Origin of the sequence: Coleofasciculus sp. B1-GNL1-01 (genome assembly GCF_040220235.1) — a bacterium.
In the GTDB taxonomy this organism is placed as follows: Bacteria; Cyanobacteriota; Cyanobacteriia; order Cyanobacteriales; family Coleofasciculaceae; genus Coleofasciculus.
The window spans coordinates 1-57,671 of sequence record NZ_JAVJTO010000101.1 but is presented as its reverse complement, the minus strand read 5'-3'; the positions used below and the strand labels follow the sequence as shown (position 1 = coordinate 57,671).

The following is a 57,671-nucleotide window of genomic DNA, read 5'->3' as shown; positions in this document are numbered from 1 at the left end:
GTCCTCTGCCTTCTTGTTATTTCATCCCGAAAGAGTGATACCAAATCCGGGTTAACTACCCCCTTTATGGGTGGGGACAAGACAAAAGGTTTTCATGCTTTCATCAGCCAAGGGATAAAACTGCCTACCACCACCGCGATGTACTTTACCCTTTTTCCGAGCGTGGGCAATAAGCACAATTTTGTCCATAAAAACACCATAATTAGCTAGGTGTGGTTTCAGGATGTTATCGGCGAATGTTTGTTCAGTTGGTCCTTCAGCAAATAAGTAGAGACGTACCATTAATGGGGTCCCCCACCAATGACATTTTTCTCCCAAACTTCTCCTAAACTATATTCATCAAGCCAATCGGCTAATGCTGTGGCATCTAACCGTTTAAAGTATGACTCTTTACCCTGTCGATCTACCGCAATGACATCTTCAGGATCAAAGTTATCCAAAAAAGAACTAGATTGGGTGCTGATGAGAATTTGTGTGTTATACGAAGCCTTGCCAAACATCGCCGCTACAACATTGAGAGCATAGGGATGAAGACCGAGTTCCGGTTCATCAACAATAATCAGTTCCGGTAATTCATCTTCTGGTTGTAAGAGCAATGTGGTAAGGCATATTGCTCGCAACGTCCCATCAGAACACTGATGGGGTCCAAATACCTGATCTGATTCCTTTTCTTTCCAGTTTAAAATGACGCGATTAGAGGCATCTGGTTCAAGCACAAAATCATCAAAAAATGGGGCAATTAAACGGATGGTTTTGACAATACGCTGATAAGCCGAACCACCATTTTCTTGGCGGAATCTGAGGAGTAAGGCGGCTAAATTTCCAGCATCTGGCATCAGCCATCGGTTGTCACCAACATAACAGGATTGACGAACCCCCGCCGTAGACGATGTATCGTGAAAGTGATACACACGGCAGCGGTTGAGCAAGAATCTGAGTGCTTTGGCTGTCTGCGTACCTTCGTCTGCTGCTTCGCTGATTTTTGTTTCCTGATGTCCTGCACCTAATAAGTCAGTTCTTGGAGATGAGTAACCTGTTTGTAAAAAGCTCAAGGTTTCTTCAGCAAAAAAAAGCGTATCCCCTGCGGCATGGAATAAACGCAGGGTATAGGTATCCATTCCATTATCAGCCTCAAACTCTAGTTGCGCCTCTATTTGCGGTGTTATCTTGGGACCAAAGTGCAACAGAGATTGAGCGCGTCCTGACATGGCGATGTACTGTTGAAGTCGTCCCGCCATCATCTCATTCAGCAGCTTAAAAAACGCAACCAGGTTGCTTTTACCTGCTCCGTTGGCTCCAATCAAGACATTTAAGGGGCGCAACTCCAGATCCATGGTTTTAATGGATTTGAAGCCGTTGATAATGATTCGTTGCAGCATGATTATTCTGCTGTTTTCACAGAAGGCGGTATTTGACTGGACACTTCATAAAATGTGGTCGTGGGGGGCTTGACAAATAAATGAGACATCTTCTCTAAAATCTGTTGGTAAGCCTCATTTTGATTTTCATCCATGTCTTCGATATGATCCCAAAAGATAACGGCAATCCCTTTATCCGTTCCCGGTTCTCGCAGCATATATGCCCCTTGAAATCCGTGAGTGTAAGTCGAGACAGCTTCTTCATAAAGCTGTTGGGCTTCTTCAAATTTACCGGGCTTAAATTCTCCGATCGCGACATACGCATACTTATGTTTGAGGAAATCTAGAAATTCGCTCATGCTTACACTCCTTATTGATTAAGTCAACAACCAAGTATAAATGACCAAGGACATAAGACCAAGGACAAATAACAACTTCATGTTGCCATCAATGTGGCAACTTTGTGCAGAAGTTGGGCAGGTTCTACGGGTTTGGGTAAGTAATCGTCAACGAGGGCGTTGAGATCGTGCTGTTCATCGGCTGAGAGTGAGGATGTGAGCAAAGCTAATACTTTGATGTGTGCTGTTGTCGTCTTATGGTGGAGATAATAGCTGATCTCATATCCGTCCATTGCCGATAACTGCCAATCCAGAATCACGGCATGGGGTTGCAGCAGTTCAATTTGCCTCACAGCCGTTGAACTTTCGATCAGCCAAACTAGATGATAACCCGCCGCCGTGAGAATTTCACAGATGGCTGTCGCACTCGCTTCATTATTTTCGATTAAAACGATACTCCCTGGCATCGAAGATCCCTTTTCCGATGAGGCGGGTGATTTGGTTCCTCCTGGAACAACTGATTGGATAGGCACGCAAACGGTAAATATAGACCCTTTTCCCACAGTGGATTCAACTTCAATTGTACCGCCATGGAGTTCGACCAATTGTTGAGTCAGGGCTAGCCCTAAACCTGTACCTTCGTAGGTACGCTGATAAGTTTTCTCTAACTGCTGAAACTTTTGAAACATTAGGGGAATTTGTTCTTGGGGAATGCCAATCCCCGTGTCTTCGATTTGAAACACTGCTCGATTCTGTTCTCGCCACCCCCTTAAGGTGACCTGACCACCAGCCGGGGTAAATTTTATCGCATTTCCCAATAAGTTAAACAGAATTTGCCGGAGTCGGCGTGGATCAGCCTGAAAGCGATCCTTGGGGGTAGGGACTTGCCAATCGAGGATTAATTCTACTTTACCACTACTGGCTTTTTCTTTTAAGGATCGTAAGGTTTGCTGGGCAAGATATCGCAGGGAAAATTCGTTGATATTTAAAACTGCTTTTCCCGCCTCTAACTGGGAAAAATCAAGAATATCGTTAATTAGTGCCAGTAAGTGTTCCCCATTTTCTTGGATGGTTTGTAAATAACGCCGTTGTTTCTCAATGGATACAGTTTTGCTACCTCCCTCCCCTAATGACCAACGCAATAATGTTGCTGATAGTCCAATCACACAAGTCAGGGGCGTCCGCAACTCATGACTCATTGCCGCCAGAAATTCACTTTTGGCATGGTTCGCGGCTTGTGTCGCTTGCAGTGCATCTCGAAGTTCCTGGGTGCGCTCAATCACGCGCTGTTCTAGGCTACTTTTTTGCTGGTGCAGTTGGGCATACAATTGAGCCTGATAAATGGCAACAGCCAAGTGTTCGGCAATTTGTTTGAGAAACAGTTTTTCACTTTCTTGCCAGTGTCGGGGTGCAAAACATTGGTGGGCAATTAGTAATCCCCAGAGGCGATTTTGAACAATAATCGGCGCGACTAACTTAGCTTTGACTTGGGTTTGTTGCAGCAGTTGCAGTAAACAGGGAGAATCGCTGTAGGCGACTTCAATATCATCAATCGCCCCAGTAAATCCTTGGTGATATTTGGTGCGACAGTTGGAAACATAGAGGGCGCAGTCCTTTTCCTCTCGCCAATTGAGAACTGAACGAATTTCATTAGAACGGCGGGCTTCATAAGTGACGCAACCCTCATCCTGTTGTGAGGGAGGCGGTGAAGTTAGAGACTTGGCGTTCTCGAATTCATCGGTGACAGTTGTGGAATTGTCAATCTTAATTTTATCGCTCTCATTCCTCAGGTTAACTAAATCGCCGTCAAATTGATAGATTAATAATCGATCAACGTTCAAGAAATGGCGCACCTCATCGACAGCCGTGGAGAGGATAACGGGTAATTCTAGACTTTGACGAATGTGAGTGGTAACCTGGTTAACTAGCCGTTCCTGCTCAACCTGTTGGCGTAGCGCTGCTTCAATGGGTTGACCAACCTCACAGTAAGGATGGATAGATTCGTTGCTGATGGGATTAGCGGTGAGTATGTCCATCAACAACAGCGTAAATTCACTCTGGATGCTTGCTTGGTTCGCTTGTGGATAGGTTTGGACAAGCTTGAAGACATGCAGAATCTGGGGTTGGCGGGTGAACCGTTGAGTGAGTTGATCGAGAAAACCTGCGATCGCGTCTGATTCAAAGGTTAACCCAACCTGATACAGGCTGGAATGGGAATTTGCCTCCGCTTCCCCCTGTGACTCAATCGGAGTCGCGATTAGCAAGGCGCGGAACCCTGGAGATACCAGCAGCGTAAATCGTTGCACCTGTTGATCTAGACCCACAGATACGCTGGGCAAGTCCTGCGATCGCAAGAGTACAGCTTCCCTACCAATTTTTCCCTGCATCTGCTGCAATAACTCTTGCAGCCGCTCGAACATTGCCAATGGCAACGTTCGGCTAAATCTTGGATTTCCCAATATCGCCATGAGTTTGGTCTAGTTTAAGCAAGTGACAATGCTTCACCCCTGATTCGGTGTAAGCTGAGCCTCTATTCGATGCTATCCAAGATATAGCGATTTATTTATAAGATCTTTATTAAAATTTCTAGCCTTTTATGCTCTATCCATCATGGTATCATTTTGTAAAGAATCCTCCTCTTATCAAACCCGATCCTTTTTTGACAATGCTATGAAAATTATCAAGTATTTCCTGATGCGTATAACTGGACAACTTTCTCTTACCAAGCATTAAGAGCATAATATACAAGGAATACGTTCTATAAGCTGGATCACGCAAGATGGCAATTAGCTTAGCGTTGGGAATGTGGCATTGTATACGTTCAGCCGCTTTAGAATGAGTCAGATAGCTCGTCGAGGCTTCACCAATAGCTATTTCATCAGAGGCTCCTTGAAATAAAGCTTGATAATCCTCTAAAGTAGGGATAGGATAGTTCTTCGTCCCATTTTTCGAGAAAAAATGTGGCTCTTTCCGAGGACTCATATAAACTTGAGGATGTTGTTTGAGATATTGATAAACTGTTGTCGTTCCAGCTTTCGCCGCACCGATAACTAAAACGTTAGGTAATGTAATACAATACACTCTCAAGCTAGATGAATACGCCTAAAATATCACAGTACCTCTAAAAAGACTATGCATCGGATTGCTGCGACACCGGGAGGATGGAATCCCCAAGCTGAAGGGGTCATTTTTATTGAACAGACACCTGCGCCGATCATTGTGATTACAGCCGCCGACACCGATATTCAAACCTTGGCGGCGTCAATGGCTCATTTACCCCAAGATTTCCCAGCAATTCGAGCCGTTAATCTTCTCCAATTGCAGCAGGAATTAACGATTGACACCTACACCGAACAGGTGTTAAATCAGGCAGACGTTATTATTATCCGGCTTTTGGGTGGATCTGCCTACTGGTCTTATGGATTGGAAGTGGTGCAGACAACTGTAGAACAAACAGGGGCAAACTTAATCCTATTACCAGGAGATGATCGTCCCGATCCCAATTTAATTAGTCATTCTACCATTCCTTTAACCGCCGTTCATCAGCTATGGCGCTATTTCATCGAAGGGGGTGTGGAGAATTGTACCAACGCCCTGAAATTTGTTGCCGATTTGTGCTTGGGAGGAAGCTATGAGCCTCTACCTCCTAAACCGGTGCCGCGTGTAGGGATTTATGCTTGGGGAGACGCAAGCGCTAAAGCGCTTACTACAAACTCTAACGTGGGGATTCTGTTTTATCGCGCTCATTATTTGGCGGGAAATACATCACCAATTGACGCACTTTGTCAAGCGTTAGTTGCACAACAGTTGCATCCTGTGCCAGTATTTGTCTCGTCATTACGTGATCCGGAAGTACAAGCGGAAGTATTATCCTATTTCCAACCCAAAAATGATGCGGAAATTGAGGTTTTACTGAATACCACAAGTTTTTCTGTTGCTAAATTAATAGATAATGAACAACCCGGATTGGAGTTATGGCAACGTCTGGATGTACCTGTACTGCAAGTCATTTTTAGTGGCGGGACAAAGGAACAATGGCAGGAACAGTTTCAGGGATTAACCCCAAGAGATACGGCAATGAATGTTGCCTTGCCAGAAGTGGATGGACGCATTATTACTCGTGCGGTTTCATTCAAGGCGGTACAAACCTGGAATCCGCTGCTGGAAACAGATGTCGTGGTGTATGAATCGGTGCGCGATCGCATTAATTTTGTCACTCAGTTAGCTGCGAATTGGGTAAAATTACGCCAAACTCCGCCAGCAGAACGGCGGATTGCCCTAATCTTAGCTAATTATCCTAACCGAGATGGACGCCTCGCCAATGGTGTGGGACTTGATACCCCTGCAAGCTGTGTGGAAATTCTCAAGGCGTTGCAAGCGGCGGGGTATCAGGTAGAGGATTGTCCAGAAACGGGGGATGAACTGATTCAACGCTTAACCACGGGGGTAACCAATGATCCCGAAGGATGGGAATTACGTCCTCTACAACAGGGGTTATCTGGGCAAGATTATCAAGATTATTTTGATACGTTACCTTTAACAGTACAACAAGGAATCTGTAATCGTTGGGATAAAGAAAGTGAAGGGTCAATACTCAGTCAGGACAGGTTTTGCACAAATGTTACTATTAATAGCGACAAGGAAGTTCCTAAATCCGCCCCTACACAATCAACAATCAACAATCAACAATCAACAATTCCCATTCCGGGAATCCAATTGGGTAATATTTTTGTCGGGATTCAACCGTCGCGGGGTTATGATAGTGACCCAGGATTAAACTATCACGCACCGGATTTAGAACCAACACCCACTTATTTAGCCTTTTATTATTGGCTGCGACAGAAATTCGGGGCGCAGGCGATGGTACATGTAGGAAAACATGGAAATTTGGAATGGTTACCGGGAAAAAGTTTGGCACTCTCTGAAACCTGTTATCCCGAAGTCGCTTTAGGGACAATGCCCCATTTATACCCCTTCATTGTCAATGATCCAGGGGAAGGCTCGCAAGCGAAACGGCGATCGCAGGCTGTGATTATTGACCACTTGACGCCACCGATGACTCGCGCTGAACTCTATGGTTCTTTGCAACAGCTTGAAGGGTTAGTGGATGAATATTACGAAGCGCAAAGCTTAGATCCCTCTCGCTTACCGACTATCCGCGATCGCATTACTCAATTGATTATCCAAGAAAACCTGCACCAAGATTGGGGATTTGAGGATGGGGAAGAGGGGGAAGCAGGGGCTGTAGGGGCGGGTTTTACCGATAACATTATGTCGATGTCGGATAGCTTGACTAAACCCGCCCTTTTAGGGGAAGCAGGAAAAGCGAATCTTTTAACTCAAATCGATAGCTACCTGTGTGAATTAAAAGAAGCTCAAATTCGAGATGGGTTGCATATTTTGGGACAGTGTCCCCAGGGACGACTATTGCGAGACTTAACTGTGGCAATTGCCCGTCATCCGGGAAGGGGGCGCTTAGGGTTAACTCGGGCGATCGCCCAAGACTGGGGATGGGACTTTGATCCCCTGATGCCAGAAGGTGACAGTAAGAGACAAGCGATCGCGCAATTGGAAGCCCAGGCGTCTCAATTGGTGGAATCCCTGATATCAAAGGCAGAAGGAAAGGGTCAAAACCATGGCAATGAAGGCGGCGAAGGGTCAACACTGAGTCAGGGCGGGTTTTGGGCAAACGTTACAACCAATAGCGACAAGAATGTTCCTAAACCCGCCCCTACAGACGCGCCATGGCACGTCTCTACATTTAATTCCCGAATCGGACAACGAACGCAACAGGAATTAGACTGGATTCGCGATCGCCTTTTACCCGCCTTAACCCAAACCTGCCAAGAAATCACTCATTTATTGCAGGGATTAGATGGGCGCTATGTCGAGAGTGGGGCGGCGGGTGCGCCGACAAGAGGACGCCCGGAGGTCTTACCTACAGGTCGCAATTTTTACTCCGTTGATATCCGGGCGATTCCCACAGAAACGGCGTGGGATGTGGGACGGAAGGCGGCGGAAGCGGTGATTGAACGCTATACCCAGGATAATGGGGAGTATCCCAAAACACTGGCATTATCCGTATGGGGAACGTCAGCAATGAGAACCGGGGGCGATGATCTGGCTCAGGCGTTGGCGTTGTTGGGTGTGCAACCGATTTGGGATCGCCCCTCACGGCGGGTGGTGGATTTTGAAATTCTGCCCCTGTCGGTGTTAGGGCGTCCGCGTGTGGATGTGACGCTGCGGATATCGGGCTTTTTTCGCGATGCTTTTCCTAATCTAATTGATTTATTTTACAATGCCGTGGTCGCGGTTGCCGCTTTGAATGAATCCCCGGAGGATAATCCCTTGGCGGCGCAAGTGAAACAGGAAACAGAGTTCTGGTGTGAAGCGGGATTAAGTGAACAAGAGGCACAGATGCGATCGCGTTATCGGATATTTGGCTCGAAACCGGGAGCCTATGGCGCGGGGTTACAGGGATTGATTGAGGCGCAAAACTGGCAGGATGAACAGGATTTGGCGCGGGCGTATATGAATTGGAGTAGTTATGCGTACTGTGGTACGTCTTCCCCAAATCAGGAGGGGGTTGCGGCGCCGGAAGCCTTTGCACAACGGCTCAAACAATTGCAAGTTGTGTTACATAATCAGGATAATCGGGAACATGATTTACTGGATTCTGACGATTATTACCAGTTTCAAGGGGGATTAACCGCCTCGGTGCGGGCGCTGACGGGTAAAAACCCGCAAACCTATTTTGGCGATCATTCGATTCCCGAAAATCCCAGAGTGCGACGGCTACAGGAGGAAATTGCCCGTGTTTATCGTTCTCGTGTGGTGAATCCCAAATGGATTGCAGGGGTAATGCGCCACGGATATAAAGGGGCGTTTGAAATGGCGGCGACGGTGGATTATTTGTTTGCTTATGATGCGACAGCCAATTGTGTGGCAGATTATATGTATCAAGGAGTGACGGAGGCTTATCTGTTGGATGAAAAGGTACAAGAGTTTATCCAGCAAAAGAATCCCTGGGCGATGCGAGATATGGCAGAACGGTTACTGGAGGCGCATCAGCGATCGCTGTGGCAATCGGCTCAACCTGAGATACTGGAAAAATTAAGAGCGATCGCTCTGCAAGCAGAAGGGGTGATTGAAGCGGGGAGTGATCCTAACTTGAGCGATTGACGTTTGACGGATGATGGGACAATAAGCTAACTTTATAACCTATTTTCCGTTATCCAGAATTAGCTAATGTGACACTTCAAGGGGTGGAATGCGGATTGAAAACAGTCCGGCTTGACTTGGTTAGGATATATCCAGGATTAGAAAACTCAATTACTGAGGCGTTGCTGGATGGACTGAATAACAGCAGCGTTTTTTGTTTCATGAATTACAGAAACAGGCTCATACGTTATTTTTTCTGCCCAATCGGGTGTGACAGTTAAACGGGTGGAACAGTGACTGCAAACAGTTTCTGTTCAGTTAGCTACCATTTGTATAGATAGGATTAGAAAACTCAATGCTGGGGCGTTGCTGAATGGACTGAATAAACAGCAGCGTCTTTTTTTGTATTATTTTTTTGTATCCAATCTTACAGAATTATAGCAGAAAATTTGTATATGTAGCCATTAACTTCAGCGTTGCTCTTCAAGAGTTGGGCAAGTCAGGGGCTTTCCTTGATAGGCTCCTTGGTTGGAAGCGTAAAGATTTTACACAAATCGTAGTAAAAAGAACAGACAGCGTTTTAATCTAGGATCAGACCAACCGTTCAGATGGGTATCAGTCAGCTTCTCTGGTTAAATCGAAGTAACCGATAAACACAGTCGCTGACTTCGTTATGTCACCTATTTGTAAACCTACATGGAGGCGTGGCATTATTTTCCGATGATAATCTTGGATCGAACGGGAGAGGAATGCCACGAAGAACAATGATTCGGTCATTTAGTGTGCATCCCCAGTCTATTCTCAAAGTCAAACAAGCTTGGCGCAATAAGAGTCAGGGGCGCGATCGCGAACTGGCGGAAGCCCTGGGACTATCGTTAGACACCCTAAATCACTTTCTCAAGGGACAACCCGTTAAAGGACTAAATTTTGTCGAACTGTGCCAGGTCTTAGAATTGGACTGGCAGGATGTAGCTGGTTTAGATAGCCAGCAGAATTTAGTTTTTGACTCACCGATTGAAGTGGGTGAGTTCTTGGCTTACTCCTACAGCCATGGTGTGAGTGCTGTTGACCAAGCATTACAAACACTGGTGAGAACACTCTGCCAACTGTTGGGTCGCCTCACCCGCAAAGTCGGGAATTTGCTTCGTGCGGATCGCACCAGTATTTTTTTATTGGATCGAGAACGACAAGAATTGGGTTCACTGATTGCCGAGGATGGAGACGGTGGTAGTCTGCTGATCGATATTCCGGCTAACAAAGGAATTGCTAGTCTCGCCGCCTTTTCCTTAAAAGTGATTAACATTCCCTTTGATGTCTATGATGATCCGCGCTCCGAAATGGCGCAGGAGACGGATCGCCGTACCGGATACCGCACCTATACCATTTTGGCTTGGCCCCTACTCAACGAGAAACAAGATCTTGTCGCAGTGGTGCAGTTAATCAATAAATTAAAGTCCAACTACCAACCGGAAGATGATCTAGTCAAGAAGATTGATCTTCGTGGTTTTACCCAAGATGATGAAGTGCAATTTGCCAAGTTTGCCCCTTCGATTCTCCAGATTTTAGAACGATGTCAATTTTGTTACCAACTTGCCCAAAAACTCCGGGAAACGACGGATATTAAACCCGGTAGTTTGCAAGAAATTGAATTGGTTGAGCAACTTCAGCGACAAGAACGACAGTTACAGAAGAATCTTCAACGGCTCTAGAGGGAGCTGAGGGAGATGGGGGAGATGAGGGAGATGGGGGAGATGGGGGAGTTCGCTCAAAACTCGACCTTACCCTGTTCCCTATTCCCTATTTCCTGACGAATGACGAATGACGAATGACGAATGACAAATGACGAATGACGAATGACGAATGACAATCTCCACCGTTCACTTTAATTGTCCCCACCTACTTAACCCCACGCCCCTTGAATACAAAAGGTAATACCTGGATTTTGGATATTTAGGAACAACTTACTCCCATCTGGGGAAAAGCAAACTCCGGCAAATTCGCTGGTATTAATTGCGTTACGAGCAAACTTATAAATTTTGCCCCCTGCATTTACACCGACAATAAATTGCTCCCCATTCCCATCTTCACACAAGAACAGATCACCAAAGGGTGCCACTGTAATATTATCTGGATTATCCAGTTCGCTTTCGCGTTCTGACTCAACCACTAATGTCAGCGTGTCATCAGCAGGATTATAAGCAAAAATTTGACCTTGCCCAATTTCACCGCCACTTGTACAGACAAAATAAATCAAGCCATTACCATACCATGCTCCTTCACCCCGGTTAAAAATGGCTGCTCCTTTATTTTGAGCTTCTTGACGTAGCGTGTCCTCAACTGGATCAACATCCTCAATTTTGACCCATTCCACAGCTAAAGGCTGACCTTTCTTCGACAGAAAACCCCTGCTGGTATTGACTGTAGGCATACCTTTCATCACCAATGCTTCCAGAATACCGCCTGCTTTGAGATTATAGGGTTGTTGGGGACGGAAGCGATAAAAGCAGCTATCTCCTCTATCTTCGGTTTGGTAGATATATCGACTAACTGGGTCTACGGCTACGGCTTCGTGGTTAAAGCGACCCATTGCCACTAGCGGTACAGGTTTGACCAGCCTACCTCTAACTGGAACTTCAAAGTTATAGCCGTGCTTTTTTGAGACATTCAGCGGATCTCCGAGTTTGTTTCCCGCAGGTGTTGAGGTATTCTCTTCGCAACTAATCCAGGAACCCCAAGGGGTTGGTCCACCCGCACAGTTACGATATGTTCCCGCTAAGGAGGCGTAGTCTTGCTGCAAGTTCCCATTCTTGTCAACAATTAACGTTGTTGTTCCCCCTAAACATAAAGGATCGTACTTGTGCGAGTCTGATGCCTTTACGCCAAACTTGTTGATTTGATTCGGGCTAAGTTCGTGATTGCGAACTAGGATTGTAGTGTCTCTGGGTCCAGGAAATGCTGCCATTCCATCATGATCACCGGGTACAGGATTCCCATCGCTCATGATATCCCCAGTTTTTGAGAAGGCTTTATAGGTAAATCCGGGTGGTAAGTCCAATAAACCTCTGGGGTCAGGGACGAGGGAACCAAAGCCCGCTCCATTTGTGGATTGACCACGGGTTGCTCTGGCGTAAAAGGCTTCCAAGGGTGAAACCATAAAGGCTCCGGCGGCACTCGCGCCTGCCAAGGTCAGAAAACTACGTCGGGATAACGCCACTGTCTTCCCCCAAAAAGTTACATCCAAATTTTACTCTAAGTTGCCGGACAAAATTCAACTTGAGCATGAGGACAAGGACACAGGGAACAGTAAGGATTTGATGCTTGTTAACATTTATTAGGACAGTGGGCAGAATTTATGTTTTGGTAATGAGGTTAGCTAAGAGCCAATTAATTTATGGTTAAGTTTGAATTAAGTAAAATCAGAAATTCATAAAATCTGTTGGTATTATCATCGATTCTTTAATCTGTCGGTCAAATCGAGTCAATTATAAGCTGTCATGCATTTAAATTGGGTATTAGTAGCGAGCAAGATGCAAAGCCTGCGGCATGGCTTCGCTAAACGCACTACAAGGCTTTCGCCGTTATTGATATTAAGGTTTAAATGCCGAACAGCTTAACTCAAATTAAGTTTTTTAGTTTTTTCAAATAATCGAAATACGAAAAACCGAGTAATAGTCCTGAAAGCTGGATGCATCTGAGTAGTTAGTAATGTAGCTCTAGTGAATTTAATTCTCTGGGTATGAAATTTTCTCCCCTGATTCCGGCAAAAAAAATTCAGTGCAGTGCGGGATTATTATTGCTAGTTTTTTTCGGCTCTGGATGTAATAATCAATTCGATTCATTAGCCACGCAGACTTGTAGTGAGGCAGAATTAGCTGTTGCTGAAGCCCAGCAGCAGTTTGAGCAAGTTGAGGATAAATTAGCTAGGTCAAGTCAGTCAGATATTCAGACGGTTGACACATCGGTATTGCAAGAGCTGCAAGAAACCCAAGAGTACGCTTTTGAGATTTGCGAACAAGGTGGATAGTCAAAAAGGAGGATAGGAGGATCAGAGGGTAGGGGTATCGGACGTCTAAGTATTTGTGAATATTTTTTTATGGTTCAATCTTAACTATTTTCTGATTAAAATTCAATTTCAAAGACTGTATTATTAGCTTTCTTTATTTCCAGCTTGCCATTAAGCTGTGCCACTAAAGCGCGGACTAATTGCAAGCCCAAGCTTTTGGGTGAATTAAAGTCGATCAATTCAATGGGTCTTGAATTGTTATTGCCCACGATTAATTTATTTTTTTGGTTCTCTTTTTTCTTTGAATAAATTTCAATCCATATATAACCTTTGTGGCTGTTTGATTTAAAGGCATGTTTCAAGGCATTAGAAATTAGCTCGTTGAGAATTAATCCGCAATAAATTGCAGTTGACAGATCAAAGTTTAAGTCTTTGTCGATATTAAGTTGTAGGCAAATAGATTCGGGATGAATGGCATAGGTTTGAATCAAGTGATAGGTAAAGTTTTCAATATAATTGAGAAAGTTGATCCGCTGCAAGTGATCAAATTGATAGAGTTCCTCATGGATAAGAGCCATTGATTTGATTCGGTTCTGGCTGGCTTGGAAGAGGGCAAAAATCTCAGGGTCATCAATTTGCTGTGATTGGAGATCAAGCAGGCTAGAGACAAGTTGTAGGTTATTTTTGACCCGATGGTGAATTTCTTGGAACAGTACTTCCTTTTGCTGTAAGGAAATCTTAAGCTGATTCTCGATGTATTTGCGATCGCTAATATCCATTGCCGCGCAGGTAATTCCCTCTATGTCTCCGATTGAGTTGCGTAAGGGTTCGACGGTCAAATCGTAGTATCGAAGTTCACCATTAATGGTGAGAGAGACTTCCTCTCGCATTCCTATGCCACTGGTCAATACATGCTGCTTGATGGATATTAACGGTTGTGCTTCTTGGGGGGCTAGGAGTTCGCTGTCAGTTTTTCCCAATATAGCATCCACGTCATTATCAGGAACCACATTGTAAGCCCAAGTGTAGCGTAACTCCTGATCTTGATTAAACACCACCAAGGGGGCATGTTTCAGCACCGTGCGGAAGCGGGTTTCACTTTGCCGAAGTGCTTCTTCTACCTGGTGACGTTCTCTCAGTTCACGTTGTAACTTAGCATACAATTGGGCTTGATGAATCGCGATCGCACAATGATCAGCAATAGCTTGGACAAACTCAATATCCTCTCGGTTCCATTCCCGTGCCTGATCACACTGGTGTAGACTAATTCCGCCAATATAGGAATTTTGGTAAAGCAATGGCACAATCAAAATAGCGCGAATTTCACATTCCTGCGCCGCCTCGATTAACACATCGGGAAAATTGGGAGTAATTTGCGGGACAACCACAGGCTGACCCTGGCTCAATTCTTTGTGGTGATACCGATAAAAATCACAGTAGACCCCCAAAATACTCTCCCGTTGGGCGGTCGCTTCCGAAACGTGATGTGCCGTCATTTGCGACTCACCATCCGGTCGAAAAATCAAACAGCGACTGACATTAAGTGTTTCATGGAGCTGATCGACCGTAGTTTGGAGAATATCTTCCAACACCAGTGTACCGCGCATCGCTTGCACAATTTGGTTGAGTAATGTCTGTCGGGAGACTTGGCGTCGCAGTTCAATGAGTTCCTGTTCTAATGCGGTAATATGGGTTGGGTGAGAATAGTTTACCTGTAGGTGAGAGTTAGATGGCTGCTCGACGGACATGGTTCTCCTTAGGGGAAGGATATGACAGAAAAAATTTGATCCTAGTTCATCAAAGGAGGTTTTGGATAGGTATCAGCAGTTAGGTGTTTTCGTCTCTGTCTCACGGTATATTAGTTCTACCCAAAGTGGTAGGCTGAATAAATAGCTATCAAATCACTTCATTATTTCATCAGAAACAGAAAGTTTGTTTTAATCTTCATATCTCATTTCGTCGCGATCGCGTTGAGTTTTAGAGGGCAGTTTGCCACGCATTCCTCATCCCTCAGTAAACACCTAGAGACCACTTGAAGTTAAACTGAAGACTTAAGAATCCGTGATCGACATCTGTGTCGGACATCGGCAGTGAGCGCTAGCTAAGGTGATTCGTCAATCATCCTCGGATACTTCGAGGAGAACTCTCACCATTCAACTCTTGCAATCCGGCTCTAGCACAGTATAGAACTATCCAGGCTGATTATGTCTGAATTAAGAGAAAACAATATTCCCCTCCAGACGGGATCGCGCAGCGAGTTGCGAGAGTTAGTTCGGACTCAACTGCAAATGCTGTTGGAACAAGACAATTTTCAGGGCGCTAAACAGGTATTAGTGCCTGTACAACCTGTGGACATCGCCGACGCGATCGAAGGATTGCCCGACGCCCTACAGGTTATCGCGTTCCGCTTACTCTCGAAAGCTGAGGCGATTGAAGTTTACGAATACCTTGACTCTAGCGTCCAACAATCGCTGATCGAGGAATTTAAACGCCAAGAGGTACTTGACATTGTGGACAAAATGTCTCCCGATGATCGAGTGCGATTATTTGATGAATTGCCCGCCAAAGTGGTTCGCCGTTTGCTCGCTCAACTGAGTCCCCAGGAACGCCAAGCCACCGCCCAACTCCTCGGTTATGAAGCCGATACCGCAGGGCGAATCATGACGCCGGAGTATATTTCCCTGAAAGAAAGCTTAACCTTGGGCGAAACCCTGGAACGGATTCGTAGTTTAGCCAGTACCACGGAGACGATTTATTACGTTTATGTCACCGATGCAGAACGACATCTGAGTGGAATCGTTTCATTGCGGGATTTGGTTGTGTCTCCACCGGAGCAAACTCTAGGTGAAGTAATGAGTCGTGATGCCGTTTGTGTTCACACAGATACCGATCAAGAAGAAGTGGCGCGGTTAATCCAACGTTACGACTTTCTGGCTGTACCTGTGGTTGATCGAGAACATCGTTTGGTAGGGATTGTCACCGTTGATGATGTGATCGATATTTTAGAACGAGAAACTACTGAAGATATCTATGCCTTGGGGGGTGGGGTACAATCCGGGCGCGATAATTACTTTCAAACCAACTTAATTACTGTTGCCCGCAAACGAGTGGTTTGGTTATTTGTGTTGTTACTGACAAACAGTGTGACTGCCACCATCATTAACTCTCAAGCAGACATCTTACAAAGAGTTGTGGCACTGGCGGCATTTATTCCTCTGTTAACGGGTACAGGGGGAAATGTGGGCGCTCAATCGTCAACGGTGGTGATTCGTGGTTTAAACACTGACGAAATTCGAGATATGGGTTCATTACAGGTCATTGGGCGTGAAGCTATGGCAGGAGCGCTACTGGGGACAATTTTAGGCTCAGTGGCAACGGTTTGGGCGTATCTGCTCAGAGATGATATCTTTGTTGCTGTTGCTGTGGGTATCAGTTTAATTGCGATCGCGATTCTGGCTTCGGTAGCGGGTTCGGCGTTACCGTTTCTGTTCCGTTCCCTGGGATTAGATCCAGCTTTGATGTCAGCACCGTTTATTACCACGGCGGTTGATGTGTTAGGGGTGTTGATTTATTTCAATATTGCCAAGATGGTTCTTGGTCTGTAATTCTTGGTCATTCGTCATTCGTGTATGTCATACTCGCTCCCGAACAGAAGTAAGCTACGTTTATGTAAAGGTTTGAGGACTATTTATAGAACTTGTCAGGTGTTGGGTTTATTTCCACCCACCTACTTACTCTATCCTTTGCAAGATCCCCGACTTCTCCAAGAAGTCGGGGATCTGTGTACCTCACTGTTATAGATGAAAACAAATCCTTAGACGGCTACTATCCTAAGTGCTTAATTTTTCTTTTTGCTTCTTGTTTGCTCTCGTTTCAGCAATGCTCCAACTCCTAACGCTGTAGCTGAACCCAAAATTGTCAGAGGTTCAGGCACAGAAGTAACATTCACCACGAATGCACCGTCGTTATCATCATAAGCACCGGGCGCACCATCAAAACCAAACCCATCAGGAATTCCCAGGAAAAGCCGTGTTGCCCCAGTGGGAGCGATGAAGGTTTGAGCTTTATTATTACTTGTCACGCCATCCCCAATGAAGAAGACTTGTCCGATTTCTGGACTCAAGCTGACAAAGTTTTTTCCCAGAGCTGAAGGAGTAAAATTGAGAGTGGATGGCGGGAGACTGCCCACAGGATTATTATCGGTTAAAAATACGCCAGCTAAGGGACCTTCTGGACCGATATAACCACTGATGCCGGCTAAGCTGAAAAGGTTACTACCACTAACGCCATTCCCGTCGGGACCATAACCTTGGGAGGGGCAACCAAAGCCATTAAAGTAGTCAACGCAGCCAGTAGCGCTAAAGGTAAATTTTTGTCCACCGCTAACGGCGATAGATGGAGGAAAGGTTTCCTGTAGTTCTTCTGGAGTATTACCTGAATGTCGCCCTAATACGTTGAAAGGCTGGTTGGCTGGAGGAACTACTACATCATCACGACCAGCAAGATAGATAGCATCAGTTCCTTTAACAGTCAATGTAACGCTGGCAGCTTGTGCCAAATTCGGATTGATTAATCCTAAACTCAGTGTCCCGCTAGCCGTAATACAAATTATCGACGTGATAGATTTCATGACAACAATCACTCCTGGAATTGACCTTTAAAAAAGGAGATGTCTTTTTTTTACATAAAAATTTTCACTTAAATTAAAATTTTTATGTTTTTTTCGGTTTTTATTTAGGTTTATTTGTAACAGGAAAAGTGACCACTCACAACAAAAACTAGAGTTTGTGGAGAATCAAATGAGTGACAAGCCAAAGAAACTAATAAAATACCCAGTACCAATAGAGTTAAAGAACTGTTAAGGATGTACAGTAACAAGCAGGGTCAAGACTCCCTCAGTTACGCTCGATCCGTCGAGAAAGTAGGTAATCGAGAGTTGGCAGAGCAAGTGGATAAAATTTTAGCGATCGCACCCTCCTGGCATCGCGATTATCCGGCAGGCAAGTTAAGCTTTGAAGCGAGTATCTGACAACGTCTTCTCGTGCAAGATCTATCCCTAGTCCCAATGAGTCAAGATCAGGAATGCTAACTCACCGTCTGAAAATTGCCGAGTGTATCTTTGTTGCTGTCTCAATCATTGGCTGGGCTGTCGCGGCGGCGTCTGGTGAAATTATCTATGGGGCAGTTCCATTGTCGATTACACTGTTGCTGAATCTGATCAATCGCCTCCGGTTCGAGCAACACAGCCGAAATCGGCTAACGGGAGCCATGGCGCAATTGCATCGACAACTGTCCCAAGAGAGTCAATCGTTATACCAACAGCAACAAAAGCAAGCACTCGCCTCTTTACAAGCAAAACTCCCCGACTATCTGGCTCAAATTGAGAATCCCGCTTCGGAATTAGGAGCAATAAAAATCGCCCAACTTCAAGCTCGAATTGTTAGCGTGGAACAATCGCTGCGAAATGTTGTAGATTATCTCAATAGTGCCTCATTGCCCAACCACATCGAGCAATTAGAAGCCGCGATCGCAAAAGTCACTGCCGATCTTGATCAACTACACTACCAAATTCCGATTGCGGCTGATCCCGAACAACCAACCCATTGGCACACAGAGGCGGGGGGTGAACCCTCCTTATTTCCTGTCGCGTCTGAATCGGTTTCCCCTGTTAGGAAAGCTGGGGAAGCTGGGGAAGCTGGAGATGTCTGTAGAGACGCGCCATGGCGCGTCTGGGAAGAAGATAGGAGAGCGTATCCGAGTGCTTTTGTCCCTGAACCAATCCTACCCAATTGGAACTTTAGATTAACCCTGAAAGGACATCAGGATTGGGTTAGCGCTTTGGCAATGAGCGCTGATGGTCAAATCCTGGTTAGTGGTAGTTTAGACAAAACCGTGAAGCTGTGGAATCTAGAGACGGGTGATCTGATTCACACATTTAGTGATCATCAACAGGGAGTCCTATGTCTTAGCTTAAGCCTTGATGGTAAATGGCTGGCGAGTGGGGGATTTGATCAGACGATTAAGGTCTGGAATCTAGAGACTGGGGAGTTATGCCATACCTTAACAGGTCATAACGGTTCCGTGCGATCGCTGGTGATTATGCCAGATAACCAAACTCTGATCAGTGGTAGCTTTGACCAAACCATTAAGCTATGGCAATTGGATCAGGGAAAATTTGTGCAAGATTTAGTTCAAGACGCCGGAAGATTATCCGCGATCGCCTTAAGTCCAGATGGCAAAACCCTTGCCAGTGGCGGCGGAGATGGCATCATTGATCTGTGGCATGTTCAGCCGTTTGATCTAGACTTCAGTCTCACCGACAATCTGAGTTCGATCAACTCCCTTGCCTTAAGTCCCGATGGGCATCGGTTAGCTGCTGCCTGTACCGATGGTACTCTGAAGGTATGGCAACTTGATAGTGCTGAACGGGTAGAACGTTGGCAATGTCCCTCCGCACCCGCCATGTCGATTATTTTTAGCGATAACGGGCAAAGTGCGATCGCGGCTCATGCAGACGGTACGATTAAGATCTGGTGGCTAGGCATCGATGAACCGTTGCTTGTCTTGGACAATAACGATGCTGGTTCTGTGGTATCTGTGGCTCTAAGTCCAGAGGGTCAGTGGTTAGCTGGAGGCAATCGGGATGGTACAGTTAAGCTTTGGCAGCAGTTATAAGCCATGGCATGTCTGTAGGGGCGGGTTTTACTACTATCGTTTTTCACCTAACCATAAATGTAACTAAACCCGCCCTGACTATTACCGAATGGCTGTATTCATTCCCGTTCCCTATTCCCTATTCCCTATTCCCTATTCCCTGACAAATGACAAATGACAAATGACAAATGACAAATGACAAATGACAAATGACAAATGACAAATGACAAATGACAAATGACAAAAATAACTGGCTTTTTATCGCTGAATCTGTTGCTATTGCCGCCTCATTTGTGGGAGCAATAGTAGCCGTTATATCTGAACAGATAATTTATGGATTAGCACCGTTAGCGATTTCCCTGTTACTCAATCTAATTAACCGCCGTCGTGTTGTCCAACTGCTGCGGCGCAAAATCAATGATCGCACTCAAATTGACAACTTAAGCCGAGATATCCAAGCTTTACGTACAGACGTTGCTCAACTGAAGCAACCTGACTCGAATCAGATGTCTAGAGAGGAACTGTCTGCTGTTGTCTCTACCGTTGAGGCAATTAATGAGAAGCAAAAGGCGTTGCGAGGTTCTCTAGCCCCCCTACAATCAAAACTTGATGAATTGAATCAAAAATTCAGGCAGCGTCCCGAATTAGAACAGATTGAAACGTTAGCTGGAATTATCGTAGCCCTCAAGCAGACCATCGATCAGCTTCCCCAGCCTGATCGCACAACCGCTTCTGTCAACCCAGAGCGAGTGGAACAATTAGAACGTGCGATCGCGCAAATCCAACAGGAACTATCACAACTTCAGCCGTAACCTGTCATACTTCAATCGCCATGGCAAAAGGGGGTTCCTCAGGTATTTTCCCCAAAAACGGCTCAGACAATTCGTAAACAGTCTAAATATAGAATAGCCGATTATTTATGTATTATAGCTATTTCCTGGTAATTAATAAAGAGAGTAGCAAATTTTGGATTTTTGCGGTTTAGACAGGCAAGGTGTTCCACTTTTAGTTTTTAAACATTCAATCTTTCCGAATTTCCCCTTTTTGGTAGATGTAGTGCTTTGTGCTTCACATTGAAGTACATCTTCTAAGTTATAAGACTGAAGCAAAGAGCGGAACACAATTTGCAACATTCGCGTCCATACTTACCACATCGAGCTGTTAATATCCAATAAGAACACGCCTCTGATTATTTTGCCAATTATACAACCTCGTGCCAAAGCCAAAAACACAATTCCCAGAGATTCCCCAAAGATGGAATCGCTCAGTTATGAATAAAAGACACCCTTCTCGCCTAACCACTATGTCACCTCTCTCCTTACTCTCCGACTCCCCAGTAAGTGTCTTGAGACTCTGGCGCTGGGGAACAGCACTTGCTACAGCCACATTTGCCAGTGGACTATTGATGACTCCCGCCGTTGACGCTCAATCCGCCGCACCGCAACCCATATTTGAGAACGTAAAACTGGGGCGGCGATTTTCACCTGATCCGTTGATTATTCGGGGGATCAGTGGCGGTTCTGTTTCAACGCCAGATGTTTCGGGTCGTAGAGAAACACCAACCGGTTCTTGTATCGGATTTATTGATGAACAGCCTGATCATATCCTAGAGTTAACGTCTTTTTTCAACTACCTCAGCTTACAAGTGGAAAGCCCGGAGGATACTACTTTATTGGTGAGGGGTCCTGGTGGAAGCTGGTGTAATGATGATGCTGACGGCAAAAATCCTGGAATTTCGGGTCAGTGGTTAGCGGGAGAGTATAAAGTTTGGGTTGGCTCTTTTCAAGAAGATAAGTATCATCCCTACGTAATTCGGATTAGCGAAGTTCAACTTCTTAATCCGGGACCCTCTCGGCGTTGAAGCTAGGGTGTGGGGTGTGGGGTGTGGGGTGTGGGGTGTGGGGTGTGGGGAAGATGGGGAAGATGGGGACACTCATGTAGAAACTACCATGGTGTATAGCATTACGGGCATACGTTAGGACATTACTCTGTTGCCTATTGCCTATTCCCTATTGCCTTTTCACCTAATTTTATTGTCCTAACCTCAATGCGTAGTGCTATATCTGTGTGTAGGGGCGGGTTTAGGGACTAATATTGATGGTTTTCCTTAGCTTGGCTGCAAAACCCGCCCTGACCAAATGACAAATGACGATTTTCACCGTTATAGCAACCGCCATAGCTGTTAGGACACATCATTTATGTTCCAGACGTTGCATGCAACGTCTCTACAATGGTGCCTTTGTCCTAATCGATGTGTCTACTGCTATAACATGCGATGTCTGCTACACTCAATATTTAGGCAGGGCGGGTTTTGGCTCAACGTTATCATATATAGCTACACACAACTCCCTAAAACCGCCCCTACACACTCTCAGGGCGGGTTTTGGATAAACGTTATCATCTATAGCTACACTAAAGTCCCTAAATCCGCCCCTACACAATCAACACTTCTCCTTCAATTGCTGACGTTTGCTTTTTAACGCCACCTTTACCTGTTCATACTCCTGATCAATTTGTGTTAATAGATGAGTCGTTAATGCCAGTGGATTGTCCGTTTCATTAATATCTACCTTCTCTAACTGCTTACACAGTTCAGAAAGGTGAATCGCACCAACCGTACCACTGGTAGATTTGAGACTGTGAGCCGCCTGTTGACAAGTGGTTAGCGTCTCAGGTGACAATGTATCCGTTTTCTGTGAATCCAGTGCTTGGTTCATTACTCCCAACAATTGAGCGCCTTCGTCCAAAAAGCTATCAATCACTTGGATTAAGACTTGATCATCTTTGACCATATCGCACAGTTGTTGAAAAGCTTGGTCATCAATCACATCATGTTCGTCTAAACCGTTATTATTTCCTTGTACCTTGCTCCCTTGCTTCTTTGCTTGGAGCCTCTGCCCTCTGGCTTCTGCCTTCTGGGGAGTCCGAGTTTCCTGTACCTTTTTTGGCACGCCCTGCAACGATCGCACCAGTTCCTCAACCCGAATCGGCTTGCTGATATAATCATCCATACCTGCCTGCAAACAGGTTTCGCGATCGCCTCGCATGGCATTAGCCGTCATTGCGATAATATAAGGACGGTTTTCCGGTGACCATTCCTGACAAATGCGCTGAGTTGCTTTCAAACCATCCATTTCCGGCATTTGCACATCCATTAATACCACATCATAAGACTGGCGGTGCAATGCTTCGAGGACTTCTAAGCCATTGGCGGCTACATCCGCCCGATACCCCATGCGCCCCAGAATATGCAATCCCACTTGCTGGTTAACCACATTATCCTCCGCCAACAGAATCCGCAATGGTATATTTGCACCCATATACGGATCAATCGTCGGTGAAATCTCACAGGTTGACCGCACTTTCACCGGTTGACCGACTAATACATCCATCAGCACATTGTAGAGTTGAGACTGCTTAATCGGCTTAGTCAGAAACGCCGCAAACTTGGCTTCATCCAGTTGACCACTGTTTTCTGGCTTGCCGATTGAGGTTAACATAACCAAGGGAATCTCTTGACCATCTGGCTGTCGGCGTATCTGTGAGGCGAGATTAACCCCATCCATTCCCGGCATGTGCATATCCAGAATCGCTAAGTCAAATGTCTCACCTTGCTGTAGCCAGTCTAATGCCTGCTCCCCCGACTCAGCCGCACGGGTCAGCACGCCCCAGGATTGACCTTGTAGAGTTAAAATGCGGCGATTAGTGGCATTATCATCCACAATTAACATCCGCTTGCCTTCAAGCTGAGGTTGCCGGAGATCCAAATTACTGAGATTATCAATGTGACAGACTGGGGCAACAATCGTGAAGTAAAAGATTGAACCCTTCCCTACTTCACTTTCTACCCAAATTCTACCCCCCATCATTTCACTTAATCGCTTGGATATGACCAACCCTAATCCTGTACCCCCATAGTGGCGACTGGTGGAGGAATCGACTTGACTAAAGGCTTTAAATAAACGATCTAAGCGATCCGGGGGAATGCCAATCCCTGTATCTTTAACTGCAAACAAAATTTCATACTGTTGTTCCTTATAATTTAGGTGAGAAAGGTGGTCTAATGACTGGGGACTTACCCGCTTAGAGGACACCGAAACCGTCACTTCTCCCTTATGAGTAAACTTGAGGGCATTACTCAGTAAATTAACCAGAATTTGCCGCAGTCGGGTAATATCGCCGCGAATCGTGTTGGGGGTATGAGGATCAAACAGATACGCCAGTTCTATGCCCTTTTCTGCGGCTTTTGGCGTTAGCAGATCTAGAGATTCTTCAATACAGGTTCGCAGATTAAACGGTTGTTCCTCCAACTCCAATTTGCCGGACTCAATTTTAGAGAAGTCGAGGATATCATTAATAATCGTCAGCAGGGCTTCGCCACTGTTGCGGATTGTTTCGGCAAATTCAGCTTGTTCATGACTCAGTTGGGTATCCAACAGCAATCCCGTCATGCCAATCACTGCATTCATCGGCGTGCGAATTTCATGACTCATGGTTGCCAGAAAGTCGCTTTTGGCGCGGTTGGCGGCTTCGGCGATCTGTTTGGCTTTTTCCATCGCCACGTTTTGTTCGGCTAACTGTTGTCGTTGGTGCTTTTCTTGTTCCAGGAGTTCAGCTTGGGCAAGGGCAATTCCCACTTGATCGGCAACGGCTTCGAGTAATTCAATTTCATCATTACTCCATTGACGAAACTGATCACACTGATGCAGACAAATCACCCCATTGGGTTTTTCCTTATACGAGGTGCGAACGACTAACATGGATTTCAGGTTCACCTGGTCACACATTCCCGTGGCATTTTGTAACAAAGGCTCGTCGTAAACGTTGTTAGAGGCGATCGCGCGATCGGCGGCTAATACCTGTTGAATATGAGGATTGTTTGCCACCGGAATCTTCACATTCAGGATGGATGAGTAACCCGGTTCTAAATATTCGGCAACAAACGGGATTTGGGGTGCAGGGGAAGCGACGTAGGTATGAATGACGCAACGGTTGACGCGAAAGGCTTGACCAATTTGAGTAGCAGTAGTTTGAAAAATTTGTTGGGCGTCTAAACTTTGGCGAATGTCTTGGGTGATTTGTTTGAGCAGTAATGAGCGCTGGAGTTGCTGTTGTAAGGCAGTTTCTGCTTGTTTGCGTTCGCTTAAATCCGCCTGGGCTTGTTGATAGAGTTCCGATTGCTGTACCGCAATGGCGACTTGCGTGGCAAGTTGTACCAGTAACTCTGTCTCTTGAGGCTGCCAATGTCTCGGCTGATTACAGTGGTGGGCAATCAGTAAACCCCACAATTTTTGTCCCTGTATAATCGGTACGACTAAATTTGCCCTTACCTGTAAATCGGCAAGAAAGTTACGATAACAGGACTCCAGATTAGCCGTGTGGATATCCTCCAGCGTGTGAATATCACCCTTTTGGTAACGCACCGCCGACTTCTCACCAAAGCAGGGATCAAAAATCGTGCGCCCCAATACTGATAACTCTTTCACGGCGACAGACTCGACTTCGACTACGCCACTCCAGTCGGGATTGAAACGGTAAATTAACACCCGATCCGTTTCCAGGAAGTGCCGCACCTCCGTTACCGTCGTGTTCAGAATCTCAGTCAAGTGTAACGATTGGCGAATGCGACGGGCGATCGCACTAATTAATCGTTCTCGTTCAGCTTGCTGTCGGAGGGCGGTTTCCGCCTGTTTGCGTTCAGCCAGTTCAGTGGATAACTGCTGATATAATTCAGACTGTTGAATCGCGATCGCGACTTGGGTGGCTAGTTGCTGAAGCAGATCAATATCAACGGTTTGCCAATGGCGAGGACGATGACAATGGTGGGCAATCAGTAACCCCCACAATTTTTGTCCCTGTAGAATCGGTACGACTAGGTTTGCCCTGACCTGAAGATCGGCTAAAAAGTCGCGATAACAGGGTAAAATATCTGCCGTGTAAATATCCTCCACGGTATGAATATAACCCTGTTGGTAACGTATCGCTGATTTCTCGCCAAAGCAGGGGTCATAAATGGTTTGTCCCAAAACGGATAACGTGTCTGATTCCACCGACTCCACGGCGACGACGCCACTCCAATCGGGATTGAAGCGATAAATTAACACCCGATCCGTTTGCAGGAACTGTCGCACTTCCGTCACCGTGGTATTGAGAATATTCTCCAACTCCAACGACTGATGAATCCGCAGCGCGATGGAGCGAATTAACCGCTCCCGTTCGGCTTGTTGCTGCGACGCGGTTTCCGAGTGCAAGCGTTCAGTCACATCTTGAATCAAGGCTAAGATATGAGTCTGATGCTCTGAGGTTTCAATTCTGGATGTGGAGATCGATAAAATACGGTGGCTACCATCCGCCCGAACGATATCCCATTTCTCACCGACTAAATCCTCCCCCCGTTGCATTTGAGCAATTCGCTTAACGGCTTGGCTGCGTTGTTTCGGATCGGGATAGAATGTTTGATACCAGCCTCGACGGTTAATTTCCTCAACGGTATACCCAGTAATCTTTACCATCTGCTGATTCCAAACTGTGAAGCGGATATAGGGATAGGTGTCAATACTATGACAGACACAGACGCCTTCTCCCATCCGTTCGATCAGTTGGGTTTTAAAGGAATATTCAGCTTGTAGGCTTGCCTCGGCTTGTTTGCGATCGGTAATATCGGTATGAGTTCCCACCATGCGGATTACTCGATCGGCGGCATCTTTTTGGTGAATCGCCCGGGACAAAATATAAACGGTTGAGCCGTTTTTATGATGGAAGCGTTGGACGGCTTGGAAACGAGAAACCTTGCCCCTGTTATAATCTTCAATCAGTTTTAACGCGGCAATCCGATCCTCGTCAAAAATCACCTTCTCCCAAGACGCCAATTCATTCGGCAATTCCCAATCGGCGTAACCCAACATTTCTTTCCATCGGGGAGAGAAATAAATGTCCCCAGTAATCATATTCCAGTCCCAAAATCCATCCTGGGAGGCGCGGAGGATTAATTCCAGCCGTTCTGTTGCGGTTTTGACAATATGGGCAACCTGAGGTGGCTCCATGGTTTTATCGCTTGGGGTTTCCACCAACGACGAGGAGGGAAGACAAGGAGATGCTGAGGGGGCTTGTGTCAACTCACTGAATTCTCTTTGCCAGTCACTCCCGTTCAATGTGGGATTGCTGGCTATTGTCTGAATCAACTGCAAACGCTGATGGCTTGTTTCCAACGTCGTTTCGGCTTGGCTTAAGTCATTCAGGGTTTGCTTCAGTTGGTTGGCTTGTTGATTAATTGTTTGCTGTAATTGTTCAACTTGATTCAGCAGCGCCAGAGGATTCAGCGCTTTAATGATGTCCGTTGCGGTGAAAATGCCGAGGAAATTTTCCGGAGATTGGTAGACTAATTGAGGGATTTGCCCAACTTGCCGCATCTGTTCGAGTCCCTGTTTTAGGGAATCATCCGGATGGAGACTCAACAGCGGTTTTTTTATCACCATAGACACGGGTGTTTTTGACAAGTCAAGTCCAAAGACAGAGAGCTGTAAACAGTGGATTAAATCCTGTTGTGTAATTAGTCCTACAGGTAAGGAATGGGCAGACACTGAGGATAAAGGCGACGCGATCGCACTCTGTTTAAACGTTCTCCCATTGGTTTCATCCCCGATTCCCCTTTCCTGAATCAATACAGCACAAGTTTCCTGAGTCTTAATTAGCTGTTGTGCCACGTCCAGAATAGAAGTCGTCAACGAAACCTTTAGCGCCGGAGTCGTCATTGTCGCCGCCACCGATTGCGACTTAAGTAAATTTAGCTCAGGTAGCCCTTGACAAATACTATTTTCTGTGATTAATCCAATACATTTACCTGCCTTATCCAAAACCGGGAGATGATCAATCGAATAGCTCTCGAAAAAGGATAATGCAGTAAACAGATGACAGGACTCACAGAGGGTTAAAGTAATTGGCGATCGCATCATCACATCAGCCACCTGGGTGTCCTGAAAATTCACCCCAGCCAGCATTAGTTCAATCAGTTGTCGCGTTGTCACTATCCCGATCAACGCCGAGTTTTCGGTCACCAAGACGATGCGATGTGAACGTTCCGGTTCTTTGGTAATTTGTCCCGATTGGTACGCCGACAAGGATTGTCCTTGATTTAACAGAGCGATCGCTTCAACTAGAGTTGCTTGAGCCTCAATCGTAAGGGGATGATAGTCAATAAAATGCTCTAAAGCAGGGAAGGTAGTGGCGGTGGTGTCAGGCTGCATAATAATTGGGTAGGGCGCAGGCTGTAGCTGGGACAAACAGACTCCAAGGCTGTAATGTTTAGGGTTATATCCTTTTTCTCTCTCCTGGTGATTAACTGTGGGGTTATTTCCGTCACACTGCACTAGCAGCAGATACCTATTCTTTATACTGCCAAACTTTGCCGCAATCCGCAGCCTCTTCTCCAGAGGTGAGAACTTATTTTTTCTTAACTTTTGTCATTGGTTATACTTAACCCTCCAAATCTAAATCCGGTTCAACACCAAGCGATCTCAATTGTTCTACCAATCTTGCTACCCGTCGCCTTTCTCGTTCAACTCCTTGTCTTTCTCGTTCTGAGGGAGTCAAAATCCAGTTGCTTTGTGCATCATACCAACGTAACCAGGTGCGATCGCATTCCCCATAGAAACCCTGCCACAGTCCTAACCCTAGCTGAATATCGTTCATCCACACACGCGGTTCACTAACGTCTAACTCGGTGTAGCGACTACCCATTAACTGAAACGCTCTTAGCTGGTTCGTGCGACCATTAAACACGATGTAATAGGGAACGCGCAAAATACGTTCATAGACTTCCCACTTTGTCGGTGGCTGATTTGCTTCCCGCAGCGTTTGCCCCAAGTCTTCTTTTTCAGTACCCGGTGAAATCAGTTCTACCACGACAAAGGGATTCACTTCTTCTTGCCACACCACATAGCTCATTCGTAAATCTCGTTGTTCATAGAGTCTATCAACCCCCACTACAGCAAACCAGTCGGGGCGTTTGTACCAATTGGTCTGGCGCGGATTGTAGTAAAGATTCAAATCGCTGGCAACAAAAATGCGATCCGTTGGGTAGTTAGGAGGACAGAAGGTATCTTCAAGGAAACGCGCTTGTAGTAAATGATATTTGTCAGGCAAACCGGGTTCCTCTGGGTCTTCGCTCTTGAGATCGTACATTGTAGGCAAAACTTTTTTCGGGTCTTGAGGCGGATTGGTTTGAAACATGGTTTTTGTCATTTGTCATTTGTCATTTGTCATTTGTCAGGCTGTGAGGATTATTTATCTCACTTAACAGGATTGAGTTTATTTCCACCAATATGTAGAGACGTTGCATGCAACGTCTCTACAATAGTGCCGAAAGTCCTAATCGATGTGTCTACTGCTATAACGCCCCTGCTGCCGTTCGGTCGAAAATATCTCCAGAAAGGTGAGTCGTAATATTCATCGCCTGGACGACAGGTAATTTCTCTAACCCTTGACTATATTCAATCACACTCACACCACCATTCCCTTGTTTAATACTCCAGAATGATTCTGAACTCAATCCCAAAACATGGCAAAGGATCACTTTATTAATCGCATCGTGTGCCACAACTAAACCTGTTTTTAGTTCAGACTCAGCCATTCCAGCTTTGACCTGAATCATCCTATCCCAAGCGGCTGTAGCTCTCTCCCAAACTTGGTTTAAATTTTCACCATTGGGCATTTGTACCGTCGCGGGAGCGACTTTCCATTGATGCAATAAATCGGCGTATTCCTGATTTATTTCTGACTCTAATTTCCCCTCCCACAGTCCATGATTGATTTCGCGAAACTTATCTTCAAGTTCTAGCGTAATACCACTGTGATACTGAAGAATTAATTCAGCCGTTTCCTTGGGACGTAACATCGGACTGGTCACGGCAAAATCAATCGGGATATCCTTAAGAAACTCAGCCACCTGCTGTCCCTGTTGGCGTCCATTTTCATTTAACGGCACATCAATACCGCCTTGGAAGCGGGAGACGCGATTCCACTCGGTTTCCCCGTGACGTACCAGCAGCAGACGCAACCCCCGATTACTGGGGCGAGGTGTCGGTAACGGCGTACCGACATGAGAGGTTTGATTGAGAGACTCTAATTGCACAGGTTCACCCCAACCCCCCGTAAAATTCAGAACATTAATGCAACAGTTGGATTGTAAGACGGACTGGTAACGGGCAGGAGAAATACCCAAGGCGCTACTAATCAAACAGCGATTGATGCCATTGTGTGCCACGATTAAAATTGTGCCACCTTGGTGGCGAGGTAGAATCTCTTGCCAGAATTGCTGCGCTTGTTGATAAAGTGCCAAGACAGGAAAATGCTTCCGGGTTCCCTCCGATGTAGTGATTTCCATATAGAAATCTTCCGGACGTTCTTTCCAGCACCGATAATCTTCCGGGAATTTTGTCCGGGCGTCGGATTTAGCCACTTTTTCCCACAAGGGTAAATCAACTTCCATCAGGTTTTCTGATGGTTGGAGAGGGGGTGAGCCAGATAAATAAGGTAGAATGACCTCTGCGGTCTGCTTCGCTCGTTGGAGAGGAGAGCAATAGACAGCATCAAGGGTCAAGCGACTGAGGGCAGCCCCCACCTTACGGGCATCATCAGCCCCTTTTTCGGTTAACACGGACTCATCACAGCGTCCTTGAATGAGTTGCTGGGCATTATAGCTGCTCTGACCGTGCCGTACAATAATGACGCGAGTAGTCAATCCTTTTGCTCCTATGTGACCAATTTTATGAATAGTAGTCAGATTAACCCAAATGCTGGTAGCATCCTTGGGGCATCTTCAAAGATCAGGGTCATTTTCAGTGTAACCGCCCACCTGCTGGACAAAAAGGCGAGGAAGCTGGGGAAGCAATGTAGAGACGCGCCATGGCGCGTCTGGGAGCAGGGGAAGATGGGGAAGAGATTAATTTTTCCTGTGTATCTTCCTTATTAACAGGGTTTCAAGACTTCCCCGGAAAAGCCAGAATGCGACAGATTACATCTGAAACAAAAACAGTGAGCTTTGTTACTAAATATTTTTTTATAACGTTAGAACTTATGACTTATTATTTATAACTTATGACTGATTACTTTTTTTGGGGGGTTCATGAATACTGGGTTAGTGATTAAACGGTTAATTTTAGCCGTTCTGACGGTGGCGGTACTCTTACAAGTCAGCCTTTCTTTGGTTGAAAGCTGGGGTCAGCCTCAAATTCAAAGTCGCTTAGAACTTTACCAAACCAATTTATTACTCCATGCTGCCGAAGGTCAGAGTTTAGCAACACAAGGAGAAGAGGATTTAACGGCGGCGCGGAATGCATTACTCGGTGATAATCCGTTTGAAAATGCACAAGAGCAATATGAACAAGTCCTGGAAACCGCGCAGACGACTCAATCAAAAATTATTGCCAAACTGGATCAAGTTTCCTCAAACCCAGATGTGACAACATCTATCGGTGATGAGCTGGCTAAACCGCAAATGCAAATCGCTCCCATTGATGAGGCTCCGATGACCTCTCAGCAGCGAAAGCAGTTGCAAAAGTCATTATCTCAGACAGAACAACTTATTGATGAACTGAATGTGCGGTTGGGACTGCTGCAAGCTCAACAGGGTAGAACAGAGATGGCGATTCAGACGTGGAATGAGTTGATTGAGCAAGAAACTGTGGAAAGTACCGCTCCAGCAACGACGCCATCCGCCAAAACTGCCGCCATATTAGCAGGTCTTTGGAGTGATCCGCCTCGAATTTTACCCGATGCGGAGTCAAAAATTCAACAAAATTTAGATAGCTGGTTCCAGTATCGGGCATTGTTCCAGCTTTATCAATTGCAACAGCGTCAAGATGCCTTAGTATCCTTACAAGCTCAAGAAAAAGAGAGAGCCAAACAAGCTTTAGTTAAGTTAACTCTAATTAGTGCCATTCCCGGAATTGGCGGTCTGATTGGGGTGGGACTTTTGCTATTTTTGCTGGGTCAGTGGTTACTTCAGGGAGAGCGATCGCTCCTCGCCACCAACAGCACTATGCCTTGGGATACGCCTTGGGATGGAGAAATGATTTGGCAAGTCTTGATTCTGGGCTTTTTCTTTATCGGTCAAATCCTCCTTCCTATTTTTATCCTGCCACTTTTCCTGGGCTTGTTCAATCTGAATCCGGCTAGTTTTACGGTAAGAATGCAGGCATTCTATGTTTTAATGACTTACATTGTGCTAGCGGCTGGAGGATTGGGAGTCCTTTACCTTTCGATCAAGGATTTTTTACCCTTGCCAGAGGATTGGTTTCGGATTAAATTCCGCAAAAAAGGGATTATTTTTGGATTAGGTGGCTATCTTGTGGCGCTTCCCCTGGTCATTTTAGTCTCACTCCTGAATCAGAAATTATGGCAGGGACAAGGGGGGAGTAATCCGATTCTTTCTCTAGTTCTAGAAGGACAGGATACAGTTGCTATCGTGATATTTTTTAGCACGGCTTGCATTGCTGCACCCCTATTTGAGGAATTCATGTTCCGAGGGTTTTTATTACCGTCGTTAACCCGCTATATGCCTGTTTGGGGAGCAATTGTCACCAGTAGTCTCGTCTTTGCGATCGCGCACCTGAGTTTGTCAGAAGTCCTCCCCTTAGCCACATTAGGCATTGTATTAGGAATCGTGTACACGCGATCGCGCAATCTGCTGGCGCCCATGATTGTTCACAGTCTCTGGAATAGTGGAACATTATTGAGTTTAGTCATTTTAGGCAGTGGTGGAAGTTGAGGGAGACGCGGAGAGGGGGAGACGCGGAGAGGGGGAGAGGGGAAGATGGGGAGAGGGGGAAGAGGATTACTAATGAACAATGAACAATGAACAATCAACAAATGACAAATGACATCGCTTATCGTGCGCCCTGAAACGTGATAGATTCTCAAGGCGAACACAGCAGGTTGATCAGGGATTGGGGTATCTCTTCAAAATGCTCTAACAAAAAATCCAAGATTGCCAGATGGCGCAAATCCACGGGTTGAGGGGGGTAGTATCCTTTACCTCGTTTGAACCAACACTGCACTGTCCCCAGGGAACGGGAACAGATATGAGACAGTTGTTCATACGTGACATTCCATTTGCTATAAAACTGCCTTGGCGTCATCCCTAATTCACAGTAACAATAAAGGTCAATAATGTATTTTTCCCGCTGGTTGATCGGGCGGAGATTGTGTCGGCGACGGGGATTATAGCGTCCAGTTGAACTACGCACAGATGGGGATGCGATCGCGCCAGTAAAATGGGTGGGATAACGGTAGGGGTTGTTATTCTCTTCGGTTGGTTCAACGGTATCCGGCATTTTTTCTAAATCCGCTTCAGACGCCGTATCCGTGGTTACCCATGCTGCACTGGGAGAATCGGGGGCGAGTTGGATGATGTAGTAAACCATCCACTGATTGTGATGGTGGTTGTAGTCATAAAAGCGTCCCAAAATTACGCCCCAGTCTGTTTGATTTGTTTTCCACTCAACGCGATCGCCTTCTTGGTAACGAGGAGTAGGAATTGGCAAAGTGTTGAATTGTGTGTAGGGGCGGGTTTCACTATTATCGTTTCTTTTTTCCCCAGATATAACTAAACCCGCCCCAACTAAGTTTTGAGTCTCCATCTCCTCACCATTACGCAGGGCGTTTAAGGCGCCAGCGATGAGTTTTCCGTCGATGCTTCGCGTCAACTCCTGGATAAATAGTTTCGCGATCGCATTCACTTCAGCATCGGTTAGGTGCATTTGCGATGCATCGAAGTCAATGTCGCGGTAGTGCTTGATTAGAGAGAGGAGTTGGGTCATTCCAAATTCCGATAACGCTTGCTGGGCTGTCGTTTCAGCGGTCGGGGATTTGTGAAATTGAGGGGGGAACGGTTTCATTTGGTTCTTCTCCTTGTGTTTGGTTGGGTGTATTGGTTACTTGTAACAATGTTATAACAAAATATCTAAAACAACAACCCCTTTGTCTCAAAAAAAAAGAGACTAGGAGTAAATACTTGGATCTCAAAAACGTAGGGTGGGTTAGGCGGAATTTAAACCGAAGCGATAGCCATTCAATGAACAATCCGCCGTAACCCACCGCTGTTAACGGGGAGGTGTATTATTTAATCAAAACTCTATCGGTATTCAATCCTTAGATAGAATAAATAGGACAAAATATAGTAGGCGCGATCGCGACTTGTCTAAAAGGCAGAATGGTGGTGAATTTTCCGATGAATGTTTGGCAAAGAAACCATTCTCACCCCAAGCTGACTAGCCGACTGTCAAAGTTACTTTAACGGGTTCCTTTTATCACCGCGTCCCCGCGTCTCCGCGTCTCCCCCTCTCCGCGTCTCCCCTCTCCGCGTCTCCCCCTCTCCGCGTCTCCCCTCTCCGCGTCTCCCCCTCTCCGCGTCTCCCCTCTCCGCGTCCCCGTGTCTCCCCCTCTCCATCACAGATCATCTCCCTGACGTAACGCATCAGCAACGTAAGCGCAATTCACGGCTGCACTGATCAGGGTGATGCGGTTATTTGCAACGGTGTAATACTCGAATTTATTACTCTTTTTGAATTCGTCAATGGCTGGGGAGATACCGCTGACATAAACGATTAAAATAGATGTTGGTGCTAAATTGTCGATTACCTGATTGACAACGGTGACAATTTCTGAGTCCGGTAGTTGATGATTGACTAAATCTAAGACTAAAATATCCAGACTACGGCGACGGCTGGCTGGGATTTGGTAGTGGATTTTTACATCCTGAAATCCCCGTTTTTGCAGCAGTTTGAATTCTTGGGGCGGTCGCACACGTTGATTGGTAGGTAAGAGATAATCTATAGTTATCCAGCCAATCACTTCTTCCCGTTCTAGCACTTTTTGGAGATAATCCACCTTGGCGCGAATTGTTTGTGACACAATTCGATTCACTTCTTGGTCAACCATGTTATCAACGGATTGCTTGATGTCGTTGAGGGTTTTTCCGTAGAAGAATGTGCCAACAATGCCTAAAATCCCTAGAAATATTCCCATGAGGACAAAGGCTAAATTCAAGGTGCCAATAAATGCATTAAAACTTTCTGTTAACTGGCTATTGGCATCTTTGAGAAACTCCATCTGCTGTTTAATTAACTCTAAATCAGGAGATGATGTCGGGGTTGGAGGGGTTTGCGCCACAATCAGGGAGAAGTATGAGAAGTCTGGCATATCAGTTACGGCGGCAAGATCGTGCGTTACTCTCAACTTATCATTATTTAGGGGTGGTTGAATAAGTCTTGTGGTGGGGAGGAGACACCGGGACGCGGGGATGGAGAGACGCGGGGATGGGGAATAGTGAAATGTAGAGACTCCTTATGCTACGTCTCTACCTTACAAAAGATTGAGCGATTTTAATTTTTCTTGATATAGTGTTTACATTTGAAATCTAAACAAGCAACCCTTGCCCAGTAAGGCTTTCAGTGCTTTGGCTGTACACGAATCATCTGAAAACACTATATGTCCTAACTAGAGTGCGTAGTGCTATATCTTGGTTAAGGTGCGTTACGCAAGCGATAACACACGATGGCGGACTGACACAGCTAAAATTGTGGAATCAATCTTACCATTTAATCGGGCGCACGCCATGCGCCCCTACGGTTTCCGGGCGTAATTCTAATCATCAAATAAGGTGTACCACGCCACTACATATATAGCTTGGCACAGCTAAAATAGGACTTTGTTTGTAATGGTTTCAGCGATTTTTCTAGGGAGATTTTTCGGATTTTTTCGGTCAAAATTGGTGAGCGTCGGAAAGTGCCTCTAGACCTCAGACAGGGCAAGGGTTTAAGATGAGGCTGTCCCCACTCGCTGGGGAAACTATTGGAATGGAAACCTCCCATCAGCACTCAGGCTAATGGGGGGTTTTTGCAACTTCCAGAAAATAAATGATTTCAGATGATGGCAAATTCCCAAAAGGAATTTACGGCGCTTTTCACGTTTATGGAATACAAAATTGTATCGGCTTGCTTTTCAGCGCAATCATCGTCTGTAGTCTACTAACTTGAAAACTGCGGTAATTCAAGCCCAGACTCCGCGTCTCTCCATCTCCCCATCTCCGCGTCAGTCGCAACCCATCAATTTAGGGTTGACAGACCACTGCTTATTACCGATTAACTAAACAAAGCAACTGTTGACATTCACGCTGCAACCGTCTCAAATACTCTTGACGCGGATTGCGAGTCGCGCCAAATATCGTTACCACTTGATAATCCCCTAAATCAACAATCCATATCGGTGAAGGCGTCGCTTTCCGCGTAAATTCTTGCCCACCAATTTTGTACTTATCCGTTTTAACACCACCACATAAACTCTTAGCATCTCGGTAACGTTTCTGAGTTTCCAACTCATGGAAGAACTCGAGCAAGATTTCTAACGCATACGGTTTTTTACTCATTTTGTTCCCACGAACCACAACAATTTTGCCGTTCGCATCAACCGCTTCAACCCATTGGTGATTACTCACGTAACCCGCAGAAATTAGCGATTGCGGATTAATCGTTTCAGCCTCAAATAATTGGCAGAGTGCTGAGTAAAACCTCTGTAACCGTTCCTGAAATAATCGCTGGAACTCCTCAATTGTATCCGGAAGCAACCAAAACTCATCCCTCCTCTCTGGGATGAACGTTGAACCCCGATATAACGGTGGATTGGTGCGAGAATAACAAGGACGCCTAGCGCCTTGACCCAGACTTCCCAAGTGAAAGGTTAGCCAGGTTAGAGATTGACCTAAATTCGTCAGATCACTCTCACCTGTTTCCGCAAAGGCTTGTCGCTGAACGGTTGGTGCTTCCTGAGAAAATTCCAGCGTGAAAATACCCTCTTGTTCGCCGCAGCCATGATTATGATTCCGATGGGGTTCTCTCTGAGTTACCTGACCCTTGAGTAGACCAACTTTCAACCATCCCTGTTGTGGCTTAGGGTTAATTGCACCAAAGAGTTTTGCTTCCCAGTCTTGCACCTGAGACGGTGTCGATACCCCCAACACCAACGTGCGAAACCAGTAGCGCAGCATCGACTTAAACGCCACCGGACGCACCTCAGCATCGGCGCGTCCCTGCATTTGCCACTGCTGACGACGAGGATGGAATTTCCAGGGGATAAAGTTTTGCCGTCCGTGAATTAGTTGCCCTTCTAAGGTAAACTTGACCCGGAAAAACTCATGGTTAGGCGTAGCTGTTTCAGGGTGAATTAATTTGCCGTATCCAGTATTGACCTGAGAACCAATTCCTAATCCAAATCCGGCAATTAACCACTCTTGTACCTGAACCAAGAGTTGAGAGTCATGACAGCCACTTGCTAGGCGTAACCCGATTAAAAATGTGGGTGCTTTGAGGGATAAAAAGGGGTTGGGATTGGGACTATACGTGGGAGAATGATTATCCCATGTCCAAATATTATTTGCCATATCCATTGCAACCAATTCCGATTGATTGGGTAAGGGATAGGCATCGAGAAACACAATCTTTCCGGCATGGTGAGCCTGGTTTTCTGGGGTTAGGGAACCAAAATAACAGGCAATGGTTTCATGGTTTTCTACCTGTTTCCAATCCAGTCCTGTCTCTGCCATCACTTGACGAATCGCCTGATTCCGCGTCACCCCCCGCAGGGTAGAGGAGGGAATATAAGGCATACCCAAGGCATCAAAGGCAGGTAATAAAATACTCTCTGGTCCCCGGTGTCCGCCGACTCGAATTCGCCAGGGACATTGAACCAAAAAGGTCTGACTGGCAATTAATTCGGTGCGTTTGTTCAGTTGAGTTAAACGTGCTGAATAATGCTTTGCTCCCTCCTGTGCCATTTGCAGAATCTGAACTTTTGTCGGGTCTTTATACTCCCTATCGGGTTCCCGCATCCAGCGCAAATATTCAATAAAACTGGCATCCGTTGCGGGATTGGGTTTACAATCGGGGTTTAACCACGGAGAAGGCGGTGGGTTTTCTGTCCCGGTTTTTTCTGTGCCTAGGGGCGGTTGATGACGACCCCCTGTAATCTTTTTCTTCGGTTTCTGTGGACGCGGTTTGGGTGGTTGGGGTTTTTTGGGTCGATTGGGTATCATAAGCTTTTAAGTTGCTGGTTGAGTAGGTGACTCTCACGATTACCCGGAAATATCGTGATAAACCGCACTTGCCCAGAAACTAAACTCTTGTGCTACGGCTAATCCTAACCCAGTTAAGCCTAAGTATTCGTCAGTTGTTAGGTTTTTTAACACAGTCAATCCCTGTTCTCCGGCAAGGTTTTCCTGGAAAGACAGTATCTGTAAACACTCGAAGAATAGTTTAACAACTTGTTTTTTTCCCTCCTGATTCAGGGCGTTTTCCTCTGCCTTGAGACGCATCATACCCCAGGTTGAGAGGTAGGTATAGAGTTCAACGGCTTGATTCTTCTGTTCTTTGAGGCGAATCTCGTTCTGATTGGGTTGCAATTTCAATTGAGTCAACGCCTCGTAAACGGGAGTCGCTAGGGTGCGTGGGTCAAATGTGGTAAAGGACATGGTTTCGTAAGAGGAAATAGGGGGACAGAGAATAAGCTGTTCGGCATTTAAAGTTGAATGTCAACAATGACGAAGTCCTTGTGCGAGAATCTTGCTCGCTACTAATACCCAATTTAAATGCATGATAGCTTAAGGAATTCTCAACAACTTATATTCAATTTATCTATTGTATTAAATTACCTTCTTTTTTCTTGATTTGTCATTGTCTGAAATCATTTATTTTCTGGAAGTCGCAAAAACCCCCCATTAGCTTGAGTGCTGGTGGGGGGTTTTTAGTTCAATACTTTCCCCAGCGAGTGGGGACTGATGTCAGATCAGCGTGTCTCTTACGCCTTGGGCTGGTTTCCATTCCAATAGTTTCCCCAGCGAGTGGGGATTCGAGCTGGCAAAACGGGAGTATTCTGGCTGCTGTAGTTTCCATTCCAATAGTTTCCCCAGCGAGTGGGGATAGCCCCATCTTAAACCCTTGCCCTGCTTGAGGTCTAGAGGCACTTTCCGACGCTCACCAATATTGACCGAAAAAATCCGACAAACCCGACCGAAAAAATCGCTGAAACCCTTACAGGAAAAGCGACCGACGCTCACAACAAAGAATCAGCCTTTCAGCCATTTGGCTTGAGCGTCGGTTGTCATTGGTCATTTGTCATTTGTCATTGGTCATTTGTCCTTTATATAGCAGCTACCTTGGTAAGTTATAGCGCTTCGCGCTGGGCAATAGGCAATAGGCAATAGGCAATAGGGGAGAGAAACACTGATTATATAGGGCTTTTAGCAGTTTTTCAGCCAATTGATTTGTAAATAGACTAACGCAACCTGCTGTAAGACATTCCTTACTATTCCCCATTCCCTATTCCCCATTCCCTATTCCCCATTCCCCATTCCCTATTCCCTATTCCCTATTCCCTATTCCCTATTCCCTAACGAAACGACTGCACAAACCCCCGTCCCAAACTTTCCTGTCCCCCAAATTGCAGAATGTTCCGTTCCTCCTCATCAAGCAACCATTCAAACAAACCCCTAGCTAAATCCACCCCATTCTCCGTAGACGACATCCCATACCCCTCAGCTAAACCTTGTCGGCGATTCGCCAACTCTTGTCCCCGTTTCGTTGTCGCCTTACTATTCACTTGAGACGTTACCCCCCACGGTACATACATTAACGTATCCGGTGGAATCGCCTCTTCATAGCGAAACCCTCCCTCAACGGATTTATGGGCATCTAACTTAATCTTGACTTGCCGCCATAAACTCATTTGAATTAACGTACTGCAATGCTGGTCTGGTAACAGTAACACCCGCTGAATTTCACTCTGATTTTCAGCTTGGGGAACAAACCTTTGCCAATTCGACCAGGGCTGCAAACTATCCTTAATGATCGCATCCTTCAAATAAATCGGTCGGGGATTCTCCGTGGTTTCCGATACCAAATTCGTGCTGTAGGGGGCTGGAATAGTCAGTAAATCTGCCACAAACCTTGCCCAGCGACGTAATAACATCGGGGAACTAATCCACACCACGCCATGACTCAACGAAGACACCGGTAACCATAATACTGAACCATCGCCCAACCAAATATCTCCCTGTTCTAATTGAGACGATTCCGGACTCGGATTCGGACTCGTATCACTAGCCGTGGGACTTTTAATATCCGTTAATTCCGGACCAAATAACTGCACCCGTAGCGCCTCATCATTGACACTCGCCCGCAGCCGCCCACGAATTGTGGAGGAGGGAATATAGGGTAAATTGGTATGAGATTCACGGGCAATTCCCACCAAGTTTCCCTCTTGGGTGGTGCCTCCCGTATGTAAAGGAGAAAGGAGGTATAAATACAAGTAGTGAATTTGATTCATTGAGTTAGGGGTTTGTGGGACGCGGGGATAGGGAGACGCGGAGAGGGAGATTTAAGACCTTAAGGCAGAAGAATTAGACCGGATTGTCCATTTCTCTGGATGGTTTATCATTGCCACGATTTGTCCCAATACTTCTTCACATCGAGAATCTAGGTATGAAGCTTCTTCTTTTGTTAAATAGCCGCATCTCAAAGCAATCTCAATCCAAGTTTGAGTTTCTGCCGCTTCACTTTCGGCGTCACTAAGCTTACTGACAAAGGCGGCTGGATACCTCCGTTTTCTCCATGCTTCTGTGATATTGGCAGCAACAGACCTTGATGAACGACGTATCTGATCAGTTAAAGAAAAGCGTTCTTCTACTGGAAAAGATTTAGTAATCTCAAAAATATTCATGGCTACATCTATAGCATTATTCCATACTCTTAACTCCTTGAATGAACGTATATTTACCATTTACCTACTCCTGTCTTTTTATTGTCTTGGTATTATTGTCTTGGTATACGCTTTTGTGCATTTAAACATCATATAGCAATCCTAAATAGGGCTGCTGAATAAGTGTTGTGGTGAGGCAAAGGACGCTCCAGACGCGGGGAGACATGGGATACATTTTTCCTGTTACAGATGCTTCGATTTTGAGTATTTATGTGCCAAAACCTTGCACTTGTTGGGTGAAAAAATACATTAAAACCCTTGTATAGTATAGCTGACAGATTAATTCAGCAAGCCCGAAATAGGGAACTCGATCAAACCTCGATTCAGTATTTTTATGTATTGAATTAGCTCTCTTTTTTGGATTTACCATTATCTGAAATTATATCATGTCCGGTTTTATCAGGCTTGTATGAGCCTGTTCGTAGTCAGCACTTTAATAAGCCATTTTAATGCACTAAAGTGCCTACTACAAACAATTTAAAGACAACCGGACACGATATGTTTATTTTCTGGAAGTCCACAAAAATCCCCCACTAGCCTGAGTGTTGGTGGGGGGTTTCCATTCCAATAGTTTCCCCAGCGAGTGGGGACAAAAGACACTAAGTATTTTTAAATTTGTTCTAAAGGTTTCCATTCCAATAGTTTCCCCAGCGAGTGGGGACCCCTTCATCTTAAACCCTTGCCCTGCTTGAGGTCTAGAGGCACTTTCCGACGCTCACCAATATTGACCGAAAAAATCCGACAAACCCGACCGAAAAAATCGTTGAAACCCTTACAGGGAAAGCGACCGACGCTCACAACGAAAGAATCAGCCTTTCAGCCATTTTACCTGAGCGTCGGTGGTCATTGGTCATTTGTCATTGGTCATTCGTCATTGGTCATTTGTCCTTTGTATAGCAGCTACCTTGGTAAGTTAGGACATTCTGTACTATTCCCCATTCCCCCTCTCCGCGTCCCCGCGTCACCCCCTCTCCGCGTCACCCCCTCTCCGCGTCCCCGCGTCCCCGCGTCACCCCATCTCCGCGTCACCCCCTCTCCGCGTCACCCCATCTCCGCGTCACCCCCTCTCCGCGTCACCCAAACGGTAACCAGAATAATTGAGAATAGCCTAACTTACGCCAACGGCGAACATGATTCGGCGCATCCAACCTCTCCTGAAACAACGGGGCAGGATGTTCTAAATAGTAAACCGTTCCTGGTGGCGCGGCAAAGACTTGGGGGGCGGGTATACTCTGATTGTCCCCATACCGCATCCGACAACTAATCGCTAAGGGTTTGTCTGTCGCAAAACTGACTAAAGGACCAACCTTTTGATTCGCCTTCGCCGGATAAGCAAAATACCATTCCCAAGGATATGCCTGACACAAGGCTGTACCATGGTGACGCCGTTCAAATACCCCTGGAGTCACTAAATACGCCAGAGATTTTTGTGATCTCCCCTGATTCCCCACAGACACCTGCTGCAAACCATTCCACTGATCCCCTAACGGGGGACAAGGGGCTAAAATCGCCCGATGTCCTTCCCCTCCCAGTCGCAGAATGCTACCTTGAGGTAGATTGAATTGACCCTCTAGGGCAATAGCAAGACTCCAGCCCGGATTCAGGCGGATGGCGTTCTCGACAAAATAGCCATCAGCATCTAGCACCGATCGCCCGCCTCGATCTATCGTATTATGAGAACGAGTTTCGCCCTGCCAGGGTTGGGTTTGACCCGCCTCTACCCCTTGCCATTGACGGGGTGGAATCTGACCCGTTTTCAGATACTCCCAAATCACCGGAAAGGGTAGATATTGAAAATAATCCTGCTTCCTTCCCCTCCCCGGCGGAGACGCCCAAGACGCCCGAACTAAAGGTTGGCATTGTTCGGGATTGGTTTGGAGGACACCATAAAGAGGATGGGTATGATCCCAAGCCAGAGGCACCAAGGGTACAGTTTGGCTGTAGGCTAAAGGAATAGGAAAATAAAGGGTTTCCTGATAACACAGAAACGGACCAATCAAGTGAAAATCCTGTTCCCGTTGAAGTAACCCCTGAATCGCCCCCGCAATAGCATGACCATTAGGCGGAAATAGACTACTTGCCCAAGCCCGTTCTCCAGGAGAAAAGGGTTTGGCGTCTCGAAATAGCAGTACATCTAAAGGCGTAATTGTATACCATTCCATTGGTCATTGGTCATTTGTCATTGGTCATTGGTCATTGGTCATTTGTTATTCTTTACTATTGCCCATTCCCTGTTCCCTGTTCCCTGTTCCCTGTTTCTTAATCTCAACCATTAACTTTAATTGTGTCCACCCACTTAATAGCGAGCAAGATGCAAAGCCTGCGGCATGGCTTCGCTTAACGCACTACCAGGATTTCGTCATTATTGACATTATTGTGTAGGGGCGGGTTTCACCACTATCTTTTCGGTTGTAACCCGATGTAACTAAACCCGCCCCGACTCAGGTTTCTAGACTTCCCGTGAAAAGTCAGCCCCCCATCACCCCCTCTCCGCGTCTCCCTGTCCCCGTGTCTCCCTGTCCCCGCGTCTCCCTGTCCCCGCGTCTCCCTGTCTCCCTGTCTCCCTGTCTCCCTGTCCCCGCGTCTCCGCGTCCCCGCGTCCCCGCGTCTCCGCGTCCCCGTGTCCCCGCGTCCCCGTGTCACCCCCTCACCCCATCCCCTCACCCATACCAATCTGCCGATGACGCAAAATAAACGCCGTTAATTTCAACCAACCTTGGATAGTGTCATCCTGCTGGGGGAGGGGTGTGGTGTGACTTAATGCCCGCAAATACCCAGCTAAATCCGCCTCAAACCCTTGCCGATACGCCTTCAATCGTTCCCCATTCAACCAGCGACTCATCCCATCCCCATCCCCAGCCGCCAGGACATACCAATCACTGGGATTATTCCCCGGTGTAAAATACTCAGCAATCTTCAACCCAACCCGCTGACATTCTGCCTGTCTCACCTGCTTTTGTGCTTCACGGGTAAAAGGTTGGCTGGGATTAGGATTGGTGGGGGTAAACTCATCAATCAACCATCCCGCATTCAGCAAGCGAGAATTAAGTAAATCGGGATAATTTTGTTCAATCCAAGGAATCCCCCAAGGTTGCGTCGCCGGGGGAAAATCCCCTGTCCCCGGTGATTGCGTCGTCCAGGCAAAAGCTTGACTAATTTCAGCCGTTACCCAACGAAAATACTCTATCGCCTGCGGATGAGTCCGCAACCAACCCGCCACACCAGAACTCAAATCTGGATACAATTGTCGTTCAAACCTCCTCCCCTCTCCGCGTCCCCCCATCTCCCCCTCTCCGCGTCCCCCTAACAATTGCGGTAAAACCTGATGCAACCCCCGCTTCAGCGTCTCCGTAGCGTTGAGTTCTTCAATCCCATCAAACAATCCCACCTGTCGTTCCCAGTATTTCCCCGTATCCCCTTCTGTGGTATAGCGTTGGTCTGGATTAGGATACACCACTGAACCGATACCCGACACCGTAGACCGAGGTAAAAAAGCCGTTGGCACTTGCCAAACCCGACTATTTTTCACTGTACCCGCCGCATATCGCAGTTGGTCAAACAAATAAGACCACCATGACCCCACATTCACCCCCATCGAGGGGTCTTTTTCATACACCGCCCGCATAAACTCCAATTCCTCCGGTAAAAACAGGGCGCGGCGTTGGTCTGGAGTATCCTGAAGCTGGCACAGACGATTCATCGGGTCTAACCAGGCTTGCAGTTGGGCGGCGTCTGATGCAGCAATTGCCTGATTTGTCAAGGGATTCACGCCAATCGGTAACGCCGTCCAATAGGTTTGCCACTGAGACGCCAACCACCCCGACCAAGTAGCACTATTTTCCCCTAAATCCGGCATCCAGTGGCGTCGCCTTAACTCAGCAAACACCAACTGCCCAATCCTAGACCATTCCGCCAGCAGGGTTTGACGGGCGGTTTGCATGGCAGACTTCACGTCTTTAGCGGGAAGAAGGGCAACAATCACATTAGGGAATCCGGCGGTGAGTAAGACAGATGCTGACGGTTGCGGTATCCACGGTCGAAACTCCGCCCACGTCTGCCCCAACCAATGGTCAATTAAGGGTTGCTGAAACAGACTCGGATAAATCAGGCTATCGGGTCCATAGCATTGTGCCAGCCGCCAGCAAAGTTTAGCCGACAGATAATGCAACACCCAAGACCCTGCCCAGAAATCCCGCATTTTGCGACTGGCTTTAATTAACTCTTGCACCGGAGAAAAGCTAAAGGTAGCCAGATGGGGAGGGGAGGAGTTCGGGTCAGTTAATGCCCCAGCTAAAGCGGCGGTGAGGCTGGCTTGACTCCACACCGAGGCATCGGGTAATAGGGGTACTGCTGGCATGAGTAAGGCATCCTCTCCCAGTCGCTGACTCACGGCTTCGGGTAAGCAGCGCCATAGCCACCAAAAGAGTTGGCGGGAATCGATGGATTCTGGGGAGTTGGGGGGGCTGTCTGCGGGTGACGGGGAGGTTAACCGATAGTAATCAGTTACATTCACCGATAGAGGGAGTTCTGCCCCCGATAGCAGATGTGCCACCTTCAGCGTCGGCAGAGTCAGGGGCAACTGCAACCCATTCAGCAGGGCGCGATCGCTAGCTTCAGCAATTTGATAGGCTTGGGATACAGTCGGGGCAGGATTGACCGATTTTAGGGCATTTAAAAAGACTTGAGCATTTTCCCCGGTGGCGTTTCTCAACCTATCCCGGTCAAAATCATAGAGTAATCCTTGGATTTTGGCTTGCCAGAAGGAATTAGACACGAGGGAATTGTGCGATCGCGAGAATCATCCGATTTACTCATTACTCTATCACAACAGCCTGAATAGACTATCCCAAAATCCATTGGCACTCTCCCTACAATAACACGCGATCGCGCAATCTTGTAGCGCCCATGCTCGTTCACAGTCTCTGGAATACAGGGACGTTGTTGAGTTTAGTTATTTTAGGCAGTGGTGGAAGTTGAGGAAGTATGGTTTGTAGGGGCGGGTTTATGGGCTTTCGTTCCGCTATTGATACTAACCTTTGTTCAAAACCCGCCCTTTCCGAATGTAGGGGCTGATTTTACAACTATCGTTTCTTCCCTCACCCAGATGTAACTAAACCCGCCCCGACTATTGCCTATTGCCTATTGCCTATTGCCTATTGCCTATTGCCTATTGCCCATTGCCCATTCCCTAAAAACACTCTTGCCTATTGCCTATTGCCTATTGCCTATTCCCTGTTCCCCGTTCCCCAAATAGCGATCGCGCCATCATTACTCCCACTTACCAATATCTGTCCATCATGACTAAAGCCGAGGGAGAAAATCGAACCGGAAAATCCTTCTAACGTCGTCATCAACTCACCTGTTTGCAAATTCCATAACCCTAATCTGCCATAAGGACCTAACGCACTGGCTAAGATATTACCCGACGGATGCAACGCCAAGGCATTGACAAAGACAGGTTTGGGGTTTTCTATAGGTGTGGACAGTAATTCCCCAGTTTTTGGATTCCATCGGTTAACTGTTTCGGCAAAACTCTCACTCACTAAGACATTTCCATCCTGATTAAATGCCAATGCTCTTAAAGACTGAGGATGCTGGAGGATATGCAGAATTTCTCCACTCTGCCAATTCCATAGATGAATAGTACCGTCCTCAGAACCACTGGCAAGGAGTTCTCCATTGGGACTAAACGCAAGAGACAGGGTTAAATTTTCAATCTCAAACTGAAGCAGTTGTTCGCCTGTTTCTAAATCCCAAAGGGCGATTTCCGAAACAAACCCTAATCCTTCTCCTCTCCTTCCACTGGCTAGAATTTGTCCGTCTGGACTAATTGCCAAAGATGGAATCATCCCTTCTTTCTTTTGGAGAGTATTAATTAATTCACCTGTTTGCAGATTCCAGAGTTTAATTGAACCGTCCTCAATACCTCCCCCACTCACCAATTTTTCTCCATCGGGACTAATGGCGAGAGCCGTAACTTGATCCGAATGTCCAGAAAGTGTCCGCAATGGCTGACCTGTGTTTAGGTTCCAGAGTTTAATCGTTTGATCATCGCTACCTGTGGCGAAGAATTGTCCATCTAGGTTAATCGCGATCGCACCTACGGCATCTGTATGTCCCTTAATATTACGCAATAATTTGGCATCTTGCCATTGTTGAGTCGGCGTAGCGGCGATGAGAGTAGCATTGCCAGAACTTGGGGAGACAGACAGCGATCGCGGCACGTTAGTTACGATAACAGACAGTACAGTTATAACCGCCAGTACGACGAAAACCGCGTAAGAACTTGACCGACGACTCATAGTTAACCCTTGAGAACAACACCATCCCACCGGAATGGGTGAGATTGTTCCCTTAGACGACAGATAATGCCAAAAAGTATCCCATAAATATTATTCCCGTGCCAACAACAGCACAAAAAATTAGAGAAATTAATTCGGAGACGGTATAACTTACAGAGAATCCAGGCATCGCGAAACTCCCAAACTACGGTAACGATGCCATGATCACTTGGAATGGATCAATCTACCTCATACTTTCGGGTTAAATTAAATAATCTGGCTGAGAAATTTAATGAATATTTAATCTTTCCGCAGGATTAGTTGGACGTTGTTGGCGAATAATCATTACAGTCTTTGTCAACACTCCGGCTAACTGGGCAATCAAAGCCGAGGGAATTTCGGAAATCACATTAACGTCCAACCAGAGAGACAATTGATGGAGGATTGTGGTGGCGCGATCGAGGGGAGCAGGTATGACGACAATCGATTGTAACGTTTCGCAATATTCCCGGCGTTTCTGAAATGCTTGCTGGCGTTCAGTGTATGTAGTAGGCGCATAAAATTCAACCTCCCCAATTGCATACACTGATGTACAATCAACGTCAAAACTACTGCCCACCGCAGCCCCAGAACCCACAAAATCAGCATAAAACCGTTTTTGGATAATTAAGGCTCCCCGACAGTCAGGTTTAATCGCCAGCAACTGTCCACTTTTGAACAAATCAAGGGGAACAGAGGTACAAGGAGAGTGGGTTGAGGAATACGCCGAAGGATCGTTAGTTGGATGCATAGTTCACCTGACAGCAGCAGATCGATATCTAATACTGAGTTGTATCTCTCACTGTCAGAGACTTATGCAATGAGATATCCCAGATCCCTGACTTCTTGAAGAAGTCGGGGATCTAGCTTGAATATACCAGGAAGGTTGGAGTTGAGATCAACTATTTGGATCGATCCCGTGGGAACGCAACAGTTCTTCAAGACGCTGCGATCGCACTCGTTCAGCTTCAGCCCGTTGTCGTTCAGCTTCAGCCCGTTGTCGTTCGGCTTCAGTCCGTTGTCGTTCAGCTTGCAGTTGTTCTTGGGCGATCGCTTCCCGTTCAGTTGGGGTTAGAATCCAATTCCCTTCAGCATCGTACCAACGTAACCATAGACGATTAATCCCTTCGTACTCTCCCGACCACAATCCCAAACCTAATTCCAGTTGGGGTATCCAAATCCTCGGTTCGGTTAACTCCAACTCTTGGTAAAAACCAGCCGTAAGTGCAAACCCTCTTAATCGATCCGTATAGCGGTCAAACACCACATAATAGGGGACATTTAAAATTTGTTCGTAGACTTCCCATTTTGTCGGGGGTTCACTACTCAGGCGTGTACTTCTACCTAAATCTTCTTTTTCCGTCCCTGGTGACAATAATTCCACCACCACCGTCGGACGCACCATTTCTTGCCAAATCACATAACTTAACCGTAAATCCTCCTGATCATAAAGTCTTGATACGCCCACCACACCAAACCAATCGGGTCGTTTATACCAATAATGGTGACGCGCATCGTAGTAAAGGTTCATATCACTACCGCAAAATATTTGCTCAGGTGGGTAGTTAGCTGGATGAAACGTCACGCGCAATAGTTCGGGTTGAAGATCATGAAATTCGTCAGGCAAACCAGGTTCCTCCGGATTTTCACTCGGTAAATCGTACATGGTAGGCAAGCTTTCTCTAGGAGAACGAGGCGGATGATTTTGCTCGATTCGGTATTTGATTGCCATAACACGTTGCTTAAAGTCTTTACCATCATAATAATTCGACACACGCCAAATCAACCAAGCTGTTTAAGCGCGATCGCAACAGTCAAAACCTCGATGACACAGCGACGACGCCCCAGCAGACGTAGGATAGCCTATCACTACCCCGCCGCTTTATGATCAACGTAGGAGGACGAAGCTGTTTGTCATTTAAACCTAATTGTCAATACTTGCTCTCATCCTTGTAGTGCGACCAAGCAACTCGCTATTTATACCAAATGTAAAACCTTGACAAGCTTATCGTAGCCATTTCTTGTGAAATCCCATAACTTAATTTTAAACCCAGAGAACTAACCATGAGATTTATTAGTCCAAAAACTGACTTTGCTTTCAAGAAGATTTTCGGCTCAAATCGCAGCCAAAAAATTCTGATCAGCTTTCTCAACGCCATCGTTTACGAAGGCAAAAACACTATAAAATCTTTAGAAATAATCGATCCCTATAATCCGGGCAGTACCAGCACGCTTAAAGATACCTATCTAGATGTCAGGGCAGTTTTAGATAATGGGTCTACGGTAATCATAGAGATGCAAGTCTTAAATGTCGAAGCTTTTGAGAAACGAGTAATCTACAACACCGCAAAAGCGTATGCTAACCAATTAGACATGGGAGAAAAATATACAACGTTGCGTCCATTCATCGCTTTAACGATTACGGATTTTTTATTGTTTAAGAATAGCACACAAATGATTAACCGATTTCGACTTAAAGAGGAAAAACAGCTATTTAACTATCGAGACGAGTTAACACTAATTTTTCTGGAGTTACCCAAATTCAATAAACAACTCTCAGAATTAGAAACCCTTAGCGACAAGTGGATTTATTTCCTCAAAGCCGCCCCAAGTTTAGACATAATTCCTGAGTCTCTGGCGGCAGTACCAGAAATAGGAGAAGCGTTAAATATTGCCAGTCGTGCTAACTTAAGTAATAAAGAATTAGAGGAGTTGCACAAGCAGGAATTATTTATTGTAGATAGGAAAGGCGAGATTAATTTTGCCAAACTTGAGCAAAGTTTAAAATTAGTTTCACTTCTACTGCGGCAGAAGTTTGGCACTGTTCCTCCAGAGTTTCAGGCTAAAATAGAACAATTATCTTTGCAACAATTAGACCGTTTAGTCGAGACAATTTTGACATTTACAACCTTGGACGAATTGGAGCAGTGGTTAGATAATTAGGGTCTGCTGAATAAGTCTTGTGGTGGGGAGAGGCAATAGGCAATAGGCTTTCTTGCAATGGTTTCAACCCTCTTTCGAGGGAGAATTCGGCGCTGAGGTTGGCAAAAATTCCAGGATGCAAGAGAGTGGTAGTGTAAAAACGAAAGCACTTGTTGGGTCAAAAAATGGCTTGAAACCCCTATCTAGTCTACCTTACACACTTAGGCAGCAAGCCCTAATTAGTCCATCAGTTATTTTTCTCCGACTTATTCAGCAAGCCCTAATTAATATCAGTTTTTAATAATTCCCTATTCCTTAAAATCACAAACCTGGAGTTCCTCTCGTGCTTCGGGATGAGTCACCAAATAATCTTTTAACCAGGTACATCCTCTGGAGATCAATTCCCCTAACCCTTCAACCTGCCAAATCCGGGCGGTGCCATCCGATGAAGCCGTGGCAATTTGGGTTCCATCGGGACTAAAAGTAACGCTAACCACAGCACCTTGATGTCCTTTAATTTCTTGTACTAGGTTTCCCTGTAAGTCCCATAAACGGGCGATACCCTCGAATGAGGCGGTGGCAATCTGGGTTCCATCTGGACTAAAGGCAATATGGGTTATTCCACTGGGATGCTGGTTGAGTTCTTTGACTAGGTTCCCGTCAGTATTCCAGAGACGAACTATGCCATCAATGGAAGCCGTAGCGATATAGTCTCCATCGGGACTAAAAGCGACACTTTTAACCCATCCCTGATGTCCTTTCAATTCCTGTCGCAGATTCCCTTGCAAGTCCCAAAGGCGAACCGTGCGATCCGATGAAGCGGTGGCAATCTGCGTGCCATCGGGACTAAAGGCGAGGCTTCTTATCCGCCCTTGATGTCCGATCAAGTCTTGCAGTAGATTCCCTTGAATATCCCATAAGCGGGCAATACCATCAGAAGAAGCCGTGGCAATCAGTTGTCCATCGGGGCTAAATGCCACTTGTGCCACGCTGCCGGAATGGTTGTGTAAGCGTCTTTGCAATTTACCCTGGATGTCCCATAAGTGAACAGTACCATCAGATGAGGCAGTAGCGATCATTTGCTGATCTGGACGAAAGGTGATGTATGTGACACTCCCTTGATGTCCCTTGAATTCCAGGATGGATTTCCCTTGCCGATTCCAGAGGCGAGCTGTACCATCAGATGAAGCTGTCCCCAACACCTGCCCATCGGGGCTAAAGGTGACATGGGTAACCCCATCTTGATGTCCTTGCAACGGCTGATTGTGCGATCGCGTCCATAGGTGGGCAATGCCGTCAGATGTGGCTGTAGCAATAATTTGACCATCCCGACTCATGGCGAGATCTGTCACTAAACCTTGATGCCCTTTTAAGTTTTGTACCACATTTCCTTGCCAATCCCACAGGCGAGCCGTACCATCCATAGAAGCTGTTCCCAAAAACTGCCCATCAGGGCTAAACATCACCTGAGTCACTCGCCCTTGATGTCCTTTGAATTCCTGCAACAGATTGCCCTGAATATCCCATAAACGCGCCGTGTGATCCGATGACGCCGTAGCAATCAAGGTTCCATCGGCACTAAAGGCAACGCTTCTCACCCATCCCTGATGTCCTTTAAATTCCTGCAACAAATTGCCCTGAATATCCCACAAACGCGCCGTGTGATCCGATGACGCTGTGGCAATCAACTCGCCATTGGGACTAAAAGCAACACGGGTTACTTCATCTTCATGCCCGGTAAATTCTTGCAACAAATTACCCTGAATATCCCACAAACGTGCCGTGTGATCCGATGACGCCGTGGCAATTAACTGTCCATCGGGACTAAAGGCAACGCTTCTCACCCAACCCTGCTGTTTTGGCAATTCTTGCATTCCATTTCCTTGGCGATGCCACAAGCGAACCGTACCATCAATTGAGGCGCTGGCAATGCGTTGTCCATCTTGACTAATGGCAATACTGGTGACTCTGGCTTGATGTCCCGGCAATTGTCCAATGGGTTTTCCTTGTCGGTTCCACATAAGAATCATGCCATCCAGGGAAGCCGTGACAATGGTTTGTCCATCGCGGCTAAAGGCGAGGCTTTCCACACTGGTTTGATGATGCAGTTGATTCCGTTCCTGAATATTGTTTAGAATTTCCTGCAACGCTAACACTGGACGAGTTGTGGGATAGTTGACTAAGGGACGCTCACCAAATGACGTTGCTAAGGTATGCCCCGCTTTCATGGCTTGCAATAATGCCTCAAGTTGCCCCAACTCAAACTTAAGCAAAGCGCTATCCCCTGCTTTTTTTATTTGCTCTTCCAGGGATTCGGTATAAGCCTGTTTCAGTTGTTGACGAACATAAAAACCAGTCCCTGTGGCAACCGCAAGAACCAAAGCCCAAGTCACGGCAAATTTAAGCCGATTTTGGCATTTTTCCCGTCGTGCTTGCTCCTGTGCCTGTTTAATTTTCTCTTGAGCAATTTGCATCTCTAATAGGACTAATTTGCGCTCTTTCTTTTCAGCATCTAAAGCGCGTTCAACTTCCCATTTTTCCCATTGCTCACTTTTGGCTAAAAATTGATAATCCTGATCACTTAAGCATTGATTAGCCGCCCATTGTCTTGCTTCCTGTAACGCTTGACCCCGCAACAGTCGGGAATTATCCTGACCCTTGGATGCAAACCAGGCAGTTATGGCTTCTGAATAGGGTCGCAAGTTGGCGAGTTTTTCATTCACCCATTGCCGATTAAATACAGTCTGATAAATGCGATTATAAACCCTTAAGGTTTGCTGCTGTTTAACTACTAACCCACTTAGGCGTAATTCCATCTGTTCTGGATGATCATTTACCGCCACTTGTCCCTGTTGCAAAAGTTGCTGATACAGCCCCAGCAAACGCTCTGCTCGTTGTTCATTACTCAGCAGGCGATCGCGAATCGTTCGTAAATGCTCTGGTTCATCCTGAGATTGCCAGTTTTCCAGGATATGAGTGTGGACAATTTTGGCAATATCGGGGGTACGGCTTTGAGTATGCTTACCAATCAGATAGCATAATTTCTGGGTGAGAAAGGGTTGTCCGCCTGTCCAGTTTAATACCTCTTTTAACACCGTTTCCGGATCATCAACTTTATCTGCAAATCCAGGAATTAACGAGGCTTTAGCATCTTCAAATTGAAAACCACCAAGCTGAATTGAACGCCCGATATTAAAGGGGGTGCGTTTCTTGTCATCCATTAAATTGGAAGGCGTGGCAACTCCCAATAAACAAAACGTGAGGCGATTATAATCTGGATTATCGGCGCGTTGGTTATAACAGGCACGAATAAATGCAAAAAAGTCGTCCTTGAAATTGAGTTTAATAATACTATCGATTTCATCCAGAAAAACAACTAGATTTTGATCAAACTGAGTCAGTAACACATCCTCGATAAACCAATTCAAACGTTGTAACGGTGATAATATGTCATGTTGCTTCCACCAGGCAATATCATCAAACCGAGTCGATAGACCAAAATTCCTCGCCAACTCAGAAACAATACCCAGATACCATGCCTCTGGCGTCGTTTGACTTCCCAGCCGTGTCATATCAATCGACGCACATTTTATGCCTTCACTTTTGAGAATTTTCATCATCCGAACGCGCAAGCTAGACTTGCCCATCTGCCGCGAGTTCAACACATAGCAATATTCCCCCTGTTTCAATCCATCATACAATTCATCATCAGCTTGGCGTTTCACATAGGTGGGGTGTTGATACTTTAAGCTGCCGCCAATTTTATAATAATTTTCTGTTCTGGTTAATACACTCATAGTCTAAATTCTGCTATTTTTTTATTCTTGTGTAGGGGCGGGTTTCACTGCTATCGTTTCTTCCTTCACCCAGATGTAACGAAACCCGCCCTGACTAAATTGCAAATTTTGTGACAAATGACAAATGACAAATGACTAATTAAAATGTTCTCGAAAATACTGCCGATACAATTGACATCGGGGTGTAACCTGATTCCCCTGCTGTTCAATTAACCCCATACTATGTAACTTATACGCCTGCATTGTATCTAATGGCACAGGTTCAGTTGCATTTACCACCTTTTCCAGGGCGTTAGCTAGTTCTGGATGTTCTTTCAACGTGGCTAAGTGGTGACGCAAATGTTGACTATAGATTCCCGCATCTGTAGCCGCATCTTGTAATAACTCATCCAATGTAATCTGTTCAGTTGCCAGTTTATAAAGTGCCAATCGCACTAAATAAGGATGTCCGCCCACCTTTGCCAGTAACGGTACAAGCCCTTCACTACCAATTTGCAAATTCCAATCCAGAGAATGACGCTGTGCCAAATTTTCTACTTGTTGAGACGTCCATTCCGCTAATGGCACAGGTAAACCAACATTAAATGGAGATTGATTAATATCTAATGAGCCATAATCTTCCGTGCTATGAACCACCACCAAGCGTAGTTGTTCCCATAGTTCGAGATTATTGGCTTCTTCATGCCAACTGCGGATGAGTGGGAAGAAGTGCGTGGCAATATCGGGATATTGAAATACTCGGTCTACTTCATCCAGGGCTAAAACCAAGGGACTCTCTGCTTGTGCCAAAAGCATTTCAAAATAGCGAGTACAACTGAGCATACTGCCTCGGTCTTCATTCCAATAATCAGACAGCACCGCCGCAGGGTTTAATTTATCGCTAATACAGGCACAAAAACAGCGCAGAAACTTATCCAAGTCACTAAATTTTGCCTGCTCAATTTGTCGCAGATTTAAACGGACGGTGCGATAATCTTGCGTCTCAGCATACTCAATAATTCTATCCAAGAGGGAAGTTTTTCCCATCTTGCGCGGCGCTTTAATCCGAATCAGCGCCCCAGGTTGCAAAATTGTCTGATAACAATCGGTTTCAATGGGAGGGCGTTCTACATAGAACTGAGAACGTAGGGGTACAGGTCCATTGGGATATTCTATCTTCGATGAGGATACAGGTTGCGATTTTCTGAAGTATTCTCGGGTTAAGGCTTCCCGAAAATTGGTTTTGCTAACTTTCTCGGATAATACCTCAGACAGCTTACGCCATAACTGGGGTCCGACATCTCCTCGAATGTAATTGACGGTGAAGTTATGCTGTTCGGCAATTTGCTCATAACTGTAGCCCTCCCAAGCGCTGTGCAAGACTTTTTCTTCTACATCACTCAGGTAGCTACCCGTTGTGCGATACAAGCCTTGGTTAGCCGTTTGTTTAATTTGATGCCAAGTTGGTTGTGATTGGGAATCCATGGCGAAAGTTAGCGCTGTTCCTTGCTCTGAAATTTTATCAAATTTATTTGTTTTGGCAGCCGTGTTGAGTCATAACCTGACTTTTTCCGAGATTTTGCGCCAAACTTAGTCAATTTCCATAATTTTCCATAAAACATCATATATAGCGAACACAATTTTTAAGCATAATTACCTTAAGTTTACCAATTGTACGGTTTTCAGCCTCATTCATATAATAACAGTCATACAAATAGAGTTAAGGAACGTCAATTCTAAGACCTCCTTAATGAAATCGATGTTTCGCGATCGCACAATTATATTAAAGGAGTAACTATGACACGTCCAACAGGTGTTACCATTCTTGCCGTGCTGCAAATGATTTGTGCTTTGCTCGGTGTCATGGTCAGTTCTGTTGCCCTCTTTTTGCGGGGGATATTGGCAACGGGTTTTTGGACTATTTTGGTTATGTTCGGTGATAGTTCGAGTGATGCTCAGGTAACTGGCATGGCACTACTGATGATCATCCTACCGATTATTGCTTTAATCGTGAGTATACTCGCGTTATTTGCCAGTTTTGGACTGTTTATCCTCAAAGGCTGGGCGTGGACATTAACCCGTGTTCTTCAAGTTATTAGTATTATCGTTAATGGGGTGTATGTATTTATGGGAGAAAATGCCGGAGCTGCTATTTTTAGTATTGTTATTTCGGCGGTGATTATTTACTATTTGCATCGCCGGAATGTTAAGTTAGCCTTTAATAAAGTCTAGTCAAGTGTTTTTAGACGTAGGGTGGGCAAGAGTGATACAGCAAGGAAGCGCTGAGGCTATCATCTTTGCTCTTGCCCACCTTCTTTTTCGGTTAACTACCACTGATAATCGCCAACAGGCATAAATGAATTGGAAATCTGGGCAACGATCGGATCAAATTCAGGTTGCAGGGAGCGATCGTAGTTTAGCCTTAATTCAAGAATATCATTATCAGGCTTGGTTAGCAGCTTGTTTAATTTGATACCAGGTTAATTGCGATTGCGACTCCATGGCGAAAGTTAGCGCTGATCCTTGCTTTAAAATTTTATTAGATTTATTGTTTTCGGGAGCCGTTTTCAGCCATAACCTGATTTTTTCTGAGATTTTACGCCTAACTTGGTCAATCTTGCTTAAGTTTTACCCAAAAAAACATAGTTTCAATAAATTTCACCTTAATAGTTAGGCATAATTTCCTTAATTTTACCGATTGCATGGCTTAAGTCTTAGTTGTATACTGGCAGGCAGAAAAAAATGGATTTAAGGAGAGTTAATCCTAGACATCCTTAACTAAACCAACTTTTCGCGATCGCCCAATTATGTAGAGGAAGTAACCATGAGCCGTCCAACAGGTGTTACGATTCTTGCGGTGCTGCAACTGATTTCTGGTTTGCTGGGTACTTTATTCAGTGCTATTGCCCTCTTTTTTGGCGGGTTAATAGCGGCTGGAGGTGCTGTATCCGGTGATGCTCAGACAGCAGGCGCTGGCGGGGCACTGATCATCATTACGATTATTTCTTTAGTCTTGAGTATCCTGGCGTTGATTGTCAGTTTTGGACTGTTTACTCTCAAAGGCTGGGCTTGGACTTTAACATACGTCCTTCAAGCCATTAGCATTCTTGTTAATGTCGTGAATGTATTTATGGGAGAAAATGTCGGGGGTGCTATTTTTAGCATTGTCATTTCGGCAGTGATTATCTACTATTTGAATCGCCCGAATGTCAAGTCAGCCTTTGGTCAAGCGTAAGATGATTCTAGATGTAGGGTGGGCAAGAGTAATAAAGCTGGGAAACGCTGATGTTATCGTATTTTTATTGCCCACCTTCTTTTTCAGTTAACTACCACTGATAATCACCAACGGGCATAAATGAATTGGAAATCTGGGAAACGATCGGATCAAATTCAGGTTGTAGAGAGCGATCGTAGTTTAGCCTTAATTCGAGAATGTCATTGTTGTACAGAAAGGTTTTGGTGTAAAAAACCTCTCCACCTTGATACCCAGAAATGACGAACCAATTATCCTGCTGAGTTTTATAAGTCACCCGACCCGTTTCTTGATAGGCTTGTAATTGATTTTGATACACTTCATTTAAACTTCGCTGGGGAACATTGTGAGAACCACTGACTGTCATATTAATGCTGCCTTGGGGCGAAACAAAGGAACGACCATCATTATTTTGAGGTGGCGGTTGTTGGTTGAGGAGATCTTCCGGATACCTAACCACATATTCAAAGCGGTTGTTGTAATAGGTGTCATAATTAACGTTATCTTCGGTAGGGATATTAATCGCATATTCAACGGGATGAGACTGAGGCACAGGTTGAGTTGATAAATCGTCGCGATCGCGTGTCGTTGCTTGACTTAAGGGAGATAGTCCTAATGTTAATAAAATGACGCCAAAGGCTGTGGTTAAAGTTTTCATATCCTGCTCCGATAATTTCCATCATTTTTATCCTACAATTACTAAAAAACAATTACTTCTATCTGTAGCTATAGATTTGTACGTGGGATTAGTTCAAAAAATTACTGAATTACATTTTCAAGTGCCGAATGGGGGTTCTAAGTAGTCGGACACAATTAAAGTTAACGGTTGAGATGAGAGAATAGGCAACAGCTCATTTGGCAACAGTAAGGGTTTGAGGCATGATGGGAGGGAAACCCTGAACTTCGACAGGCTCAGTTGCCGCGCTCACGCCGAAGTCCGAGGTGTTGCCTATTGCCTATTGCCTATTGCCTATTGCCTATTGCCTATTGCCTATTGCCTATTGCCTATTGCCTATTGCCTATTGCCTATTGCCTATTGCCTATTGCCTATTGCCTATTGCCTATTGCCTATTGCCTATTG

The 57,671-nt window shown here is 45.8% G+C and carries 39 protein-coding genes; 14 read left to right on the top strand and 25 right to left on the bottom strand.

Annotation, left to right across the window (positions count from 1 at the left end; all coding sequences use genetic code 11):
• Nucleotides 1-51: 51 nt before the first annotated feature.
• The 5 genes from RID53_RS24840 to RID53_RS24820 all read right to left on the bottom strand — a co-directional run bounded on the left by RID53_RS24840 (nt 52) and on the right by RID53_RS24820 (nt 4,777).
• On the bottom strand, nt 52-282 hold the full coding sequence (locus tag RID53_RS24840) for a hypothetical protein (protein ID WP_446390634.1): 231 nt from the start codon (nt 280-282) through the stop codon (nt 52-54).
• Nucleotides 282-1,379 (bottom strand): AAA family ATPase, encoded by a 1,098-nt coding sequence (locus tag RID53_RS24835; RefSeq protein WP_446390633.1) that lies wholly within the window; start codon nt 1,377-1,379, stop codon nt 282-284. Before RID53_RS24835 ends, RID53_RS24840 begins: the two co-directional genes overlap by 1 nt.
• Nucleotides 1,380-1,381: 2 nt before the next feature.
• Complete coding sequence (locus RID53_RS24830; RefSeq protein WP_446390632.1) at nt 1,382-1,717, bottom strand: antibiotic biosynthesis monooxygenase; 336 nt, start codon at nt 1,715-1,717, stop codon at nt 1,382-1,384.
• 77 nt (nt 1,718-1,794) lie between these two features.
• A complete protein-coding gene (locus RID53_RS24825; RefSeq protein ID WP_446390631.1) occupies nt 1,795-4,164 on the bottom strand; it encodes a hybrid sensor histidine kinase/response regulator in 2,370 nt (789 codons plus the stop codon).
• Nucleotides 4,165-4,312: 148 nt separating this feature from the next.
• Nucleotides 4,313-4,777 carry a sulfotransferase gene (locus RID53_RS24820; protein WP_446390630.1) on the bottom strand — a complete coding sequence of 155 codons (465 nt, stop codon included), beginning with the start codon at nt 4,775-4,777 and terminating at the stop codon, nt 4,313-4,315.
• 51 nt (nt 4,778-4,828) lie between these two features.
• Between RID53_RS24820 and cobN the strand changes: the two genes are divergently transcribed.
• On the top strand, nt 4,829-8,878 hold the full coding sequence (gene cobN, locus RID53_RS24815) for a cobaltochelatase subunit CobN (RefSeq protein WP_446390629.1): 4,050 nt from the start codon (nt 4,829-4,831) through the stop codon (nt 8,876-8,878).
• Between the two features lie 728 nt (nt 8,879-9,606).
• The gene (locus RID53_RS24810; RefSeq protein ID WP_446390628.1) at nt 9,607-10,566 is read left to right on the top strand and encodes a GAF domain-containing protein; all 960 of its coding nucleotides are present in this window, start codon (nt 9,607-9,609) and stop codon (nt 10,564-10,566) included.
• A 191-nt stretch (nt 10,567-10,757) separates the two neighbouring features.
• Here RID53_RS24810 and RID53_RS24805 read toward each other — a convergent pair whose 3' ends face one another.
• The gene (locus tag RID53_RS24805) at nt 10,758-12,071 is read right to left on the bottom strand and encodes an alkaline phosphatase PhoX (RefSeq protein ID WP_446390642.1); all 1,314 of its coding nucleotides are present in this window, start codon (nt 12,069-12,071) and stop codon (nt 10,758-10,760) included.
• 522 nt (nt 12,072-12,593) lie between these two features.
• On the opposite strand from RID53_RS24805, the gene RID53_RS24800 reads away from it, so the two are divergent.
• Entirely contained in the window at nt 12,594-12,881 is a 288-nt protein-coding gene (locus RID53_RS24800; RefSeq protein WP_446390627.1) for a hypothetical protein, read from the top strand.
• Nucleotides 12,882-12,976: 95 nt separating this feature from the next.
• On the opposite strand, the gene RID53_RS24795 is transcribed toward RID53_RS24800, so the two are convergent.
• Nucleotides 12,977-14,608 carry a histidine kinase dimerization/phosphoacceptor domain -containing protein gene (locus tag RID53_RS24795; protein WP_446390626.1) on the bottom strand — a complete coding sequence of 544 codons (1,632 nt, stop codon included), beginning with the start codon at nt 14,606-14,608 and terminating at the stop codon, nt 12,977-12,979.
• A gap of 456 nt (nt 14,609-15,064) precedes the next feature.
• Between RID53_RS24795 and mgtE the strand changes: the two genes are divergently transcribed.
• Nucleotides 15,065-16,465 carry a magnesium transporter gene (mgtE, locus tag RID53_RS24790; protein ID WP_446390625.1) on the top strand — a complete coding sequence of 467 codons (1,401 nt, stop codon included), beginning with the start codon at nt 15,065-15,067 and terminating at the stop codon, nt 16,463-16,465.
• A gap of 233 nt (nt 16,466-16,698) precedes the next feature.
• On the opposite strand, the gene RID53_RS24785 is transcribed toward mgtE, so the two are convergent.
• On the bottom strand, nt 16,699-17,490 hold the full coding sequence (locus RID53_RS24785; protein WP_446390624.1) for a PEP-CTERM sorting domain-containing protein: 792 nt from the start codon (nt 17,488-17,490) through the stop codon (nt 16,699-16,701).
• Nucleotides 17,491-17,724: 234 nt separating this feature from the next.
• Between RID53_RS24785 and RID53_RS24780 the strand changes: the two genes are divergently transcribed.
• The 4 genes from RID53_RS24780 (at nt 17,725) to RID53_RS24765 (ending at nt 21,375) form a co-directional block, all read left to right on the top strand.
• Entirely contained in the window at nt 17,725-17,889 is a 165-nt protein-coding gene (locus tag RID53_RS24780; RefSeq protein ID WP_446390623.1) for a hypothetical protein, read from the top strand.
• A 53-nt stretch (nt 17,890-17,942) separates the two neighbouring features.
• The gene (locus tag RID53_RS24775) at nt 17,943-19,535 is read left to right on the top strand and encodes a WD40 repeat domain-containing protein (protein WP_446390622.1); all 1,593 of its coding nucleotides are present in this window, start codon (nt 17,943-17,945) and stop codon (nt 19,533-19,535) included.
• Between the two features lie 209 nt (nt 19,536-19,744).
• The gene (locus tag RID53_RS24770; protein ID WP_446390621.1) at nt 19,745-20,326 is read left to right on the top strand and encodes a hypothetical protein; all 582 of its coding nucleotides are present in this window, start codon (nt 19,745-19,747) and stop codon (nt 20,324-20,326) included.
• A 491-nt stretch (nt 20,327-20,817) separates the two neighbouring features.
• Nucleotides 20,818-21,375: a hypothetical protein gene (locus RID53_RS24765; protein WP_446390641.1), complete on the top strand. Its 558-nt coding sequence runs from the start codon at nt 20,818-20,820 to the stop codon at nt 21,373-21,375.
• 580 nt (nt 21,376-21,955) lie between these two features.
• On the opposite strand, the gene RID53_RS24760 is transcribed toward RID53_RS24765, so the two are convergent.
• The 3 genes from RID53_RS24760 to RID53_RS24750 form a co-directional block, all read right to left on the bottom strand.
• Complete coding sequence (locus tag RID53_RS24760) at nt 21,956-27,757, bottom strand: GAF domain-containing protein (protein WP_446390620.1); 5,802 nt, start codon at nt 27,755-27,757, stop codon at nt 21,956-21,958.
• A gap of 229 nt (nt 27,758-27,986) precedes the next feature.
• Nucleotides 27,987-28,742: a Uma2 family endonuclease gene (locus tag RID53_RS24755; protein WP_446390640.1), complete on the bottom strand. Its 756-nt coding sequence runs from the start codon at nt 28,740-28,742 to the stop codon at nt 27,987-27,989.
• 157 nt (nt 28,743-28,899) lie between these two features.
• Nucleotides 28,900-30,252 carry a histidine phosphatase family protein gene (locus RID53_RS24750; protein WP_446390619.1) on the bottom strand — a complete coding sequence of 451 codons (1,353 nt, stop codon included), beginning with the start codon at nt 30,250-30,252 and terminating at the stop codon, nt 28,900-28,902.
• 164 nt (nt 30,253-30,416) lie between these two features.
• Here RID53_RS24750 and RID53_RS24745 point away from each other — a divergent pair, with 164 nt between their 5' ends.
• Nucleotides 30,417-30,605, top strand: a complete 189-nt coding sequence (locus RID53_RS24745) for a hypothetical protein (protein WP_446390618.1) — start codon at nt 30,417-30,419, stop codon at nt 30,603-30,605.
• Nucleotides 30,606-30,636: 31 nt separating this feature from the next.
• Nucleotides 30,637-32,280 carry a CPBP family glutamic-type intramembrane protease gene (locus RID53_RS24740; protein WP_446390617.1) on the top strand — a complete coding sequence of 548 codons (1,644 nt, stop codon included), beginning with the start codon at nt 30,637-30,639 and terminating at the stop codon, nt 32,278-32,280.
• A gap of 148 nt (nt 32,281-32,428) precedes the next feature.
• On the opposite strand, the gene RID53_RS24735 is transcribed toward RID53_RS24740, so the two are convergent.
• From RID53_RS24735 to RID53_RS24685, 11 genes are all read right to left on the bottom strand, one after another.
• Complete coding sequence (locus RID53_RS24735) at nt 32,429-33,409, bottom strand: hypothetical protein (RefSeq protein WP_446390616.1); 981 nt, start codon at nt 33,407-33,409, stop codon at nt 32,429-32,431.
• A gap of 550 nt (nt 33,410-33,959) precedes the next feature.
• Nucleotides 33,960-34,712 (bottom strand): hypothetical protein, encoded by a 753-nt coding sequence (locus RID53_RS24730; protein WP_446390615.1) that lies wholly within the window; start codon nt 34,710-34,712, stop codon nt 33,960-33,962.
• Between the two features lie 934 nt (nt 34,713-35,646).
• Nucleotides 35,647-37,599: an RAMP superfamily CRISPR-associated protein gene (locus tag RID53_RS24725; protein WP_446390614.1), complete on the bottom strand. Its 1,953-nt coding sequence runs from the start codon at nt 37,597-37,599 to the stop codon at nt 35,647-35,649.
• 39 nt (nt 37,600-37,638) lie between these two features.
• Nucleotides 37,639-38,034 (bottom strand): hypothetical protein, encoded by a 396-nt coding sequence (locus RID53_RS24720; protein WP_446390613.1) that lies wholly within the window; start codon nt 38,032-38,034, stop codon nt 37,639-37,641.
• Nucleotides 38,035-38,951: 917 nt separating this feature from the next.
• Nucleotides 38,952-39,887 (bottom strand): type III-B CRISPR module RAMP protein Cmr4, encoded by a 936-nt coding sequence (gene cmr4, locus RID53_RS24715; RefSeq protein WP_446390612.1) that lies wholly within the window; start codon nt 39,885-39,887, stop codon nt 38,952-38,954.
• Between the two features lie 51 nt (nt 39,888-39,938).
• Nucleotides 39,939-40,340 carry a four helix bundle protein gene (locus tag RID53_RS24710; RefSeq protein ID WP_446390611.1) on the bottom strand — a complete coding sequence of 134 codons (402 nt, stop codon included), beginning with the start codon at nt 40,338-40,340 and terminating at the stop codon, nt 39,939-39,941.
• A 1,052-nt stretch (nt 40,341-41,392) separates the two neighbouring features.
• On the bottom strand, nt 41,393-42,481 hold the full coding sequence (locus RID53_RS24705) for a type III-B CRISPR module-associated Cmr3 family protein (RefSeq protein WP_446390610.1): 1,089 nt from the start codon (nt 42,479-42,481) through the stop codon (nt 41,393-41,395).
• Nucleotides 42,482-42,966: 485 nt separating this feature from the next.
• Nucleotides 42,967-45,093: a type III-B CRISPR-associated protein Cas10/Cmr2 gene (locus RID53_RS24700; protein ID WP_446390609.1), complete on the bottom strand. Its 2,127-nt coding sequence runs from the start codon at nt 45,091-45,093 to the stop codon at nt 42,967-42,969.
• 451 nt (nt 45,094-45,544) lie between these two features.
• Nucleotides 45,545-46,621 (bottom strand): WD40 repeat domain-containing protein, encoded by a 1,077-nt coding sequence (locus RID53_RS24695; protein ID WP_446390608.1) that lies wholly within the window; start codon nt 46,619-46,621, stop codon nt 45,545-45,547.
• A gap of 268 nt (nt 46,622-46,889) precedes the next feature.
• A complete protein-coding gene (locus tag RID53_RS24690) occupies nt 46,890-47,390 on the bottom strand; it encodes a hypothetical protein (protein ID WP_446390607.1) in 501 nt (166 codons plus the stop codon).
• A 147-nt stretch (nt 47,391-47,537) separates the two neighbouring features.
• Nucleotides 47,538-48,371 carry a Uma2 family endonuclease gene (locus RID53_RS24685; protein ID WP_446390606.1) on the bottom strand — a complete coding sequence of 278 codons (834 nt, stop codon included), beginning with the start codon at nt 48,369-48,371 and terminating at the stop codon, nt 47,538-47,540.
• 332 nt (nt 48,372-48,703) lie between these two features.
• On the opposite strand from RID53_RS24685, the gene RID53_RS24680 reads away from it, so the two are divergent.
• Nucleotides 48,704-49,582, top strand: coding sequence for an Rpn family recombination-promoting nuclease/putative transposase (locus RID53_RS24680; protein ID WP_446390605.1), 879 nt, complete (start codon nt 48,704-48,706; stop codon nt 49,580-49,582).
• A gap of 287 nt (nt 49,583-49,869) precedes the next feature.
• Here RID53_RS24680 and RID53_RS24675 read toward each other — a convergent pair whose 3' ends face one another.
• Both RID53_RS24675 and RID53_RS24670 read right to left on the bottom strand, forming a co-directional pair.
• Nucleotides 49,870-53,358 carry an AAA-like domain-containing protein gene (locus RID53_RS24675; protein ID WP_446390604.1) on the bottom strand — a complete coding sequence of 1,163 codons (3,489 nt, stop codon included), beginning with the start codon at nt 53,356-53,358 and terminating at the stop codon, nt 49,870-49,872.
• A gap of 135 nt (nt 53,359-53,493) precedes the next feature.
• Entirely contained in the window at nt 53,494-54,822 is a 1,329-nt protein-coding gene (locus RID53_RS24670) for an AAA-like domain-containing protein (RefSeq protein WP_446390603.1), read from the bottom strand.
• A gap of 312 nt (nt 54,823-55,134) precedes the next feature.
• Between RID53_RS24670 and RID53_RS24665 the strand changes: the two genes are divergently transcribed.
• Nucleotides 55,135-55,569 carry a hypothetical protein gene (locus RID53_RS24665; RefSeq protein WP_446390602.1) on the top strand — a complete coding sequence of 145 codons (435 nt, stop codon included), beginning with the start codon at nt 55,135-55,137 and terminating at the stop codon, nt 55,567-55,569.
• 592 nt (nt 55,570-56,161) lie between these two features.
• Nucleotides 56,162-56,572 (top strand): hypothetical protein, encoded by a 411-nt coding sequence (locus RID53_RS24660; RefSeq protein ID WP_446390601.1) that lies wholly within the window; start codon nt 56,162-56,164, stop codon nt 56,570-56,572.
• A gap of 91 nt (nt 56,573-56,663) precedes the next feature.
• On the opposite strand, the gene RID53_RS24655 is transcribed toward RID53_RS24660, so the two are convergent.
• Nucleotides 56,664-57,248, bottom strand: coding sequence for a hypothetical protein (locus tag RID53_RS24655; RefSeq protein ID WP_446390600.1), 585 nt, complete (start codon nt 57,246-57,248; stop codon nt 56,664-56,666).
• A gap of 214 nt (nt 57,249-57,462) precedes the next feature.
• On the opposite strand from RID53_RS24655, the gene RID53_RS24650 reads away from it, so the two are divergent.
• On the top strand, nt 57,463-57,671 hold a 209-nt coding region (locus tag RID53_RS24650; RefSeq protein ID WP_446390599.1), incomplete at its 3' end, for a hypothetical protein.

What these genes read in the sequence shown, in the direction of transcription:
- RID53_RS24670 (WP_446390603.1), bottom strand. Translation starts at nt 54,822, where the DNA reads ATGGATTCCCAATCACAACCAACTTGGCATCAAATTAAACAAACGGCT.
- RID53_RS24725 (WP_446390614.1), bottom strand. Translation starts at nt 37,599, where the DNA reads ATGATACCCAATCGACCCAAAAAACCCCAACCACCCAAACCGCGTCCA.
- RID53_RS24760 (WP_446390620.1), bottom strand. Translation starts at nt 27,757, where the DNA reads ATGCAGCCTGACACCACCGCCACTACCTTCCCTGCTTTAGAGCATTTT.
- RID53_RS24770 (WP_446390621.1), top strand. Translation starts at nt 19,745, where the DNA reads ATGACAAATGACAAAAATAACTGGCTTTTTATCGCTGAATCTGTTGCT.
- RID53_RS24720 (WP_446390613.1), bottom strand. Translation starts at nt 38,034, where the DNA reads ATGTCCTTTACCACATTTGACCCACGCACCCTAGCGACTCCCGTTTAC.
- RID53_RS24695 (WP_446390608.1), bottom strand. Translation starts at nt 46,621, where the DNA reads ATGAGTCGTCGGTCAAGTTCTTACGCGGTTTTCGTCGTACTGGCGGTT.
- RID53_RS24775 (WP_446390622.1), top strand. Translation starts at nt 17,943, where the DNA reads ATGCTAACTCACCGTCTGAAAATTGCCGAGTGTATCTTTGTTGCTGTC.
- RID53_RS24710 (WP_446390611.1), bottom strand. Translation starts at nt 40,340, where the DNA reads ATGGTAAATATACGTTCATTCAAGGAGTTAAGAGTATGGAATAATGCT.
- mgtE (WP_446390625.1), top strand. Translation starts at nt 15,065, where the DNA reads ATGTCTGAATTAAGAGAAAACAATATTCCCCTCCAGACGGGATCGCGC.
- RID53_RS24740 (WP_446390617.1), top strand. Translation starts at nt 30,637, where the DNA reads ATGAATACTGGGTTAGTGATTAAACGGTTAATTTTAGCCGTTCTGACG.
- cobN (WP_446390629.1), top strand. Translation starts at nt 4,829, where the DNA reads ATGCATCGGATTGCTGCGACACCGGGAGGATGGAATCCCCAAGCTGAA.
- RID53_RS24680 (WP_446390605.1), top strand. Translation starts at nt 48,704, where the DNA reads ATGAGATTTATTAGTCCAAAAACTGACTTTGCTTTCAAGAAGATTTTC.
- RID53_RS24835 (WP_446390633.1), bottom strand. Translation starts at nt 1,379, where the DNA reads ATGCTGCAACGAATCATTATCAACGGCTTCAAATCCATTAAAACCATG.
- RID53_RS24795 (WP_446390626.1), bottom strand. Translation starts at nt 14,608, where the DNA reads ATGTCCGTCGAGCAGCCATCTAACTCTCACCTACAGGTAAACTATTCT.
- RID53_RS24840 (WP_446390634.1), bottom strand. Translation starts at nt 282, where the DNA reads ATGGTACGTCTCTACTTATTTGCTGAAGGACCAACTGAACAAACATTC.
- RID53_RS24690 (WP_446390607.1), bottom strand. Translation starts at nt 47,390, where the DNA reads ATGCATCCAACTAACGATCCTTCGGCGTATTCCTCAACCCACTCTCCT.
- RID53_RS24780 (WP_446390623.1), top strand. Translation starts at nt 17,725, where the DNA reads ATGTACAGTAACAAGCAGGGTCAAGACTCCCTCAGTTACGCTCGATCC.
- RID53_RS24705 (WP_446390610.1), bottom strand. Translation starts at nt 42,481, where the DNA reads ATGGAATGGTATACAATTACGCCTTTAGATGTACTGCTATTTCGAGAC.
- RID53_RS24785 (WP_446390624.1), bottom strand. Translation starts at nt 17,490, where the DNA reads ATGAAATCTATCACGTCGATAATTTGTATTACGGCTAGCGGGACACTG.
- RID53_RS24810 (WP_446390628.1), top strand. Translation starts at nt 9,607, where the DNA reads ATGCCACGAAGAACAATGATTCGGTCATTTAGTGTGCATCCCCAGTCT.
- RID53_RS24830 (WP_446390632.1), bottom strand. Translation starts at nt 1,717, where the DNA reads ATGAGCGAATTTCTAGATTTCCTCAAACATAAGTATGCGTATGTCGCG.
- RID53_RS24730 (WP_446390615.1), bottom strand. Translation starts at nt 34,712, where the DNA reads ATGCCAGACTTCTCATACTTCTCCCTGATTGTGGCGCAAACCCCTCCA.
- RID53_RS24655 (WP_446390600.1), bottom strand. Translation starts at nt 57,248, where the DNA reads ATGAAAACTTTAACCACAGCCTTTGGCGTCATTTTATTAACATTAGGA.
- RID53_RS24685 (WP_446390606.1), bottom strand. Translation starts at nt 48,371, where the DNA reads ATGGCAATCAAATACCGAATCGAGCAAAATCATCCGCCTCGTTCTCCT.
- RID53_RS24665 (WP_446390602.1), top strand. Translation starts at nt 55,135, where the DNA reads ATGACACGTCCAACAGGTGTTACCATTCTTGCCGTGCTGCAAATGATT.
- RID53_RS24755 (WP_446390640.1), bottom strand. Translation starts at nt 28,742, where the DNA reads ATGTTTCAAACCAATCCGCCTCAAGACCCGAAAAAAGTTTTGCCTACA.
- RID53_RS24745 (WP_446390618.1), top strand. Translation starts at nt 30,417, where the DNA reads ATGGCGCGTCTGGGAGCAGGGGAAGATGGGGAAGAGATTAATTTTTCC.
- RID53_RS24675 (WP_446390604.1), bottom strand. Translation starts at nt 53,358, where the DNA reads ATGAGTGTATTAACCAGAACAGAAAATTATTATAAAATTGGCGGCAGC.
- cmr4 (WP_446390612.1), bottom strand. Translation starts at nt 39,887, where the DNA reads ATGAATCAAATTCACTACTTGTATTTATACCTCCTTTCTCCTTTACAT.
- RID53_RS24735 (WP_446390616.1), bottom strand. Translation starts at nt 33,409, where the DNA reads ATGAAACCGTTCCCCCCTCAATTTCACAAATCCCCGACCGCTGAAACG.
- RID53_RS24765 (WP_446390641.1), top strand. Translation starts at nt 20,818, where the DNA reads ATGTCACCTCTCTCCTTACTCTCCGACTCCCCAGTAAGTGTCTTGAGA.
- RID53_RS24660 (WP_446390601.1), top strand. Translation starts at nt 56,162, where the DNA reads ATGAGCCGTCCAACAGGTGTTACGATTCTTGCGGTGCTGCAACTGATT.
- RID53_RS24800 (WP_446390627.1), top strand. Translation starts at nt 12,594, where the DNA reads ATGAAATTTTCTCCCCTGATTCCGGCAAAAAAAATTCAGTGCAGTGCG.
- RID53_RS24825 (WP_446390631.1), bottom strand. Translation starts at nt 4,164, where the DNA reads ATGGCGATATTGGGAAATCCAAGATTTAGCCGAACGTTGCCATTGGCA.